At 42.3% G+C, this 56,469-nt stretch carries 67 protein-coding genes and 2 pseudogenes; 37 read left to right on the top strand and 32 right to left on the bottom strand.

The features are described from left to right. Nucleotides 1–85: 85 nt before the first annotated feature. The 5 genes from EHV15_RS35635 to EHV15_RS35655 form a co-directional block, all read right to left on the bottom strand. Nucleotides 86–727 (bottom strand): hypothetical protein, encoded by a 642-nt coding sequence (locus EHV15_RS35635; protein ID WP_128636003.1) that lies wholly within the window; start codon nt 725–727, stop codon nt 86–88. Nucleotides 728–1,829: 1,102 nt separating this feature from the next. Beyond that, on the bottom strand, nt 1,830–3,908 hold the full coding sequence (locus EHV15_RS35640) for a hypothetical protein (RefSeq protein WP_128636004.1): 2,079 nt from the start codon (nt 3,906–3,908) through the stop codon (nt 1,830–1,832). Between the two features lie 48 nt (nt 3,909–3,956). Continuing rightward, nucleotides 3,957–4,154, bottom strand: coding sequence for a hypothetical protein (locus EHV15_RS35645; protein ID WP_128636005.1), 198 nt, complete (start codon nt 4,152–4,154; stop codon nt 3,957–3,959). A 23-nt stretch (nt 4,155–4,177) separates the two neighbouring features. Then, nucleotides 4,178–4,618 (bottom strand): hypothetical protein, encoded by a 441-nt coding sequence (locus EHV15_RS35650; RefSeq protein ID WP_128636006.1) that lies wholly within the window; start codon nt 4,616–4,618, stop codon nt 4,178–4,180. A 532-nt stretch (nt 4,619–5,150) separates the two neighbouring features. Beyond that, nucleotides 5,151–5,771 (bottom strand): DUF5052 family protein, encoded by a 621-nt coding sequence (locus EHV15_RS35655; RefSeq protein WP_128636007.1) that lies wholly within the window; start codon nt 5,769–5,771, stop codon nt 5,151–5,153. Nucleotides 5,772–6,044: 273 nt separating this feature from the next. Between EHV15_RS35655 and EHV15_RS35660 the strand changes: the two genes are divergently transcribed. Both EHV15_RS35660 and EHV15_RS35665 read left to right on the top strand, forming a co-directional pair. Continuing rightward, nucleotides 6,045–7,041, top strand: a protein-coding gene (locus EHV15_RS35660; protein ID WP_218571273.1) for an IS630 family transposase whose coding sequence is annotated in 2 segments (ribosomal slippage) — nt 6,045–6,487 and nt 6,486–7,041 — 999 coding nt in all. Because the reading frame shifts where the segments join, the coding sequence is not laid out codon by codon here. A gap of 462 nt (nt 7,042–7,503) precedes the next feature. After that, entirely contained in the window at nt 7,504–7,836 is a 333-nt protein-coding gene (locus EHV15_RS35665) for a hypothetical protein (RefSeq protein WP_128636008.1), read from the top strand. Between the two features lie 131 nt (nt 7,837–7,967). Here EHV15_RS35665 and EHV15_RS35670 read toward each other — a convergent pair whose 3' ends face one another. The 3 genes from EHV15_RS35670 to EHV15_RS35680 all read right to left on the bottom strand — a co-directional run bounded on the left by EHV15_RS35670 (nt 7,968) and on the right by EHV15_RS35680 (nt 9,884). After that, nucleotides 7,968–8,387, bottom strand: coding sequence for a hypothetical protein (locus EHV15_RS35670; RefSeq protein WP_128636009.1), 420 nt, complete (start codon nt 8,385–8,387; stop codon nt 7,968–7,970). Between the two features lie 392 nt (nt 8,388–8,779). Further along, a complete protein-coding gene (locus tag EHV15_RS35675; RefSeq protein ID WP_128636010.1) occupies nt 8,780–9,490 on the bottom strand; it encodes a hypothetical protein in 711 nt (236 codons plus the stop codon). Between the two features lie 82 nt (nt 9,491–9,572). Then, entirely contained in the window at nt 9,573–9,884 is a 312-nt protein-coding gene (locus EHV15_RS35680) for a hypothetical protein (protein ID WP_128636011.1), read from the bottom strand. Nucleotides 9,885–10,711: 827 nt separating this feature from the next. On the opposite strand from EHV15_RS35680, the gene EHV15_RS35685 reads away from it, so the two are divergent. Further along, nucleotides 10,712–12,133, top strand: a complete 1,422-nt coding sequence (locus tag EHV15_RS35685) for a DUF2325 domain-containing protein (RefSeq protein ID WP_128636012.1) — start codon at nt 10,712–10,714, stop codon at nt 12,131–12,133. Between the two features lie 118 nt (nt 12,134–12,251). Further along, nucleotides 12,252–13,193: a hypothetical protein gene (locus EHV15_RS35690; RefSeq protein WP_128636013.1), complete on the top strand. Its 942-nt coding sequence runs from the start codon at nt 12,252–12,254 to the stop codon at nt 13,191–13,193. Between the two features lie 507 nt (nt 13,194–13,700). On the opposite strand, the gene EHV15_RS35695 is transcribed toward EHV15_RS35690, so the two are convergent. Beyond that, nucleotides 13,701–14,369: a hypothetical protein gene (locus EHV15_RS35695; protein ID WP_128636014.1), complete on the bottom strand. Its 669-nt coding sequence runs from the start codon at nt 14,367–14,369 to the stop codon at nt 13,701–13,703. A gap of 968 nt (nt 14,370–15,337) precedes the next feature. On the opposite strand from EHV15_RS35695, the gene EHV15_RS35700 reads away from it, so the two are divergent. The 12 genes from EHV15_RS35700 to EHV15_RS35755 all read left to right on the top strand — a co-directional run bounded on the left by EHV15_RS35700 (nt 15,338) and on the right by EHV15_RS35755 (nt 23,531). Next, nucleotides 15,338–15,820 carry a hypothetical protein gene (locus tag EHV15_RS35700; protein WP_128636015.1) on the top strand — a complete coding sequence of 161 codons (483 nt, stop codon included), beginning with the start codon at nt 15,338–15,340 and terminating at the stop codon, nt 15,818–15,820. A gap of 652 nt (nt 15,821–16,472) precedes the next feature. After that, nucleotides 16,473–16,856 (top strand): DEAD/DEAH box helicase family protein, encoded by a 384-nt coding sequence (locus tag EHV15_RS35705; RefSeq protein WP_128636016.1) that lies wholly within the window; start codon nt 16,473–16,475, stop codon nt 16,854–16,856. Between the two features lie 86 nt (nt 16,857–16,942). Continuing rightward, nucleotides 16,943–17,359, top strand: coding sequence for a hypothetical protein (locus tag EHV15_RS35710; protein ID WP_128636017.1), 417 nt, complete (start codon nt 16,943–16,945; stop codon nt 17,357–17,359). Nucleotides 17,360–17,643: 284 nt separating this feature from the next. Next, nucleotides 17,644–18,444, top strand: coding sequence for a hypothetical protein (locus tag EHV15_RS35715; protein WP_128636018.1), 801 nt, complete (start codon nt 17,644–17,646; stop codon nt 18,442–18,444). Between the two features lie 110 nt (nt 18,445–18,554). Beyond that, nucleotides 18,555–19,337, top strand: a complete 783-nt coding sequence (locus EHV15_RS35720; protein WP_128636019.1) for a hypothetical protein — start codon at nt 18,555–18,557, stop codon at nt 19,335–19,337. Between the two features lie 17 nt (nt 19,338–19,354). Further along, on the top strand, nt 19,355–20,020 hold the full coding sequence (locus EHV15_RS35725; RefSeq protein WP_128636020.1) for a hypothetical protein: 666 nt from the start codon (nt 19,355–19,357) through the stop codon (nt 20,018–20,020). 233 nt (nt 20,021–20,253) lie between these two features. Then, nucleotides 20,254–20,973 (top strand): DUF3990 domain-containing protein, encoded by a 720-nt coding sequence (locus EHV15_RS35730; protein WP_178076128.1) that lies wholly within the window; start codon nt 20,254–20,256, stop codon nt 20,971–20,973. Next, nucleotides 20,939–21,295 (top strand): hypothetical protein, encoded by a 357-nt coding sequence (locus tag EHV15_RS35735; protein ID WP_128636022.1) that lies wholly within the window; start codon nt 20,939–20,941, stop codon nt 21,293–21,295. The genes EHV15_RS35730 and EHV15_RS35735 overlap by 35 nt, the downstream gene beginning before the upstream one ends. Before the next feature lie 276 nt (nt 21,296–21,571). Next, a complete protein-coding gene (locus EHV15_RS35740; RefSeq protein WP_128636023.1) occupies nt 21,572–22,006 on the top strand; it encodes a hypothetical protein in 435 nt (144 codons plus the stop codon). 25 nt (nt 22,007–22,031) lie between these two features. After that, on the top strand, nt 22,032–22,496 hold the full coding sequence (locus EHV15_RS35745) for a hypothetical protein (protein WP_128636024.1): 465 nt from the start codon (nt 22,032–22,034) through the stop codon (nt 22,494–22,496). A gap of 189 nt (nt 22,497–22,685) precedes the next feature. After that, nucleotides 22,686–22,958, top strand: a complete 273-nt coding sequence (locus EHV15_RS35750) for a hypothetical protein (RefSeq protein WP_128636025.1) — start codon at nt 22,686–22,688, stop codon at nt 22,956–22,958. Between the two features lie 132 nt (nt 22,959–23,090). After that, nucleotides 23,091–23,531 (top strand): LPD11 domain-containing protein, encoded by a 441-nt coding sequence (locus tag EHV15_RS35755; protein WP_128636026.1) that lies wholly within the window; start codon nt 23,091–23,093, stop codon nt 23,529–23,531. A 960-nt stretch (nt 23,532–24,491) separates the two neighbouring features. Here the strand turns inward: EHV15_RS35755 and EHV15_RS37820 are convergent. The 7 genes from EHV15_RS37820 to EHV15_RS35785 all read right to left on the bottom strand — a co-directional run bounded on the left by EHV15_RS37820 (nt 24,492) and on the right by EHV15_RS35785 (nt 28,642). Continuing rightward, nucleotides 24,492–24,686 (bottom strand): GH36 C-terminal domain-containing protein, encoded by a 195-nt coding sequence (locus tag EHV15_RS37820; RefSeq protein WP_246062124.1) that lies wholly within the window; start codon nt 24,684–24,686, stop codon nt 24,492–24,494. A 9-nt stretch (nt 24,687–24,695) separates the two neighbouring features. Then, on the bottom strand, nt 24,696–25,049 hold the full coding sequence (locus tag EHV15_RS37825) for an alpha-amylase family protein (RefSeq protein ID WP_246062125.1): 354 nt from the start codon (nt 25,047–25,049) through the stop codon (nt 24,696–24,698). A gap of 527 nt (nt 25,050–25,576) precedes the next feature. Next, nucleotides 25,577–25,954 (bottom strand): hypothetical protein, encoded by a 378-nt coding sequence (locus EHV15_RS35765; protein WP_128636027.1) that lies wholly within the window; start codon nt 25,952–25,954, stop codon nt 25,577–25,579. A gap of 391 nt (nt 25,955–26,345) precedes the next feature. Next, nucleotides 26,346–26,660 carry a hypothetical protein gene (locus EHV15_RS35770; protein ID WP_128636028.1) on the bottom strand — a complete coding sequence of 105 codons (315 nt, stop codon included), beginning with the start codon at nt 26,658–26,660 and terminating at the stop codon, nt 26,346–26,348. 231 nt (nt 26,661–26,891) lie between these two features. After that, entirely contained in the window at nt 26,892–27,188 is a 297-nt protein-coding gene (locus EHV15_RS35775) for a hypothetical protein (protein ID WP_128636029.1), read from the bottom strand. 596 nt (nt 27,189–27,784) lie between these two features. Next, nucleotides 27,785–28,108, bottom strand: a complete 324-nt coding sequence (locus EHV15_RS35780) for a hypothetical protein (protein ID WP_128636030.1) — start codon at nt 28,106–28,108, stop codon at nt 27,785–27,787. Between the two features lie 78 nt (nt 28,109–28,186). Beyond that, nucleotides 28,187–28,642 carry a hypothetical protein gene (locus EHV15_RS35785; RefSeq protein WP_128636031.1) on the bottom strand — a complete coding sequence of 152 codons (456 nt, stop codon included), beginning with the start codon at nt 28,640–28,642 and terminating at the stop codon, nt 28,187–28,189. A gap of 307 nt (nt 28,643–28,949) precedes the next feature. Here EHV15_RS35785 and EHV15_RS35790 point away from each other — a divergent pair, with 307 nt between their 5' ends. Both EHV15_RS35790 and EHV15_RS35795 read left to right on the top strand, forming a co-directional pair. Continuing rightward, nucleotides 28,950–29,357, top strand: coding sequence for a hypothetical protein (locus tag EHV15_RS35790; RefSeq protein WP_128636032.1), 408 nt, complete (start codon nt 28,950–28,952; stop codon nt 29,355–29,357). A 199-nt stretch (nt 29,358–29,556) separates the two neighbouring features. Then, the gene (locus EHV15_RS35795; protein WP_128636033.1) at nt 29,557–30,039 is read left to right on the top strand and encodes a hypothetical protein; all 483 of its coding nucleotides are present in this window, start codon (nt 29,557–29,559) and stop codon (nt 30,037–30,039) included. Between the two features lie 362 nt (nt 30,040–30,401). On the opposite strand, the gene EHV15_RS35800 is transcribed toward EHV15_RS35795, so the two are convergent. From EHV15_RS35800 to EHV15_RS35815, 6 genes are all read right to left on the bottom strand, one after another. After that, nucleotides 30,402–30,809 (bottom strand): hypothetical protein, encoded by a 408-nt coding sequence (locus EHV15_RS35800; RefSeq protein ID WP_128636034.1) that lies wholly within the window; start codon nt 30,807–30,809, stop codon nt 30,402–30,404. Nucleotides 30,810–31,056: 247 nt separating this feature from the next. After that, nucleotides 31,057–31,218 carry a hypothetical protein gene (locus EHV15_RS36895; protein WP_178076129.1) on the bottom strand — a complete coding sequence of 54 codons (162 nt, stop codon included), beginning with the start codon at nt 31,216–31,218 and terminating at the stop codon, nt 31,057–31,059. Between the two features lie 12 nt (nt 31,219–31,230). Beyond that, the gene (locus tag EHV15_RS35805; RefSeq protein WP_128636035.1) at nt 31,231–31,425 is read right to left on the bottom strand and encodes a hypothetical protein; all 195 of its coding nucleotides are present in this window, start codon (nt 31,423–31,425) and stop codon (nt 31,231–31,233) included. A gap of 232 nt (nt 31,426–31,657) precedes the next feature. Next, nucleotides 31,658–32,260, bottom strand: coding sequence for a hypothetical protein (locus EHV15_RS35810; RefSeq protein WP_128636036.1), 603 nt, complete (start codon nt 32,258–32,260; stop codon nt 31,658–31,660). Nucleotides 32,261–32,308: 48 nt separating this feature from the next. Further along, entirely contained in the window at nt 32,309–32,470 is a 162-nt protein-coding gene (locus tag EHV15_RS36900; RefSeq protein WP_178076130.1) for a hypothetical protein, read from the bottom strand. A 399-nt stretch (nt 32,471–32,869) separates the two neighbouring features. Continuing rightward, nucleotides 32,870–33,292 carry a hypothetical protein gene (locus EHV15_RS35815; protein WP_128636037.1) on the bottom strand — a complete coding sequence of 141 codons (423 nt, stop codon included), beginning with the start codon at nt 33,290–33,292 and terminating at the stop codon, nt 32,870–32,872. Nucleotides 33,293–33,712: 420 nt separating this feature from the next. On the opposite strand from EHV15_RS35815, the gene EHV15_RS35820 reads away from it, so the two are divergent. The 11 genes and pseudogenes from EHV15_RS35820 to EHV15_RS35865 all read left to right on the top strand — a co-directional run bounded on the left by EHV15_RS35820 (nt 33,713) and on the right by EHV15_RS35865 (nt 41,131). Beyond that, nucleotides 33,713–34,216, top strand: coding sequence for a hypothetical protein (locus tag EHV15_RS35820; protein WP_128636038.1), 504 nt, complete (start codon nt 33,713–33,715; stop codon nt 34,214–34,216). Nucleotides 34,217–35,173: 957 nt separating this feature from the next. Beyond that, a complete protein-coding gene (locus EHV15_RS35825; RefSeq protein ID WP_128636039.1) occupies nt 35,174–35,821 on the top strand; it encodes a hypothetical protein in 648 nt (215 codons plus the stop codon). A gap of 51 nt (nt 35,822–35,872) precedes the next feature. Then, on the top strand, nt 35,873–36,259 hold the full coding sequence (locus tag EHV15_RS35830; RefSeq protein WP_128636040.1) for a hypothetical protein: 387 nt from the start codon (nt 35,873–35,875) through the stop codon (nt 36,257–36,259). Continuing rightward, the gene (locus tag EHV15_RS35835) at nt 36,256–36,459 is read left to right on the top strand and encodes a hypothetical protein (RefSeq protein ID WP_128636041.1); all 204 of its coding nucleotides are present in this window, start codon (nt 36,256–36,258) and stop codon (nt 36,457–36,459) included. The genes EHV15_RS35830 and EHV15_RS35835 overlap by 4 nt, the downstream gene beginning before the upstream one ends. 91 nt (nt 36,460–36,550) lie before the next feature. Further along, nucleotides 36,551–37,186, top strand: a complete 636-nt coding sequence (locus EHV15_RS35840) for a hypothetical protein (protein ID WP_128636042.1) — start codon at nt 36,551–36,553, stop codon at nt 37,184–37,186. A 192-nt stretch (nt 37,187–37,378) separates the two neighbouring features. Further along, nucleotides 37,379–37,708, top strand: a complete 330-nt coding sequence (locus tag EHV15_RS35845) for a hypothetical protein (RefSeq protein ID WP_128636043.1) — start codon at nt 37,379–37,381, stop codon at nt 37,706–37,708. 73 nt (nt 37,709–37,781) lie between these two features. Then, entirely contained in the window at nt 37,782–38,042 is a 261-nt protein-coding gene (locus tag EHV15_RS35850) for a helix-turn-helix domain-containing protein (RefSeq protein ID WP_128636044.1), read from the top strand. Between the two features lie 698 nt (nt 38,043–38,740). Further along, nucleotides 38,741–39,043: a hypothetical protein gene (locus EHV15_RS35855; protein WP_128636045.1), complete on the top strand. Its 303-nt coding sequence runs from the start codon at nt 38,741–38,743 to the stop codon at nt 39,041–39,043. A 36-nt stretch (nt 39,044–39,079) separates the two neighbouring features. After that, nucleotides 39,080–39,652: a hypothetical protein gene (locus tag EHV15_RS35860; protein WP_128636046.1), complete on the top strand. Its 573-nt coding sequence runs from the start codon at nt 39,080–39,082 to the stop codon at nt 39,650–39,652. 151 nt (nt 39,653–39,803) lie between these two features. After that, a pseudogene (locus EHV15_RS36905) lies at nt 39,804–40,016 on the top strand (hypothetical protein); the annotation flags it as partial. Nucleotides 40,017–40,084: 68 nt separating this feature from the next. Then, nucleotides 40,085–41,131: a hypothetical protein gene (locus EHV15_RS35865; protein WP_128636047.1), complete on the top strand. Its 1,047-nt coding sequence runs from the start codon at nt 40,085–40,087 to the stop codon at nt 41,129–41,131. A gap of 378 nt (nt 41,132–41,509) precedes the next feature. Here EHV15_RS35865 and EHV15_RS35870 read toward each other — a convergent pair whose 3' ends face one another. Further along, entirely contained in the window at nt 41,510–42,559 is a 1,050-nt protein-coding gene (locus EHV15_RS35870; protein WP_128636048.1) for a PDZ domain-containing protein, read from the bottom strand. A 98-nt stretch (nt 42,560–42,657) separates the two neighbouring features. Here EHV15_RS35870 and EHV15_RS35875 point away from each other — a divergent pair, with 98 nt between their 5' ends. Further along, complete coding sequence (locus tag EHV15_RS35875; RefSeq protein WP_128636049.1) at nt 42,658–43,116, top strand: hypothetical protein; 459 nt, start codon at nt 42,658–42,660, stop codon at nt 43,114–43,116. A gap of 136 nt (nt 43,117–43,252) precedes the next feature. Here the strand turns inward: EHV15_RS35875 and EHV15_RS35880 are convergent, their stop codons facing one another. The 8 genes and pseudogenes from EHV15_RS35880 to EHV15_RS35915 all read right to left on the bottom strand — a co-directional run bounded on the left by EHV15_RS35880 (nt 43,253) and on the right by EHV15_RS35915 (nt 47,398). Then, nucleotides 43,253–43,444: a hypothetical protein gene (locus EHV15_RS35880; protein ID WP_128636050.1), complete on the bottom strand. Its 192-nt coding sequence runs from the start codon at nt 43,442–43,444 to the stop codon at nt 43,253–43,255. 148 nt (nt 43,445–43,592) lie between these two features. Continuing rightward, a complete protein-coding gene (locus EHV15_RS35885) occupies nt 43,593–44,411 on the bottom strand; it encodes a BtpA/SgcQ family protein (protein ID WP_128636051.1) in 819 nt (272 codons plus the stop codon). Between the two features lie 235 nt (nt 44,412–44,646). Continuing rightward, complete coding sequence (locus EHV15_RS35890) at nt 44,647–44,937, bottom strand: hypothetical protein (RefSeq protein ID WP_128636052.1); 291 nt, start codon at nt 44,935–44,937, stop codon at nt 44,647–44,649. Nucleotides 44,938–45,084: 147 nt separating this feature from the next. Then, entirely contained in the window at nt 45,085–45,423 is a 339-nt protein-coding gene (locus EHV15_RS35895; RefSeq protein WP_128636053.1) for a hypothetical protein, read from the bottom strand. A 104-nt stretch (nt 45,424–45,527) separates the two neighbouring features. Continuing rightward, nucleotides 45,528–45,740, bottom strand: coding sequence for a hypothetical protein (locus EHV15_RS35900; protein ID WP_246062128.1), 213 nt, complete (start codon nt 45,738–45,740; stop codon nt 45,528–45,530). A 119-nt stretch (nt 45,741–45,859) separates the two neighbouring features. Next, nucleotides 45,860–46,387: pseudogene (locus EHV15_RS35905) on the bottom strand (tyrosine-type recombinase/integrase). 264 nt (nt 46,388–46,651) lie between these two features. Then, nucleotides 46,652–46,945 (bottom strand): hypothetical protein, encoded by a 294-nt coding sequence (locus EHV15_RS35910; protein WP_128636054.1) that lies wholly within the window; start codon nt 46,943–46,945, stop codon nt 46,652–46,654. A gap of 267 nt (nt 46,946–47,212) precedes the next feature. Next, on the bottom strand, nt 47,213–47,398 hold the full coding sequence (locus EHV15_RS35915) for a hypothetical protein (RefSeq protein WP_128636055.1): 186 nt from the start codon (nt 47,396–47,398) through the stop codon (nt 47,213–47,215). Nucleotides 47,399–47,935: 537 nt separating this feature from the next. Here EHV15_RS35915 and EHV15_RS35920 point away from each other — a divergent pair. Together EHV15_RS35920 and EHV15_RS35925 are read left to right on the top strand one after the other, a co-directional pair. Next, nucleotides 47,936–48,970, top strand: coding sequence for a helix-turn-helix domain-containing protein (locus tag EHV15_RS35920; RefSeq protein WP_128636056.1), 1,035 nt, complete (start codon nt 47,936–47,938; stop codon nt 48,968–48,970). A 296-nt stretch (nt 48,971–49,266) separates the two neighbouring features. Beyond that, nucleotides 49,267–49,788: a hypothetical protein gene (locus EHV15_RS35925; RefSeq protein WP_128636057.1), complete on the top strand. Its 522-nt coding sequence runs from the start codon at nt 49,267–49,269 to the stop codon at nt 49,786–49,788. A gap of 89 nt (nt 49,789–49,877) precedes the next feature. Here EHV15_RS35925 and EHV15_RS35930 read toward each other — a convergent pair whose 3' ends face one another. Then, nucleotides 49,878–51,029, bottom strand: a complete 1,152-nt coding sequence (locus EHV15_RS35930) for a hypothetical protein (RefSeq protein WP_128636058.1) — start codon at nt 51,027–51,029, stop codon at nt 49,878–49,880. Nucleotides 51,030–52,584: 1,555 nt separating this feature from the next. Here EHV15_RS35930 and EHV15_RS35935 point away from each other — a divergent pair. From EHV15_RS35935 to EHV15_RS35955, 5 genes are all read left to right on the top strand, one after another. Next, nucleotides 52,585–53,049 (top strand): GNAT family N-acetyltransferase, encoded by a 465-nt coding sequence (locus tag EHV15_RS35935; protein ID WP_128636059.1) that lies wholly within the window; start codon nt 52,585–52,587, stop codon nt 53,047–53,049. A 60-nt stretch (nt 53,050–53,109) separates the two neighbouring features. Next, on the top strand, nt 53,110–53,442 hold the full coding sequence (locus tag EHV15_RS35940; RefSeq protein ID WP_128636060.1) for a hypothetical protein: 333 nt from the start codon (nt 53,110–53,112) through the stop codon (nt 53,440–53,442). A 584-nt stretch (nt 53,443–54,026) separates the two neighbouring features. After that, nucleotides 54,027–54,893 carry a hypothetical protein gene (locus EHV15_RS35945; RefSeq protein ID WP_128636061.1) on the top strand — a complete coding sequence of 289 codons (867 nt, stop codon included), beginning with the start codon at nt 54,027–54,029 and terminating at the stop codon, nt 54,891–54,893. A 214-nt stretch (nt 54,894–55,107) separates the two neighbouring features. Continuing rightward, nucleotides 55,108–55,650: a hypothetical protein gene (locus tag EHV15_RS35950; protein WP_128636062.1), complete on the top strand. Its 543-nt coding sequence runs from the start codon at nt 55,108–55,110 to the stop codon at nt 55,648–55,650. Then, nucleotides 55,635–56,393, top strand: a complete 759-nt coding sequence (locus tag EHV15_RS35955; protein ID WP_128636063.1) for a hypothetical protein — start codon at nt 55,635–55,637, stop codon at nt 56,391–56,393. Before EHV15_RS35950 ends, EHV15_RS35955 begins: the two co-directional genes overlap by 16 nt. Nucleotides 56,394–56,469 lie beyond the last annotated feature (76 nt).

Consider the following 56,469-nt stretch of genomic DNA (forward strand, 5'->3'; position numbering starts at 1 on the left):
ATCTAAAGGAGTCGGGAAACCGGCTCTTTTTTGTTCCATGAAAACAATAGAGAACTCCAATTACCTTACAAGCTAACTTCCGGCATCAGATCCGGAAGAGGGTGTTGAGATCGAATTCATTGGAATATTGAATGTTGTCGAACATTCCTGCTTGATACGCAAGAATCTTACTGACATTCCAATGGATTTTATACATGAGCTGACTATGTGGATCTGCGATCAATTGCATTTCAGTTCCATTGAAAAATAAGTTAGACATAATGGCCCCCTTGCTTTCCTTGAGCGCCTGGTGAGCTCTATGGTTCCCATCAATAATGATAGCCTCCATCACCGGAGCGTAAAGAACGACTATGATGGGAATGTTCAAGTCAGGAGTGCCCTTAACATAGCTTTTGAGATCCGCTTGGTTTGTCTGGAGTGCTACCTGCAGATACTCCATCGGAAAAAGGCCTGGACTCATCCTCTTTGCCAGATGAATGGCCTTATCGATATCCCAGAATACAGTATATTCTGTAAGGGGGTCGATAGTCATTTGTTTTATAAACACTTCGATGGCCAGTATTTTCTCACGAGGTACAAACGGAGTACTTGCCAGCTTTTCCTTATATGTATCCAGTTCCCCTGCTAGGTTAGGGAAACTTCTAACCATCCTTTTATTTAATCGCTTGTTCGCTTCACCGCTGCTGATTCTTCTAAAAAGGTCATCGAGTTTCTTACTAGTAATCATGTCATTACCTCAACTTTCAGCTCGGATTATGATATACCAACATTATACACCGTACTATACTCTCTGACGATTTGCCGCTGAAATGGGCGGAACGACACCGCATAACCCGCTCCAGTCATTGGTTTAGAAAAAGAGAGGTAACCCTTTTATTTACCCCCTAGATGAAGAGCGGTTTATGGTCAGTAAACAATATCGAAGTATGGGAGTGGACACAAAAACTGACTCGATTCGCCAGACATCAGAAAATCGACAATTATTTGTCCCTCGCGATGAAGTTATCGAAGAACCCAGTAAAATCAAGGCTTTGGCCCTCCATCATTTAAGAAAGGGAAAGATAAAACACCCCCGAAAAGAAAGAAAGATACGTTAGCGAATGGTTGGATATCCGATAACGTACCATCTTGTGATCTGTTCATCAGCATAGGCACAAACGGGGCGGTTTATCATTATATTAGAAGGGCTCCCGAGTGTGAATGATTTATCTAATCCATTATTAATTGTACAGATATGCTTAGTACAATAACATCTAAGTTGATTATTTTTGTGTTAATTTGAATTTGAACGATCGAAGTATAGAAAGAACTCTCTTCTGTTAGTTGAAGGCAAGAGGGTTTATGCTCATAATTGTGTAGTGACACGTTATGTTGATCGATCGTCAATCTTTTCGTCGTGAGAAGGAGTTCAAAGAGACGAATTCTACGAAGGTATTCTGATTTCCGTATAGAAATTTAAATAATACTACTAATGGACTGCGACGTCCACATCTTATCTATTCCTCTCGATAGGGAAGAACCGCTAAAAAAGAAAAAGACCAGTGTGCAGTTCGTAGACCGAACTACTCTCCTAGTCCCTGTGATCATGAAGTTACCGTAGACCGGTTTTCCCCCAACCACAATTTAAATGTAACTTATCCGTTGAATTATAGCAAGTATTTGACCTGTCGGAATAATAAAAAAAGCGATCGAAAGGTAAAGTAAAAACCCGCTCTTTGAATCTAGAGGAAGCGGGTTCTTCATACACTAATAATCGAGGTAATCTCAGTGCATCTTTCCGTACTCGTACATAGGTGACGATTCCGTCTAGAAGACAGATGTATTGATGTTCACTCTGATTTGGCGTAGAAGTTTTTGTAGTACTCAAATATGAATTTCGTCCTGGCCTGTTCCGTTGTGAAACTGACTTCAACGCCACCTGTCATTTTCTCACGATAACCGGTTTCTGTCCTTGTTTGTCCGATCTCTATACCATGATTCATGAGTAGTAGTTTCTCCATAGCTGAGAGGTTTTCGTATTCCGGATTTACTTCAAAGAAGGAGTATTCATTTGAGATTCCGTCAAAAAATTCGTACACCAACGCTACTTCATGCGGCGACTCCTTTTGCAACTTGAGGACGATTTTTTCTGCCAGTTCCGGATCGATTCTTTTGTATTGGTAGATGTCAGCACTACTAAAGTCCAGTCGGAAGAAATGACGTCGATCCTCCTCTTTGGAAAAATCGAACATGGGCAGTACATCCTCAAGATAGTAGGCCAGATATTCGGCTTGATTATGAAACGCGCCGTGAGAGCGGCTTACATCCGAAATGACCTTAAAGAACGCATACCCTTCGTCAGTCGTATAAAGCCACCTGATTTCTTCCGGTGTTATTGCTTTTCGTAGAAATTTATAACGTAACAACCATTCAATATCCGACGATTTTTCAAATGAAAATCTACTTGGACGAAATTGTTCGCTGGCTGGCCCCTTTTGAGAAACAACTTTGTACAGATTCGTATCCAACTTTAGCGTAAGAGCCAATTTGAAAAAATTCCGGATCTTGTCATGATACTCAAGCGGAATTTCGTTTATGATAAAGAATTCACCGCCGGGATAGTTAGGCTCACTATTACCTGCAAGCGAACCTAGTTGTTCATAGATGGAATGATAGTGCGTATACATGCTAACTTCTTTATTAACAAAAACAGGATTTAGTTGGATCAAGCTGCCGTCCTTTTGATACTGCAGAGAAACCGATTTACGTTCCTTATAATTGCCTGATGGAACTTGAATGGTTTGAGTGTCTAGAAGCATCTTGGAAAGTGGGCCATTTGCATATTTTTCTACGATCCAGTACGAATCTTCCAGTAGACGGAGTGCAGCTTGAATCACGATAGATCTTGCATATTCCTTTGCTTCTGTGATTCTCGGCGGCGGTTCAAGCAATCCGTTCCCAAAGGATGTGATTTTCTCAGTAATTCGCAAACGAAGTTCCTCAAAGGTCTTATTATCTGTATTCTCGCAAGAATGGTACCACGATTTGATATAAGCGAGAAATTGTTCTATTGTATCAAATCGGTTAAGAATCGTTTTCGCTGGATCGTATCGAAGGCAGCGGATTAAAACAGCGTACATATTCAAAGAGGAGTCTTTCAATTCCATGTTTTCAAAAAAAGCTTCCCATGGTTTTCGTTCCAATATCTCTGAAGTATATTTCTTTATACCGAGTCGAACCAGCTTCTTTTGATCTTCAGGGTAATAGATATTGAATTCATTCATCATGTCAACCCATTGCTTTTTTGTGATTCTTGACATAGGGATGTCCAAATGCTTCAGTTCTTGCTTCATCAACGACGTCTTCTCTTCGGAAACAACGATTTGTGTTTCTGTTGCTTTGCCTTCAGACTTAGTTGCCTTTTCCGCCTCTGCCTTAGCAGCTTCGATCAAAATGAGGGTGTTCTTTCGAGCATCGTTGATCTTATCGATAAAGAGATTAACTTTTTGTCGTGTGTTCATATCTTTGATTTTCGCATCTCGTACCCGTTCAATCATCGATTTAATTCCAGCGAGTTCATGTAGCTGCCACTCGAAGCGGAGCCCCTCGGAGTTGAGAACCCGTTCATCAACATACTTGATAAACGCCATCAGGTTTTTGATGAAATCCTCCGCATGTTCAACTGGGATCTCAACATCTTCGCGTTCTAACTCCCACCCTATGGTATTGCCGAAAACCACAGGTTCACCGTGCAGGTGCTTATATAAATTGAAGGTTCGCCCTTGCCGAAAATACCGGTATAGGAGTTCTAACCATACAACTCGCTTTCGGCCCTGGTCAATAGGAGCACTTGTTGTCGCCAGAAAAATTACCGAAGCCAACGGTAGTCCGGAATATTTCGAGAAGTTTTGTTTTACTGCTGTGTCCAAAAGTTATCAACTCCTATTTTGCGTATTATAGGTGCCGCAAAGAGACGATTATGTTGCATGGACAGAGGTTTTCATAGGGGCAAGAAAATAAGCGACCTCAGTGTTTTGGAAAAGTTCACCCTCAATGATTGCAATTAGTGCTGCTTCGCGCTTCTTTGATCCATTTCCTACAAAATCAAGAAATTCCTTCACAGGAACAACGTTTGAATCACCAGTTACTTTGTTTAATTTCGTGACGACATTCATCGGAGTAGTCCCCCCTTTCTTTGTTAGTCGTATTGTTTGTTATCGACGCGTTCCAGTAAAATACGAATGGCTTCAGCCCATGCGCGATACCCTTTGGATTTTTTTTTGAACTCCCGCATTATGCTCTCCAGAATATGTCTATAGGCTTTATTTTCCTTCTGGAGATCCGTTCTTTCTGGGTTGAGCAGTTTCCTTCTCAGACTAAGATCGTCGTAATTGTCGCTCTGACCGGTCGTGCGGAGATATTGGAGGGCATCCAATAAATCAGTAATGGTTAAGTGGCCAAGCCCTTTGGATTCCTGTTCAATCAGCATCTTGACTGGTATGCCATTCCTAAGAAAATGTTCCATCCGGTCACCGGATAATTGGAGGTATTGCATCTTATTGAATATGTCCAACGAGAGGTTGGTTGCGTTACTTTCATCATCATTGGAGGAAGCGGGTCCCGGCACCAAATCTTTCACTACGTTCACCTCTTTTCTCACTAAATAATCGCTTTATTTATATTTTACAACGAGTAGGGAGAAGCCGCGCGTTTGCGAACCCCAAAAATGGATTATCTCGCTAAGAGTAGACGGAGTAAACCATGTAAACTGTGGTAAACCAATTTTTATTTGAAGTAGACAATGGTTTACCGGATTCTACTTGTTCTACTGGATGAACTGTCGGAAACAAGCCAAGCAGTGAGCATGAGGTAGGGTGGGGTGATCGTGTATTTATTTAGTGAATTATTCAGCTTAATTAATATGTTCTTAAAAGTATTCAGAATTTTGAATATATGCATGTTCAGTAATACTTATCATTTAAGTTTTGTTGAATCTCGCCGGAAAGCACGTCGAAGAAGTGAAGAAATTCCTTTATGAAGTCATCTGCGAAATATCTTGAATGTCTTTATTCGGGCAAATGAAAGGAAGCACCAACAAATGGCCGATTGCCTTTGTGATGGTGCTCCTGGTTCGCGGAGAATATCCGCTAATTGTTCCGTATCCGTCTTGGTCATTGCTCCTGGAGAAGCGAAACATCATAGATGGAGTAATCGCAGCGATAGATAAAGAGATACTTCCCATCTATCAGAATACCGGTGGATTTATCTACATCTGTTGCAAAATAAGAAACCTGATTCCCAACGTAGGTAGCAAGAGGCTTTCCGCTTTGCGAGCGAATTAGAATTAAGAGATTCTTGCCAGTTGTCATGTTGGACATCGAGTTAACCAATCGATTTAAGAATGGTGTTGACCGGTCGAGATTCTTGATGTTTATAGTCTTTGCAAATTCCTCGAAAATATTGTGAAGGTCCTTCTCTGCCAAAATCAATGAACTGCCGACGTGCATCATTGGTTTTCCGCCTACCGTGATGCTTAATACTCCTGAATTTTTGATCTTATTGCCTTGACTATCGATCGTAGAAAACATATCTTCAGGGCCAATATCAATAGATCTCGCCTCGATTCTATCGATGATATTGCTTTCTTCATCGTACGTTTGAATAATTGCTTCGCGGCCTTTTAAGGCGCTTTTCATCTCACCTACTTTGTTCTCCAAGAAGTTGCATCCGGACAGTATTGTTGTTAGCGACGCCAATAAAAGAAGGACCAGATAGATACTGTTCTTTTTCATACTCTTTAAATTCTCCTCTACTATCGTAATTAGTACTGTGATCGAAAAATCTAATATAAATCGTAATACAGGTAACATGCGCCCCTCAAATTTTGCAGGAGCATATTTATATATTCGGCAATAGATAGTTGGAATAATTTTCTGGACAGTGAGAGCAGAGTCGTATATCGTAAAATTATTACTCTATGAGCCGGTGAGGTACGACAAGTGAAACTGCCAAAACTTCTTGAAGAAGATCGGAACAATCCTGAAATTCTAGCGATTAAAGCGGCCATGAAAGCAAACAAAGACTTGAGAATGCACGAAAGATATCAAACGATCTTGCTTGATCTACAAGGCGTGTCCAAGAAAGACATCAGCAAGATCATCGGACGTTCTCTTTCCACTATCTACAATTACACCAATGCCTATCATCAAGAAGGCATTCAAGGGTTGAGAATCGAAACGCCTCCGGGACGTCAGCCTTTTCTGAGCGCCGAACAAGAGCAATATGTCTATCAAACGGTTGTCAATCAGACACCTGCGGATGTTGGCTTTCCTGCAAAAATGAATTGGACTTCACCGATCATCCGAAAATGGATTGAGCGAGAGTTTGGCGTGTTGTATTCGGACCGCGGAACCCGAGAACTGCTTTATCGATTGAAGCTCAGCTTCACGGTGCCAACGTACACCCTGGCCAAGGCAGACCCTGCGAAGCAGGAAGCATTTGTGCAGGAGTTTGAAGCCTATAAAAAAACTCCTGAACGGTGAAATCGACCGCATCTTGTTTATTGACGAGTCCATGATTCGTGACTACCAAGCGCTATCCCGAACCTGGTTTGCCAAAGGCCAACAGAGAATCGTCCCCACCTACGGCAAGCATCACGGAGCCAAGTTGATTGGTTCGCTGGATTACGAGACAGGAGAGGTGTTCTGCACACAAGAAATCCAATATACCGCACAAGAATTTTTATCTTTCCTGGAAAAACTGTTGCAGAAATACGAAAATCAGAACATCGTCCTTGTACTGGACAATGCGAAAATACATCACGCGGCGTTGATCCAACCCTTTTTGACCGAGCATCAGTCCGTTCTCACGTTGTTGTATCTTCCTCCCTATAGCCCGAAGCTGAATCTCATCGAAGGACTCTGGGGCTGGCTCAAGGAATCGGTCATTAATAACGTCTTTTTTGATACGGTTCAGAAAATTCGCAAGGCCGTTCAAGGCTTCATCCATGAGATCAATAAAACACCCGAAGTGACTGTCGATAGACTCTGTGTGCAATTATAAATCCCTACTGCCGAATATATAGAGAGTAATTATAAATAAAAAGCACAAAAAACTGAACACTTAAATATTGAGTTCTATAATCATATAAATATTATAAAGATTAATACATAACTGAGTGTTTTGTTAAATAGTTTGTTAAATAGTTTGTTAAATAGTTTGTTAAATAGTTCACTGTGATGTCGTTTTTATATCAGTTCAGTGAGTGGGGCAGACTTCAAGAGAATTTGTTGATATCGGTAATCATAATAAGAAGAAAATAATGAGAGTTCTCGCATCCTTGAAAAATCGGTATACGGACTTACAAATCGATCTCAGTATGTACCTTCCGATACGGATATAAGAGTAAGTAGAGGTAAAAGAAAAGACGGGGCGCGGAGCTACCGACAATGCCAGATCCAACTGCTCGGGAGCCGATATATTTTCGACTCCCAGTGCAGCGGGAGTCATGGGAGGCATAAGGAAATGCAGTACCTGAAGAGTGAACTGCACTATCGGCTTGAAGATACACCAAACAAGGTGAAGCCCGCTCCGAATATCAAGATACATACGAATGAGACACGCCAGGTTTGGGCGCTGCTGCAAGAAGCGGGCTTACAATTTTTTGGAGTTGTCCGTCATTGGAGAACCATTGTTGGCACAGGTGGTACGTATCTTGTGTTGCCACCACTTTATGGCGAAACTCCGATAGAAGAGCTTTTCGGAACAGAAAGCGGCTATACATATACGCAGATTCCAATGGGTGGTCCGATCGAGGATGATCTCTCCTGTGAAGTCATCAATGCAGATAGACTGTAGCCACTTTTACACCGCAATTCCGACCGCATAGGATAACTATGCGGTCTTTTACACTGTCCAGCGAGTCTCATGAAGCAACTTCATTAACGGAAGCTTCGAACCACTGAGGGGGCAAATCTATATTATTTAGACTATTCGAATTTTTTGGTGGAATGGCGTCGTGAGATTTTCAGGATTCCTCTTTCTTCCGCTATATTTTTGTAATATTTCATTTGTTCATCTAGGCTTTTTCCATCAAGTTTTTTTGGATGTTTAATCCTGTAACTCAATTCAAAATCAAAAAAATGAATTTTGATTTCATCATGATTCACGTTACTTAAAGTAGCTAGTTCTCTTATTCGTTCATCCGAAATAAGATGTGGATTTCGCAACTCTTCCGTTGTCATAATGTTCGTTAACTTTTTTAGCTCCTGATATTTTTCATCAGAGATGAATTTAATCCGCCCTGTACCTGATTCCCAACAATCTGCTTGAAATCCTCTATTGAGCGTTCTTAAGTACGCGTCGAAAGTAATTATGGAATTTAGATACTCGTCTATTTTTTTGAACATCTCATCGTCACCCTTTAGTTTTCAGTAATTCCGCAAAAAAATCCGAATCCGAATACCATTAACTATTTGCTTTTTACAAAAAAACTTATTAAGACTTTCGCAAATAGTCTCGTCTGAAATTTCCTCTATACCTACACCTCGGAACCCAACTGAGTTTTTCACAGCTTCTAAAGCATTCTTAACTCTCTCCGCTATTATCAATCATTTTTGATTTCTCCTTTGACTCAAACGATATTAGCTTTTGACGTGCCCCAGTGAAATTCAAATTCAATTTTCCTGGAGCTCCGAACGCCATCGGGCGGCAGGGGAGAGCGGCAGACCGTCCTGTCGGATAACACGTTCCTGGTGGCTCTGAGTCCAGAAACGGAGCAGTCGTGAGTCAATTCGTCTGATCAATCACCGTGGCCAGGTGTGATATTCTTTTTAAGTGAATCTTCAATGTATTTCATAACGTCGGCCCGTTTTGGGTCCCACACCGGTGTACGGTCACCGGTCAAAAGTTGATCAGGTTTCGGTAAGGGATTTCGCGCATTCGGATTTTGAGATCGTTTGTATCGGTCATGAAATGCATGTTTACTAATACCAAGTGCTTCTGCAAAAGTTTTTGAGTTCCACATTCTAACTCGACCCCAGCCCTGTTCTTCACATCTGTAAATGTATTCGCGCCCAAATAAATTCAATCTTTCAGCAGCGTTTTCAACGTGTATAAATTGGATTTCAAAGCCCTTCTCGCTTACGAAGGCATCGATGGTATGATCCCTTACGTCGAATAAAAATAAATCTGTATGATAATTGTAAGGATTGGTTATCTCATACAATAAATAAAGCCGTTTGAATCCAATAAGCTTGCGAAAAACATGGAAGGTGTCATCTTCAGATAAATTCAATTTTTCTGTCACGATATTTAGTAGGTCAAGTTGGCCATCGAATTCATGAGCTTCAAAAATTTCCGGTTCGTTTTCGCCATCGAATAATTTAATCGTCCTTCCGATTAAATCGATGCTTGTATATCCGCCTTGTTGTTTATTCAAGTATTCACCATTTACCGTCAATAGTCTATACTCATAGTCACCAACTTGTTCCCACGCCAGCAGATTTTTCATTTTTGTTCCTCCTTTTCCGCAATACACACCCAAAATCTCACTGCAATTTGATCACCAAAGAAAGAATTGTATTCTGACGACCTTATAACGTTCGCAAAAACACTTGCAACATCTGCCAAATAAAATAATCTCGATTCGCTTCACGAACCTTTCTAGGATTAAAACTCAGTCCAAACGTTTCGATATAAAATTTAGCAGAATTGTTATCAAACACCGCTCGCTCAATCTTTTTGCTACCTTCCTTAAGTTTCTTTTCGACTTTTTCGTTCCACCGCTCACGATCTCTATACCACTTTTCAAACTGAACCTTGGCTGCTTCAAAAACCTCCCGTAAATCCGTTCTTATTTCAAGAGCCCACTGTACTTGCTTTTCGCTACCGATTAATTCAACCATGCACCTTATAACCTCCTTTTTTCGTTTTATCCGAGCATTTATATTTCAATAATATTCCATGTACTTTACTAAGTAAAAGGGAGCGCAAAGTAAATTTCGTATGGTTTCTCAGACCAAAAATCAGATCATCCGATACGCTTGCAGTCGTAAGGATATGACTCGAGAACAGTCAATAGACTTCTGGAAGATCCGCAATGTAACGGATTTTGGTGATACATATGGTCTTGATCGTGTATCTAGTTGCCGAACCCCATAATAAGCTTTCTTTTCAGTCATTCATGAGATCAGGAAAACGGGTTCTTTATCTAATCGCTGCCGATCAGAAAGCCCTGTGGTTCCACGTTTCTCTGGTCAAGTAGTTGGTGTGTCGGCGCCTGGTAGTACCGCACACAGTTTCTAACCTCTCAAGCCCCAAAGTCAATGTTGGCCGAGGCCCTCGCAGTTCCCCAGGCCATCGCCGTATTAGTATCCCGGATTGCAGCACAGAGGAATGCGCGACTTCCCGCCGTTATCAGGGAAAAACTCCTCGGTACTTTACCCCTAGTCCGCCTTCGGCTGCAAGCCACCAAAACGAGTGGCCCCCGCGGCTCCTTCACCCTCCAGAGCTTCTGCATTCTTGTCGCTCGCCGATCGCAATCTAGTGAAATATACGTCTCCATTCACAACGAGAGTCAGCAAATTACCTCGGGAGACCGTCGTGGGACTTGCCGAATGTAGTAAAAATATTGTCTTGGCTAACTCTGCCTATATGTTATAGTTAAAATAAGGAACTTGTTCTACAAATAAGAGGAAGCAAAGCATCTGTTCATGGTCCGGAAGGTGATAAATTGAACGACGGAATTAACTGGAATCTCCCTGTTCATGTCAGAGTCTATTTACATGGACGGTGTGTATCCTGTAACGCAATTAATGAGATGGAAATACACGATTATGGATGCTTACCGTATCGTGAATTGGAACAAGCCATGGATAAAACCAATCATCCTATCAAGGATCTGGTTTGCCAACAATGCGGAATTAAGTACTCACCAGAGCATGTAGTGTATCGTGAGGCAGGGAGCAAATCTGATATTGTACGTGTAGGCATTATGTACGGTTCTGTAATGTCTCCCGAAGAAAGTGCCGCTGTTACCGAGGGACATGATCGACGATTCGATATTTTTAAATCCCAGGAAAAAGAGTTTTGGTCAGCGTATGCTGATTTTGCCTTGGAGGACTGGCGCGCATCAGTAAACGAACTCCTGCGGGCGGAGATTGAAGAGGGGTATGCTGCCTTAGGAATGTCTCATAACTTTCGGACAGATCAGCATGCTCGGAGGGATACACTTAATCGTATTCAGGACAGAGCTGCTTTTTGGCAAGCAGCCAACCGATACTTTATTTATAATGAGTTGCTCGATATTGGCGCAATAGGGTGGACACCGGAGGTTTATACCAAGCGGTATGGTCTTCGGCGTTCACAATTTGCGCTACTGCACTTTCCGGTTGCAGAAGCACACGAAACCCTCCGAATACAAGCAATTGGTAAACTGTTTCGGCGTGATAAAGGTGATAATGCATTCTTGCTTCAGCACATTTCAAAGCAGTCTGAACAGATAGAGTTAGCAAGAAAACGAATAGCAGAAATGTACAGAACCATTGAGGTACATAAAGCGGAGATAGCCGAGGGGCAACGTAAACTAGCTAACGCCTATGAAAAAATACGAACTCTTGAGGATCACCGAATTGAATCTTTCCGTGATCCGGAAGACAAACAGAGGCTCCGAGAACAGAAAACTTTTATCGGAGAGTTGCTTACTGAATTACGACGCTTAAGGGCGTTGGTGCCGGTGGAAGAGGTAGAAGTAGAAGAATCGGGTGATCTCGAGCATGTGGTGCCGATTCAGGACACTAATCCCGACTTGTCCCAGCTTTCCGATATTACTATTGCGATAATCGGTGACTTACAAGTACCGCAAAAGGCGTTAGAGAAGTATCCGTGTCGCATCTTGGTTAACGACGGGAATAAGCTCGATCCCGACTTTTATGCAGTGTTGGCCTCAGCGAATGTTCTGGTTATCCTTACCCGAAAGATTTCCCACGCTGCTATGTGGGAGACGAAAGCGCACGCGATCGAAACGGGGAAACCATTTCTCCCCAGTCGTATGGTTAATATTATGCAAATTTTAGTACATGTCTTCCACCTCTGTAAGAAAAACGGAATGCTACAAGTCATCCAGAGTGGAGAAGAAGCCACCGGCTGGCGCTAGATAATCCAGTACTCTCCCGGAACCTATTACCGATTGTCTTTTATGACGGTTGCCAGCCAGACTGATATTATATATTAAGTAGTGCTCTTGATTTGAAAAGTCGAGGAGGTAATTCGGTTTGATCATTGACTTTGACCCGAAAAGTGGGATACCTGTCACCCCAGCGGAAAGACAAATGTACGCTCGACAAAGTGGTGTTAATCAAGGTGTTTTGTACTTTGTGGAGGGATCAGGAACCCTTCCGGATGAATGGAACCAGGAAGATTTTAAAATATTGAAAATTGAAGATCGGAATATGTATGCAATACCCGAGATACGTTTTTTTATTTCATCAGATTCCGAATCCAGGATGTTGGAGCGGAATAAGGTGCAACATCACTTACTTTACCATAATATCCAAGGCATCCATATAGTCCACTGGATTGTCTGTGTTCGAGACAAGTGGCCTGAACCTTTTATGGGTGAGATCACATTAAATCCAACGATCCATCTATCGACGATTCAAGCACTGGCTGCTAGCCCAGTAATCTTACTCAATATGTATCGTCGGTTAGAGTATGTTGAGACTCGATACATGGACAACCCGTTTCGCATAGAGGCACAAGGAATACTTGGAAAGCTGCATGGTATTAAGGATCAACCGATGCCGGCTTTTATGGCTGCAAAAGCTGCCCTCGAGAGCTACTTCGACCTAAAATATAAAAATTTCGAATGGAGTGAGCCTAAGGATGCCAAAAAGTTGACTTTTTCGGCGAGTCGAAAGAAACCATTGCGAAAAAGCCTTCAAGATATTGCAAGTATGGTGTCGGAACAAATGTATTCAGGGTTGCCCGCAGAACTGGAACCATTCCATTTTTACATCTCTGACACAGGTCACTCGATTATGGCGGTACTTGAACAGCACTGGGGAGAAGGCAATCCCGATGATTATGAGCTACCCGTTCCAGTCAAATACGTATTGGAAAAAGGGTGGAGAATTGAACAAGGGTATTTGATTGTGAATGCACCCTATGATGAAGTTTTCGGACTTGATATTGATGAGGGTTATGAGGAATTTTGACGTTATTTGTGGCGTCTGCCCGATGCTGCAGATGATCGTCCGGCCGTCCGCAGTAGGCGGCGAGTCCGAAGGTTGCTAGAGGTTTAGGTGCCCAGCTGAGGGGTAAGCATCCAGGAGCCTCGGTTTGCAAAACGCTGTAGGCGGGACCTAATCAACGCACGCCCCGCCGATTGTTTCATATAATTACTCTCCACGCTCCGGTTCGCCGCCGGGTGGGGGGGCAGCAGTCCTCTTACCCAGACCCCCATTATGCTCTGAAGCAAGAATGCGGTCAGCCCCTACCCTCACTGCAAACTCCAAACAGCCATCGTTTTGGTGCTTGGCGAAACACGTCCTACTAAACTAGCGATACTGTTCAATTTTACAGTGGGAGTTCAATAACCAGTAAATATAATGTTGGACTTGCATTATCTGATCCTAAGGGTAACCGTGTAGACTCCGTGATTCTACCGCCAAATTCGGAGAGTGACGGGGATACCTACACAGCTACAGTAAGCGGAAATTACATTATTGGTTTGGGAAGCGGGGGCGGAGGACAAACTGGTTGTAATGCCTATGGAGTTTTGGAGAACTTTTGATTGAGTAAAAAGAATGTTTAAAATTCTCAACAGTCTTTTTATTGTACCTCCAAACCATGGGAGCGGTATTTGAAAGATTACCCGGCCCCTTCACCACAGTCAAGGCATTTGCAATTTTTGTCAAATATTCTATGGCTGTTTCTTTTTCGATAAGTTTACCATTCATTTTATCAATAAGGATCATGTAGCTCCTCCCTATTTTATCAAACCGTAATGCATAAAATAATTTGCTTTCCTTATATTCCGCTTTTGTTTTATCACTTAAGGAAACGGCGTAATTCCCGCTTAATTTGGAATTTTTAATTTGGGGATTAACGTGAACACGTATTTTCTGATTATCACTTACATATTCCGTTTTTAGGATAGCTCCACATCCTACAATACGCACACTTTTTAAAGGTGCATCAAATGGTAACCATGTAGGCATAAATACAGGACTAGAAGACGTTAATTCTTTATATTCTGTAACAGCTTTTTCAAGGGTATCAAAAAATGTTATTGGATAGCAGTCCCCATTCGCTTTTGGCGATGCAAAAACATAAGAAGAATCTGCCAGTCCTACAACAGCAAGTAATGCTAAAATCAGTAACCTCTTCATAAACATTCTCCTCCAAGCCGGCTTTCAGCACTTTCTGTTCATACGGTATTACCTATTACTCCCCTTATGGCATCTTTATTATTCGTGATTTGTTTAGAATAACTGCACTCGAAGAGCAGGGGACCTCGAATTAAGAAAACTGAGAATTCACCTGGTTGTATCCGGAAACGTTAGGGCAGAGCGAGCGGCCGACGGCGGCCAACTACTATCGGAGTTGTAAGGCAAAACGCACGACATACCGCAGACGCCCTACAACCGCTTCACACAGACGGCAGACGCTACCCGGGCAAAGCGCTCAGCGTACGATGTTGAACTTCTCTTGAAATTGCTCGGGTAACTGTTTGCATCCGGACCAAAACGGTCAAACGTTCGGCACAGTGTCTGCGGGATGTTCCTTCAGTTGTTCAAAGGCGGACATGGTGAACATAACGCTCGGGGCAACTCTGGCGGGGGGCTCTTTCCGAGACCTTGTACGTGTGGATGCTGCCCTCGACCGGCAGCGCGCTCCAACCAACCATCTCCAGCAGCTGTACCTTTTGCTAAGTGGTGCAAAGGGGTATGTACAAGATAATAAGCGCTATATCAAAGATCGTGAAGGTGGATTTAAAGTTCTGAAGGAATGACTCACAGGAACTCGGAAAAACAAGAGGGGGCATAACTAAAGGTGCTAAATATTTTGCCTACTGGTTCATTAAATTAGATAAAACTCCCGCCGAGTAACTTCAAGCATGTAGCTTGGTTGAAGAGCTGTACAAGGTCGTTAAAATGTTCTATGATTTAATCATACCTTGATGATGTACGAAATTAATTTACTCGCCGGCAGACGCTGGTGGGCATTCTAAAGCACTTTTTGGAGAATGAAGCAAACACCCTCGGTGTGCCCTGCTCATTTCCTCAGAAAGGTGCTTTTTTGATTACCCCCTTGTCCTAACTTGCTTAAAATTAATGCTTTAAAGGAGCTGTTTTGGATGAAAAATCACCGTGTTGGGAAGACCCGAACTCAAGTGAAGACAGATTACCAGGAACACCTCATTATTCCGATAAATGAAGTGCGGGAAGACTACGACACCATAATCGAACTAAAAATGACCGGCGAAGATCCCTCTTTCTGGTTTGAAGTTATCAGCAATGCTTTTGCAGTTGTTATCGACCGGCAAGATGTTGATGTAATGGAGAACATAGACGATATAAGGGAGTACGACAAGATGCTTTGTGAGCTTGAGGAGATCATGGAATGTTCGTCGGATGGTTGCTCGATGCACCTTACGATCAATCAACTGCACAAGTTGCTCAGCGCTACTGAAAAGCGAAAGTTATGTCACATGTCTTGCGAGCCGGATTTCGAGCTCTCCAGGCTTGTGGAACGTTACGAGAACGAGCTGAAGCGACTTGCCTATCCATATCAAAATCAACTGTACGCATTTAATCAAGTAACCGGAATTGCACGTTAAATATTCAATATCGGCCGAAACAAAGGTCTTTTCGAGATAAGGTGTCTTTTGGGTGTCCTCTGGGTCACTCTAAGTCACCTTATCGATTTAACCATGAATAAAAGACTTCATATAATTAATGACTTGAATTGGAATGCTTCACGTCGTATTTCCTCTAATGAACAATCGTGATACAATGAACGCATATCTTAATCCATCACCTTCTGCATATACTTTCCAGCAGGCGCAGGAAAGCTTTCTAACAAAATGCATCTCTCAAGATGATCAATGTTATTTTGCACGGAATTCGTGTGCTCATTGGTCAGTTTGAGAGGTGCATTTTTTGCACCTACAAACCAATTCCATAAGGAGTGATATCAATGGCTGGTTTTAAATTGAAAACTGTTACGGCAGAGGAAATATGCAGGGTTTATCGTACGCTATTTCCTCAAGAATTAAGATCCGAGACAGGCTTCAGGAACGGCTCGAATTCTTGGCAACTGACTTAAAAGATATGCTGAAGCTCAGTTCCCGCCGCCGATCAAACTTTGAGACTTTATGCATCCTCGGGAAGGACATTAAGCACTTTGAGAAAGAATCATTTTGCATCCAGGAGGCATAAACATTCCCATCTTTTTCTTTTTTGATAAATAACCGATAAGGAGATTGTTGTATGAATATCAAAGGGCTTAAATCCATGGACACTTGGGATGTTACGGAAGATCGCGAATATTCGCTAGATGAAATCCGCGAACTCCTTAAGGGGGGCAAGCATTCTATTTTTCTTGGTGTCATGAACTACACGATCAATGACACCCCATGTTACGGGTCAGGATTAACATTGTGGGATGAGACACATGCCCCAATCCTACGGGAAGGAAAATTTGTGGTCTCTACTTATTTCCATCGTTCTGAAATTGGTAACGTAGGAGAGCAAGGGGACCCGTCTGAGCTTGTCCCTGTCGAGGTTATTATCGACCCCAATGAGCCCATCCTTTTCGTTTCGATTAAACGGGTTCATGTAGCACCGCTCCAGTCTGAGGGATTCAAGTCATAAACGAGTAGTAGGATCTAATCATGAACCTAAAATTATTTGCGGAGTATTTTGGAGACAAATCCGATTAAAATTCTGAGGCCAATAGTATGGAAAAACTCAATAGTATTAGGTTAACATTATTAATGATTGGAGAGTGTGGCATTATGGGGTACCAAGAATCATTTGTCCAGTTTGCAAATGAGGATGACTTGAAACAAGAGTTGCAGAGGTATAGTTTAAGAGAAAAGCAACATGATATTGCAGAAATTGTTTGTGTGGACCGTGTGAGGAAAACATTATTTCCATTTCACATAGGGGAGTTGCTTGCAGTAGTTTGTGGGGAGCGCAGTGTTCAACGTAGCAAAGAGGACCTGTCCGCTGGTCTTGGCCTACAAAATGTGAAATCAATCGTCTTTATTGATCATTACCTTGAACTTTCAAATGGCGATTTAGACAACTTCTTAAACGAACATTTTGAAAGGCTTTCTGACGACGAATATGAAGAGTTAATCAAGACAAAGTAATCATAACAAGCGCATAAGTAGGAAAGAAAGGGCCTGCATAATCATTTCAGGCCCTTTCTTGTAAGATTCTCCATTTGTATAGAACGTGCTATAATAGAGCCATACCTTATTTTTTAATATTCCTTCTTTCCCGCAGGCGCGAGAAAGCATTCTATGAAACAAGCACCTGGCAAGGTGACCAAGGCTAAATCCACACGATACGTGTGTCTTTTTCTTTGGGAGTTTGCCAGGTGCTTTTTGCTGCGCCTACAACCCAATCCAATTCCTTGAAAGGGGTAAATCTCATGTCAAAAGAAATTTCAATTGGAAGTAAGATCAAAGAGGTTCACATGAAACTAGAGCCGTCCGGTTTTGCAGAGCCAATTATCATTGATCTCATGGTTCAATTTGTTGATAGCGAAACCATCAACTTCGGTGTCATTCGGCACAAAACTTTTTACCGGCCTAGTGAAATCAATCTTGTTCAAAGCCGGCCAGAGTTTCCAGATAGCCTTCAACAAATTCGTCGCTTTGGCATCTGCCGCGAGGAAGACCTTGAGGCTTTCAAGCTAAAGATGATGAACAACATGCATGATGCCCTTGTCGGCTACCGTGATGGTTTGAGGTCGATGCAGGAGCATCTTAATGCTCAGTTGCCTCAAGAGGTGGATAACAGTATCGCAATCGACTGGGAAGAATTCCGTTGCACAGCTATATCTGACTCTTCTCAAACGGTATCCCCCGATGTGGAAGAGGACGATATGGATTGGAATTCGACGGAGGAAGTGACACAGAGTCAGTATGTCGAAATCGAAGACCTAACATTAAACATAGTGGTGTATGCGAGAGGTCTGGAGGGTCTGGAAGGCGCAGCGTTGATCAATCGAATGAAGCGGGCGATTCGTGAAGAGGAAAGCATTCCGAAATTCATTATTGTTTCGGATGAAGGCTTCTGGAAGGAAATTGGCTGGTGCTCTTCAAAGGCCGATGCAACCCGCTTCGTACATCAAATTTCGGAGTTGCCGACTGGATTGGGGGTAAAGCTTATCCCTGAATCAAAGCAACATTCTTTCACCGACGCAGAAGGAAACCAAATTACGGAGTAAGGAATCGAATCCGGCATATGAGGCCTCTAAAACTGATTTTCACCTTCTGATGGTGAGATCGGCCCGGAGGTCTTTTTTAATCTAATTATCCATGAAGGAGTGAATTGAACATGAAATTTAATGCTTGGTACCGAATGTCCTATGGCTACTTCCTGAAAATCCGATTCGAGGGTATTCTGAATGCCATCATCCCATTAGAGTTGGAAACCGAGGAATGGGGAATAAGCGGGGATGAGGTCAAGACGACTCGATTTTCCAAAAGGAATACAATACAAGATTTTATCAGATGTACACCAGTTGATGAAGTTATTTCGTACTCATTTGAGCTCAACAATGGTGTCTTGAGGGAGAGGATAGCCTTTCATGGATCTATCCATCGGCCAATTGTAAACATCAAGTGTATACTCAGTCCGTTACTGGAGGATGTTTACCTTCGGAATATATTCAAAAGCTTCGGGGTGTACCTGGCTGTATTCATTAAGGAGCATCACTTTGCTTTGACAGGGCAAGAGTACATTTTGAGTGAGTACAAACAAAGGCTAGAAAGACACAGCGCCTATACTATATCGTGCGGTGATTATACATTCGTTCATTCTCGTTCCAAATCATTTTCTGAGGACTACCTGGGTATTGAGGCTGAACTCGATCAAAATCCTTCCATTGCTATGGATTCAAGAAAAGGCATTACCCTGGTCTTGTATCGAGACATGGCTGAGAAGGACTCCTTTACTGTCGATGAACAAACGGTAAAGCTCTTTGGATCTTTAAAGAAAAACGATGCTCAACTGTGTAATTGGGCATTGGTCCCGTTGTTAAAGGAAAATACAACATTCGATTTGTTGTATTCCTTTACTTCGGACTATCCGGATACAGTTCAATTTTTAAGTTGTTAACCTGTCAGAGGGGATCTATGGCCATTGGATTTGACCTTTACATAAAAGAAAATGTTCAAAGGCTTTTTATTAAATTCGAAGGAGAGAAAATGACTATGACGACAAAAAAGCGGATTGAGGTTTGTGATTTTTGCTACGAAGAGAGTCAAATCGGTTGCACGGGTGTCGGGCCAAAGACGGAAGTGGGCATTATCGACGTAATGGCGATTTGTTCACGCTGCCGCCTGAGATCGCTCCACTCTTCCATTGAAAAAGTCAAAAAAGAAATTTCTGAATACCAGAAGATGTTTGTGCTGGACGAATATGAAATGGAGAGCTTTTACGAGTTCAGAGAATACCTTAGGGAAGCCATCGTGGACCTCCGGTATTTGTTGGGTAAAACTATACAACACTATATGAAATTGTACCCAGGCCTGTTTCACCCTTTGAATGAGGGTATCAGTGGAATAGCTCGTTCAGGTATTTACACCCAACTCGACGAGGAAAATCATATTACGGTTTGGATGGTTGAACACCATGGTGTGCAGTTCCGTGACGTTGCTTCTGCCTTTACCCGAGATTTGGGTTTGTCTTCGTTCACTGTTGTGCGTCCGATTGCCAGCATTGGTTCTCGTTCTCCACTGATTAGTGGAGCTTCCGAACTCATATCGATTGTGGAAGGCAAGGGGGAGAGCGCATACTGAAGGCGGAATTCCGGCGCTTAGTGCGTATCGCCTTTTCTGGGCATTCCATCGTTTTTGAACACAATGAGGTTCAAAATGGTGCCGAGATCGGAGGCCGTATTTAGTGTTTGGAGTGGAAGAACTCTGGCCGTGCTAATGGCATTAAAAATGTAGTGAGCTGGTGACACCTTCAAACAGGAGCAAGCTTAGAGACGAACTCTTTCAAATATGTTATAATGTCAATGGAGGATTATATGGCCAATTTCATTACCTCATTAAGACTTCCTGATGTGGTTTACCACGGAACAACAGTGGCAGCCATACCAGGGCTAAAACAGAAGCTCATCAATTTTGAATTTCTTAAGGAAAGTCGTCTGCGTGATTTTGGAACCGGGTTTTATACAACTCTCGATCTGAACCAAGCGATGAAATGGCATTTTGGTAAGCTTGCCAAAAAGATCAAACGTGGGATGGAGATCCGGAAGGAAGAAATTCCAGTTGTCGCCAAAATTCGAATAAATCCGGACCGCTATGACGATGATATTACTGTCCTTGATTTTCGAGGCGAAGGGATGGACTGGATTAAATTCCTGCTCTCCCATAGACTCGACAGTTCGATTCATCAGTGCAACTGTATGGACGATTTTGGACATCCTCACCCTCAAATTGTTTGTGGCTCAATGGCGGACAACGATACAGGTGCAGTGCTGTATGAATTTATGATAACCGGAAGGTCCAAAAATAATCCAGATGATGTTCGCTGGTTTGCAGACAACATCACCAGGGATGAAAACGGAAAAAGGTTATTAGGGCTTGAGCTAGGAGATCAAATCACATTTTTTGATGAGCGTTTGAATAATATTCTGACGCTTGATGGATACTATAAATTTAATGTGGAGCAATTCTCGGGAAAGCTTAATCGAGAGGAGTGGACTTATTATGGCACAGATGACGAGCCGGCGAACGATGCATAAACATTACGCTCAAGGCGTAATTGGTGAACTTCAGCAACTTGGATATCCCGCCGATCAAGCTAAGGATGTTTTCTTTCGTCATTATCGGGACATGAAGCGAACATTTGGTCTTGAGCCGAATGTAACTGACTTTGCTAAGATGATCGATGAATTTGAACGGGCAATGAAACGTCCATACAATCCGAATGATCCAAATCAGATTTACGTAGGGCATATTCGGGAACAGGCGAGAGCGAAAAAACGAAAGGCGTTATTTGCTCGTGTTCGGACGGTGAAGATTCAAGCACTGAAGGTCGAATCCCTGAAAAGGACAGTTAGATAAAATGAAAAAACAGGGCGGAGTTCATTTAATGTGGACTCCGTTTTTTTATTTTTGCATATCAGTAATCGTATGATATAATTTCCTCATACCTTATTTTTTATTTTATCTTCTTTCCCGCAGGCGCAGGAAAGCTTTCTAACGAAAATGCACCTCACAAGGTGACCAATGTAAATTTCGCAGGTTATACGTGCGATTACAAATGGTCGGTTTGTGAGGTGCTTTTTGCATTTTGTAGCGCCTACAAACAAACTAAATTGAAATGGAGGAATTGTCATCATGGAACTTGTCACAATTACCGATATCTGCAAACACGAGGTAAAGGGTAAAGATGAGAACGGTACCGAGTTACCGGTAAGTAAGTTCGACCGTATTCCGGATCTGAAAGTAGGCGACCTTGTTCAAGGTCATCTTCTTAACAACGATACCGACCTGGGCGACTTTTATTTAGAGGCAGTCCAGCGAGTTTACAAGGTCCGGGTAGAATACATGATCACTGGTACGATAGACATGCTGGTTAAAGAACCTGATTTGGAGAATGTGGAGAAGGCGATTGCTGACGAAATCAGCGATGCTACACTTCTGCGCGGCATCGACAATGATGGCTGTGGAATTGATGGTGATCAGATCATCATTAGAACAATTGAAAGCATTCCGGATGACGAAGGCAACAACAAGATTCATTTTGATGCCGGCCATATCCTGAATTCTTAATCCCATTCCATAGGAGGATTCACAAATGAGTGAACAAGTTAAATGTCCACATTGCCGATCGATGCTAATATTGAACCCTGGGTGTACTGCATGTGCTGGGAGCGGGGTTGTAGAAAAGAAACTTTTTAATCGATACCATGCCCTTGCTACAAAGCTTCGAAATAAAATCCAGATCCCTTACAAGTATTTCGAAATTGAGAACCTTGTACTGATTAACATTTCGTTGTCTGAGGACCCGAATCGGTATCAGGAGTATGCTGTATACCGGCGCGACGAAGACGGCGGCGGATACACCAAGATTGAGTCTATCACTGTTAATGGAACTCGAACTCAAAGGCCCATCTTGCGGCTAGTTGCCCTCTTAATGAGCATCAGTAAGCAGCCTCTGAGCGATTTTGAATCGCATATCCGTGCATACGATGATAAGTTAACTGCAGATGAGTTCGAGGCGTTTAAAGTGAGTTTCGCTGCTTATGAAGCAGCCTACTGAGGGGGAGTGACCGTGGACAAATTGAAAATTTGGGGACATGACCAAAACGGGTATTGGGAACTAAACTGCGATTGTGCCACTCGTGAGGTGAACGAGACTGTCGTTCGGTAGGTTGAGGGTTGTGAAGGTTTCCAAGACTTTGACTATGACTATGATCCGGAAAAGGAACAAGGAAGAGAGCTAAATCCTATGAATAAAAACGAAGCTATTCGAATGGTGTTGGATAAACGAGTGACGGCTATCGGAGCTCGCATGATGTCACTCGTTGATGTTCCAAATGGAGAGGTTTATGAAGACTGCTTCCTTGACCTCTATAACCAAGACCACAACGCTAAAATACTTGAGGGCAACTTGGTGTTGGAACTTTGGTTTGCCGACTACAAAATTACTGGAGTCACACCTCAAGCGATTTTGGATACGCGAATCGAGAAACCGATCTTTCGAAAGAATCACGATGTTTAAGGTTCGGGCTAAAGTGGACATCGACCGGGTGTATATAGGTGGCAAGCGCATCTATATTGAGGAACAGCAGGTTAATCCTGATTAAATTTTGGGTATTCCTACCCCCAAAACAAACGAATGGAGCTGTTAGATATGGAAACCAATGAAAATGTAAGAACGATGGAATATGTCGGAGTTGACGACTGGGACAGACCCGTTTATAAGTGTATCGAAACTGAGGTGCTGTGGAAGGACGTAACGCTGGGAAGTGATAACCCTAAGTTGTATAGTTGTGGGAACGACTTCGACGGCGAACCTTGTTCACCTATCAAGAGTGACTTGGTTGTAACCTTCAAGACGAAGCACGAAGAGAACCCGTATAGGTTTAACTACATGATGCTGGACAGGCTACGTAGCGATTGTGACTATTACCTTGGGTATGGGAACCGAAATAAATCTCGTCTGTGCGGCGGGAGCGTAAAGGAGCATATTGAGAAGATGAAGGAACTTCACAATTCGTTCCCTGAAGGGCAAAAACCGGAATGGCTGACGTACGAAGGCATCCTTGAATACGAAAAACAAATGAGCGAATAGGCTAGACTTCCGAAGGATGGTTTTCGTTTCCGGTAAATAACAGGGACTGCAATTTAGAACGGGAGAAAATTATAAGGTTATTCGGCGTTTAACACGATAATCCGAATAACCTTAATTTTTAGACATAGTTTTATTAGGAATCCTCCTTTTCGAAGGGGGTTTTTTGCATTTTTTCTTACCCGAATGATCAATGTTATTAGAATTATATGAACCAGAAGGGAGAAAAAGCAAATGTCTAAATATATCAATATACTATTTAACGAACCGATCCTGGAGGAACGCGTTCACACGATAAATGAATTGGGTCAATGGGAAGTCGGAGATGGATTTTATTCATCAACATAAACGATCAGTTATTTGGGGAAGATTTGAGAACTCCCAATATCGCTTTTAACCTGAAACCAATGATCCTGCGATTATCGAAAAGCTTTCGGCAGAGATTCATGCCAATCAAGACAACTGCGTATACAAGGAGTTCCGTACGATTCGATTTTCCTTGATGCAAGACCAAGTCGAAGCATCGCAGGTATTAACGGCGCCATGTATCGGGGGATTACCGGGTGGGCTAATGGTGGGAAAAGGGAGCTGATATCTTCATCGGTTGATGCGCCTATTAGAGCGACAGCTCCAGTGCCCGTGTCGTTTGAATCGGCAGGTAGCCCTGAGTACCGGCTCGAACGGTCGGTCTGTTTGCCCATCAGTTTGCGGCCCAGTCCGGGGCATACACTGTAGGGGACGGTCAGCACTGAGGAGAAGACGAAGCAGTCGTCAGTGCTTCCTCTAAGGAGGCAACTCGCATCTTCGGGCCATATGCCCTGATCATCGATTCGGTCGGCGGGAAGCTGCCTGCTTTCCTGCTACAACTTGTGCCGAAAGGTATTTGCATTGCGCGGTGGGGGTTCTCCTCTTCGCCTACGTAGACGGCCGATGGAAAGACTGGAAAAATGACCGTGAACGGGTTCATGTCACTTTTCGCAAAAGGCCGATAACACTGAAGAAATCGCCGGATTGATGTGGAGCCATCACTCCGGAATACATCAGCTCGTCGCCTTCGAGCGGCTCGTCGAAGCCGTCAACCCGGTAAAACGCGTCAGGGTCGAGCCCTTTGAGGCGAATCGAGCGCAAGCACGCGGTAGTAGGCGAACATTGCTTCATTCCGATCCGCTAAAACGAACTTCCATGCCGCTTCGTGACCCTCGAAAGGGATGAGCAGGCGGATAAAATCGCCGAACTGGATAAGCAGCCGGATTTCCTTGTAGAACTGACCTGTTGCTTGACCGTTTCCTGTTCGTCTTCCAGCATGGCGGTCAGATCGAGCTCATAACCGAAATTTCCGGACATGGCGACATCCCCCGCATTTTGAGCGGGGTTATCTGCTCCCCCTGATGGTTCGGAACGACCGAAACGGCATACCGCCTCGGTGTTGTCGCTCGACCAGACTTGCGGCATGTAATCGCCGCCGCCGAAGCAGTTTTCGAACAACACTTGCGGAAACCGTGTTACCACCGCTTCCATCATTTCGTACAGCCCCAGCATATACGGTTGGTGGTCTCGCGTTGACGCTGCGACGGGAGCGCGGCGGACAGAACGCCTATCACCATCTTCACCACCGCATCGCGCACATACTGGTCTCGTCCCTAAGAACGGAACCGGCGCGGCTCATGCATACACCAATCGGGATGCTGATAGAAAATGCAACCTCTCACACGCTGGTGTAAGAAAATAGAGGCCGGTCATCTGCATAAAACGAAGAAGAGGTCGGATCATCTAAGTGATCGCGACCTCCTCAAGCTCGATACGCATTTTTCGTCCTACAACCCAATAGGAAGAAAGAGCAATTGCCCTTGTTTGAAGTATAAGTGATAAAGAATAATAAATGCAAATAATAAAGCGTGCATCTTTGATAATTCGTTACGCTCGATTAACAGCTCGAACTTTTTACTCCTAATTACCGGTTTTGTAATGAAGTCCCTTTGTATGAGTTACTCTGTCCAAGGGTACAATAGACATAAACTTGCGCCCAAAAAATGCACTTGGAGTGATATTTATTTGACGCCATTTAGAATTTCTTCAACCCACTTAGGAATTGGTTGGGATGCTTTTTGCCTTGTTTGCCAATAATCAAAGCCAACAGGGCACCAACAATCGCCTTTGCCGCTCAGATCTTCAGGATAGTTCCTGCAATCGCCACCTCTTCGAGCATGAACTTTGCATGTGGCCTCAGTTGTAAACTCATCCCGCTCCAGCCATTTACAAGGTGTACCCATCAGTTCTGCATGTTGACTTAGGTAAGAGACAGCTTCCTCGAAAGGAAGTGAGTCAATATATTCTGGATCTATATTACTCTCGTATTGGATTGGAACAACAGCCACCATAGAAGTGCAACACTTTCCGCTACGCATACATCGTTTTGTGACTTGCATAAGGATATCGCCTTCCTTTACATAGCCAATACTGAAGAAGAGGTCGGATCATCGAGTATGATCACGACCTCTTCGTGTCCGTTACGCATTTCTCGTCCTACAACCCAATAGGAAGAAAGAGCAACTGCTCTTGTTTGAAGTATAAGCGATAGACGCCAAATTGTGCAAATTTATAATGAGTCATTTAAACTGATTTGAAAGAGATCTTAATTCGGAATTGACGATAGTGGACTAATGTCGAAAATGAAGAGGAAGGATTAGCACTTCCCAAGGTCACTGAACACACTTCGTTTCGAGTAGCTTCACAGACAGGCTCACCATTAATCTACACAGCTTCTTTTGGCATTTACTCATTTAGCATGCCGGCTACAGCGATAATCTTAGTTCCGTTTTAGCAAAACTCTTCTTTAGACCAGGTGTAACCAGCTTCGTCTTCTATATATCGATGCCCGAAACGTGGTCCAGCAGATAATAAACGGGTTTGAAGTTGTGCCCAGGTAATCGTCCGGTCACATTCATCGACGATTTCAAGGTTATCTTTATTTTTAAGGTAAAACGCCTCTATCTCTATGACGGATTTATAAAACGTATCCTGTCGCATAAGAAGGCAGGAGTGTGCAGCGTATTGGCCAATATGAATTTCAACAGCACCGCCCAAAACATTATTGGCATCCTCAGTACTACGAAAATAATAGTTGTTGCTCAACGAGCACGCCCCCTTTCAATTAGATTCAAAATCTATATGCTTCTTTCCATTCTCTAAAAAGCAGCCAGTGGCTTCACCGTATCCATTTTAAAATGACATACTACGGCAGAATCCAGATGATATCTTTTAACCATCTTTTCATAAATGGTCAGAATAGAGGTAGGCCCCTTCCTTTAAGCAATGGATGCAGTACACCGTTCTCATGCGAGAGTTCCTCCATGAGTTAAGGATTTATACATGCCCAGACTCTTGTTCATCATCACTTGATAGGCGATATTTGGGATGGTCATTCGATTCTTGTTCTTTTTTAATTCTTCTCACATCGGCAAGCTCATCATTTGCAAAAGATACGGTGATATGAACTTCCATGACACGATCCATATTGATTCCTACCACGTCACCATTTGCATAGTTCAGCCGCAGATCATCCTTTTTGAAGAAGCACTCCAGGATATTAAATGCTAACTCTTCATTAGTGTGAACGCTTCGTGTATGGTCGTATCCGTATTCGAATGTAACCTGTTTCATGATCTAGCCCTCCTAACTTTTAATAGGGTTAATATAACGAAAAATTTCTCCAAAAGGCCATATGTATTTAGTTTGAACAAGTTTACCGGCCTTCCGTTTTCTTCTTCAGGAAAAGGGGGAGTTTAAACGATTCCTTTAGCAAAACGCTTCATGGTCTCAATTGAACAATTTCCAATCTTTCCACTTCCGACATCGATGTAGTCGACTCCATTTTGGCCGTCGAACCTCGTAACCTTTCTAGCCTTATATTTATCCCCGGACTTTCCGTTGTGGTAAGTAGTTTTGACTTTAATTTGCATGCTGATCACTCCGTTCTTCAATTTGGTTAGGGAATAATTTTTCTGTCTTCTTCTCTAAATAAAGCGAGATTTTTCCCATGACTTTGCCGCGGATAACGCCCGTCAAAGCCCTATCCTTTTAACCGAGGGGTGCAGTTTATGACTTGCGCGAACTTTTGGATATTCTCTCAGTACATTGGCCCATAAATAGAAGACTTTAATGCTTCAATCAGGGCAAGGTTTGTAGCGCTCATTGTTGCTGATGTAGGTAAGTGTTAGACCGAAAAATTAAGTTGTAGACTCTGAGAAAAATAAATATTAGACTATCTGTAGTTTTTTGACTGCAGCTTGAAAGGCTTCTTCGTATAGATCAATGAGTTTCGCAATTACAACTGTGAATACATCCTGATTTCCATATTTCTCTTCAATATCACTCAACTCTGAAGCAGATGGTGAGAAGTATTCGTACATTTGAACAATATCTGATTCATGAATGCCTTTAAAATGAATCTCTGGAGCCTCAATTACTTCTAAGTACCAGGTATCTTCATCTTTAAGCTGTTCAAAAGAATATCTTTTTAAGAGACTGTTTCGAACTGCAGTTACATGTCCCCTTAAGATCCAGGGCATTTGTTCCCGCATAATTTCACCCTCCAGTCTAATACTTATTTTTGGTAAGCTAACGTTTTAATTAAGGAAAAAGCTTTTAGATCAATGGTGTTAGTTTACAACTTTATTTTCTTTAGACAGCTGATTTCTCAACTGCGGGAACAGCACAGAAATAGGCTTGTTAAGAACAATTTCGATTTGTTTCCACAAAGATGGTTGGGGGACCCGACCCTCAAAGATCCACCCTTGAACAGTTCGGGAAGAACGGTTCATCAAATTTGCAAAGAGTTTCAATTGGTCAGGGGCACTAAAGGAAATTCCTATATTTGAAAGAGCATTCATGAGCTCATTATTTCCGGATTCGAGATCCCAGATATCAAGCCTTCTAGGGTCTCGAGTAGCTTTTTTAATTCCTTTTTTGAATCTGATTTGCCGTTTCCGAGATTTGTCTCGACATGAACTACAAAGATAAAACTTGCCGCTGTGGTTTTTACAATTAGAACATTCACCTCGAGCACGACGTTCACGACGGAGATGCTTCATGTTTACTCCTGCATTTTTGTCCATTATTTGTTCCAACTCCTTACATTCAATTATATCAACGTTATATGAAATTTCCGATATTAACAGGGAATATAATTTTTCAGAGTTCAGTTTATAATGGAATTTATGAGAATCAAATGATATTATGTAAATATATCTTATTGATTTAAGCTTTTTTCAACTCTCCTGGCAGGCGCACGGGAGCTTTCTAATGAAAATGCACGTAACAAGTGATCAAGCGAATCCCACCTTTGGTGCGTCTATTGATCCTTTGTTAGGTGCATTTTTTGCGCCCAGGAAAATTACACAATAATAAAGGAGTGAATTAACAATGATAAAACAAAATTTGCAGATTTTCGAAATGCTTGATTCGTTGGAGCTGGAATGTGATGGTCTTTCTAGAGTTATCAGTAGCCTTCTTTCATCTGCCGGTGTTTCGCATAGGCTTTTTATTGGGAGCGTCACAACGATTGGGAATAAAGGGATGTGTCCACACCTTTGGATTGAAGTGGACGATTATGTTATTGATTATCGCCTCCGAATGTGGTTGGGTCACGATCCTTCTATTCCACACGGGGTTTTCAAAAAATCAGAGTTCAGTCATATTACATACTCAGGATCTGTCAGAGATTCCTATGGTGATCGAGATCTAGTTGCTCAGATATTTTGTTCCATGGCTGGTATCAAATATGAAGATATAGCATTTAAGCTTAAAGAGTCACTTCAAGGGGCTGTTTAGCCAGACCCCTTCAATCTTTCTTTATGGATGCACGTAACAAGTGATTCAGGGGAATACACCTCATGGTGTTCATTGATCTCTTGTTAGGTGCATTCTTTTTTTGTGCCTACAACCCTATAACCCATTTAAAAAGGAGCGATCATAGTTGATCAAGACGAAGTGCTCTGTTCCGAGTGAATTCGGATAAGGATGCATGGCTATGCATTTGGCCAAAATAATATATTTGAAAAAAGGAGTAATTGACTTTATGGAGAAACATTGTTGGAAGATCGTTGAACATGAGCCCAGTATATTTGCTGATGCGTCCAAGAAATATGGTGTTCAATCTCCGGATAGAAATTTCCGAGAAAAGTATTTGACTCAGGAAGAAGCAGAGGCTTGGTGCGATAACGCTTTCGCTCAAGTCGGGGAAGATATCAAAAACTTGCTTCAAACGAAACTGGGGGAGCTTGTAAAAAAACATATCTCCGAGTTTGGCGAATATTATCGCGGTATTCTGCTGCTGGGAGGGGCCGATGTACTCGACCGGAAAGCTTACGATTTTACCACGGAACTCGATATGCTTCGATATGAATTACGCCGGTGCATTACTGTGATTGAATATGATTACATTTCAAGTCAAATTAAACCACTTGTCCTAATCCATGTGCTGAATTCCATAAAGGAAAATGGACATGCATAGGCCTGGGAACCGGACGACATCCAGGTAATACAAAAGCGGAGGAGCTCTTGTATGTGCTGTCCAAACGTCTCTTAATAGCTGTAATCACTAAACAAACCCGCTCAGAATAAAGGAGCGGGTTTGTTTAGTCGATCTCGAATTTAATTTCTAAAAATCTTCTGTTACTTCCCTGATGGAAGAATTTTATTAGTGCACATTTCTTTGTCAACGATGATTTTACTTCCTCAAAGTTAACATTGTACGCTGTGCAAATGCCAGTTAGATACCCCCTAGCAAAGTTCAACTCAGACGATTCCTCCCTGTGATAAACAATTGATCTTGAATAAGTCCCGGCATAATTATTTGCTGCTATGTTTATTCAATTAGAATGTTCTCCCGTAAACTTTTAAATGCAATTTGTCCCTGATGACGGCCATTCGCAGAGTTTCTTTGCGAATATGTTCCTGGAAGTTTTTCATTTCCTGGGTTGATTTACAATCAATTTCGAGGAGAAATTCCACATCCTCTCTCGGTAGAAACATGGAGGCAGGTGTAATAATCTCACAAGTGAAGAATGTGTGTTTGTCTTGGCTAGGATCGACGAGAAAACGCGTAAAGGTAGCCTGAAGCACCCCTAGTGCTATCATGGCTTCATACAACTTTTCAAGGGTTTTATACATTTTTGCCTTATGGTTCATGTACAGTTTAAATACAAATAGAAAAAAGATTACCGTGAAAAAAACGATATTTGCAAATGGAAAAAGGGATTCAAATGCTTCTTGACCTGCCATAGTATACTCCTTCCCTAAAAGTATCAGTTTTCTATCAGTATTTAACTTTACCTTCGAATATACTATTATTTGTTCTGACTACGTTACAGGCATTAGAAACAAATCCAAATTGACGAATACAACATCATCCCTTCAGAAACGTGGTATATCCATCGACATCACCTAATCAACATTAATCTTTCGGGTACATGTCCCCACAAACCAGGATTTTTCTCTTTCGTTTCAACCATCCTACGAACACCTCTTATCATTTTGATGCCTGACGGTCTTTTTCGATTAAGTTCAAGAGCTCAAGAATACATGCGTAGCACAGCGATACATTATCATTATCTGCTTTAATAGTCCGAACGTCTCCAACCCAACCGCAACCGCTGCATCGTCCTTTACCGCTTTCCAGTTTTACATTCACATATAACCCCCCTCAATAAGTACTAAGACTATGTATTGCTTTTGCGGCTTCTTCAAGTGCTTGTTCTCGACCCTTTTTAATCCCGTTTTCCACACCGGTTTCAAATGCTTCAGCTAACAACAAAATGATATGATTTTTAATTCCTGAGTCTTTGACCTCTAGTAGTTTGAATAATTTTTGGGCATTCGTATCAATAATGTCATTCACTATTTCATTCGCTCCTTATGTACGTTGGATATGTATCTATGAAGTCCCTTAAGTAAAAGACGTAAAAACATTTGAGCAAATATTATAAACCTGTAGCAGATGGTAACAGTCTACCATCCTACGGAGTTAAAATGCTCTTCCGTAGGACGAACTGATACACAGCCCTATACTCTAGAAAGGTACTGAGGACTCAAACTACCCTAGAATCCCTCGCCTCTAGGAGCGAGAAGTGTCATATGTCATTATCAAAATAAAACCGATCTTCTTCTCCGCACTTTTCTAGGCATCTGATCAAAGTAATCTTCTGGTATCCCCAATGGACCTCTCTTCTACCTAATTGATAGGCAGTTGTAACGATAGCAAGCCCTAAACCCCACTGAAAATATATGATGGACATTTGAAACTCTGGAATTATAACATAATAAGCTGAAATTAAAAAAAAGAAAAGGTAGGTAAACCATTGACCGAACTTGGCTAGCTTTCTGAACCGATTTTCCTTTTGCACAGCATCCGCATGGAGTTGAACAAGATCAGTTCTAAGATATCCATCGTAAGCTGCTTGCCTTGCTTTTGAATCATTAATGATTTCTGTTAGAATATCTTCATAATCATCAGCCTTAGACCAACCAAAATGCTTCCCCAGGATCACTTCCTTCACCTGAGTGCGGATCTTTTTCGGGATGAATAAGATGTTATAGACTATAATATTTCCGACTGATAGGAGGAGGAAAATTGGTGTTCCAATGGCCAGGGAGGACACGGATTGAGGTCGAAAAAAATACATAATAATCCCCTGGCCAATAAGGGCAGGAATCATATAGATAAACCATTTCAATAAAATTCTCATTAAAGACACTTCGCTTTCGGATGAGTAATGGACAACTTAATTGTGACGAAACCAATCGATAATGACATGACTAGGGTCAATAGTTTCAAGGGAAATATAAAAGGTTCCTGTTGGTTGTATGGGTTTCCCATCCTCAGATACAACATGAAATCCGGTATCTTTCAAAGATGCGAATTTTGTACCTTCTTTGACGAACATAAGTGACCCCCCCTTGACTACGAGGTTTTTCTTATTTCGAACGACTACGACGGCAGCATAAGGATGTGGGAGATCCATTTCAAATACCAAGTGTTTAGACGTAAGCGGGTGCATCAAGTTACCACCTTTATTAAAATTCGATTTCCTCTTCATTTTACCATGTCTTGTATATTTCGACGTTGTTGAATGAAGAAATAATGCTCCAACCCTAGTCGAAGAGCTTAAATCTTTTTAAGATTGAAACAGAGTATCGAAGTTGAATATAAATGGTCCTTACGAGTATGGTTTACTTACTGCATGATTCATCGCTTGTAGGATGCGAGTATTGTATCATAGCCGACAATCATACATATAATTTGATTAAATGAAGCCCGCCAGATAGAAGCGGGCTTTCCACATTTATGACTCGTATGTTTGGTTAACTGCCATAAACATCGCCTCTGCCCTGATTCCCCCCGGTGCCTGTGTCAATTTCAAAATAGCGGTCGGCGTTAACTTCCAATCTTCGATTTGCAGAAGCATGGTAAGTGCAGTCGTATATTTTTCCTGTACTTCTTCGTTTGAGTTGGTGAAGATCTTTTCCGCCTCAATAGCATCAGATGCGTTGTTCAGAGGGTCCCACGAACGAGAAGTTCCTTCTGGAGAACGAAAAATTATTTGACCGCCATAGATCGCAAACCATGGTCCCATATTTCCTGTCCGGCATCTTCGCAAATCCTCATGTTCCGAAACAACTTCCATTTTCATAACCGTTTCACATATCCACGACACTTTTTCAGTATCGGTATATGTTTCCCATAAAGCGGATGCATGTCTGTACATAATTTCACCCCCAATGCTTTTTGCTAAGGATAACAGAAGAGTTCTATTCTTGCATTTTTGAAGAAGGTAAAGTTTTCATCATCTTCTAGTCGTGTTATGATATAGTCATACCTTTAACATTTAACCAAACTTCCACTCTCCGGCATGAGCATAGAGAGCATTCTAAGCTAAAGACACCTGACAAGGTGATTAAGGAACAATTCACACTACCCGTGTGTTTCCTTGATCGTTTGTCAGGTGTATTTATTTTAGGCACCTACAACCCAATTATCCTAAGGGACAAGGAGCGAGCAGTATGGAAAAATTTATTTTACTCAGAAGAGAGCTTAGATCGGAGAATCAAGTATGGCATGATTTATTTGTTGCTATTGATCATTCTATGGACATTGAACAGCATTACGGGCGGCCGTAAGTGATTTTTTGTCCAGCGAAAAAGGTAAAACAGCTGCCGAAAATACTTGCTTTGATTTTAACTGGGGTGATGCTGTAACGATGGTTCCGGAAGAGATTTGGAATCGACATGGTATCTTCAGTGTGCAGGAAAAGCAGAGTTATACCGTCGTAGGCGAAATAAGCGAAATCACCGTAAACCAAGATGAGGTTCTCTATTCTGAAATGGAGCCCGAATCAGATGAAGTTGTTTACCGCTGCAAAAACGGCGGTGAATATTCGAAGGCCAAATTCAAAACGGAGATCCTTACCTGGATGGACAAAACGCCTCTGTTCATCAATATGTCGGAGGAAGAAAAAAGCCAAGCCATGAAAGTCGTTTATCCATTTGTTTTGCACCGGCTAACATGGGAATGCCCTTCGACACTTCTTCAGGATTTGGATGAAGAGAGCCTGGCAGAGTTCATGTCGCTTATTCTAAAGGCAGGTGCCGAATCAATGTCTAAGGATGTGTCATTTCATTCCTTGCATTAAAAGGCTACAATCGCGATGATTTGGAAGGAGATAAGGACTTCTTCTGGGAAATCGTGAGAGAGTTCTTTGATTATGACGATAAGAATGAAACATTCTCGCCAGTTAAATAACTTATGTATTCGGATTTTTGTCTTAGTAGTAAATAATTGAGTTCTATTTAGAAAGGAAATTCTACGTTGAGAATTCATGAAAGCGGGCTGTGGGATTCGACATTCAACAAAAACATAGCTTACGTGAATAACTTAGAGTTGCTTCATGAGTTTTGATAAAATATGAAAAAAACGAGGTTTCGGTTTTTACTGGTTCCTCATTTTTTTTCTTGGTAGACACCTTAACATGTCTACCCATATGGTTTATATAGTGGTAGGGGAGGGAAGTTATTCTTCAACCATCTGACCTTCTACCACCAAGGGAATGGCCTCAAAGAAAATTCACCTTGATGATGGAGTGAAATGTGCAGGGACCATCTCCTTTCATCTCCAGAAAGCGTATCCTTGAAGCCTCATAACTTTTCGCTACCTCTTCTTTGCCCAAGTATGCAGAACCACTTCTTTATTAACGTTCTTGTTCACCAAAATCAGCTCCTTTTTGTTTGTTGAATAAAAAAGACGGAAGCACGAGTGGCAAACCCCGATTAGGGATTTGTCAGAACTGTGCTTCCGTCTGCACGTATTTTTTATTTATTTGCTCGTATTATAACCTATTTTGGGTTTGTACCGTAAATCATAATATTTCCTTTCACCTTGAGTGGTGGTAAAATATATCCATACCTTATTTATCTTTTCTCGTACTCCAAGCAGGCGCATATGGAGCATTCTAAGTAAAATGCACTTCTCAAGTGATCAAGACGATTATTCATGTCTTTTTGGCATGTTAATTTGCTGATCTTTTGAGAGGTGCATTTTGTTTTGTGCCTATTAGTCAAATTATCATCATTTTACAAGGAGAGTGTTTATCTTGTTGGGAGTTACCATTAGTTATCATCAGCTTGAACAATTTTTAATTAAAGAACTTCATGTTGAGTGGGTTCACAAACCGTTTCTCGACCATCTGCATTTGAAGGCTTATCTTGACAAGGCACACCGTCAAGGCGAGATAGAACTCTTCGGCGAATCCTATTCCCCAAGTGATATTGAGGAACTGTCTAAAGAAAAGGAAGGTCGTATTTTTGAATTTAAGTTTTCCCCAGGTCCATGTGAAGGGTATATGCTGTTGCTTAAGATGGAGTCCGGGCAGATTTTCTACATAAAAACATTTGATCGGAATACTTTTGAATTATTTCTGAGCTGGGTAAACCAACTTGAAGCCTGTTACCGTGATAAACCTCGACGGAGAATTTACGAGCCTATCCCTGTGGGGAGTATCGTCTATGTGGTTGATAATAACCCAGCAGGTACGCAAATCATTCCCCATCGGGTAGAGCTTAGGGAACCAACCGAGGAAAGTTCGTATCCCCTTTGTTTGAAGGATGTAAATCCTGTAACTCACGGTGTGCATTACCTTGAGGACGGCTGGGAAAGATGGCCACATGTTTTTTTTCGCATAGAAGATGCTATTTCGTACTTGGAAGGTGAGGAGAAGCTGTCCGTTAACGTAAAGTCGTAACAATGGGGTTTTAAAGATACTTTGAAAATTACTAGACAAGGACGCGATATCATGGGAAGAAATTTTAAATTATTTCGAATCTACGTTTGGTTTAGTGCACAAGACAATAGTTGGGCCGCTGAGGGCAAATGGTGGAAAGAAAACGAGGATGGAGTCCGATATTTACAAGGTACGATTGGCCGGATATTTTTCATGGATCTAAATTTAAGTGATGCAATCGATGAAGTTCTCCAAGCTGCTGAAGATATGAACATTGTGGTTTGGGAAAATATTCGTTTGGATTATAGTGAAAAGTTTGAATTTTGGGATGAAGAGAGTTATGGAAAACCCAATCCATTCCCTAAACCTGAGAACTTTGAGGAACTAATACAATCAGAGCGTCAGAAAAGAAAATGGACAGATAGCGATCGTCGCGAAAAGGAGGATTTCATGTCATGACCAGAATAACGTATGCGAATTATGGGGATCTGGAACACATATATTCTGATATGTCAAAGGATGATTTTGTCGATCATTTCTGGACCATTTTCGGACAACCAGGTGTCCCGCGTAATACCGGTGGTATTCAAATTATCAGCATCGGTCCTGCAACCGATGAACGCGATACGGGCGGTTTCAGTACTGGGAAGGTTGCATAAAACATGAAGTGAAAAAGAAGCGGTCTCATTGAGTACCCGCTTCTTTTCATTTCCGATTTATGAGAAGATTAATTAGAAAGAGGGTTGCTAGATGATTTGGAGTAAAGCTACCTACGACGGGTTCATACCCCCTTTGTATTTAAACACCTTTTCTGGAAATAGAGAAGGGGTTATTGTAGAGGGAAACCGGATCAACATCGATAAAGAACATTATCTAAAATATGATGGGAAAGACGTGTGTCTTCCGACTGGTACCCCTGTAATGGTGAAGCTTAATCGTTGGTTCTGGTTCATGAGTAAAGACGATTTCGATAAGCTGCAATTGCAAAAAGAGGAAGAACGCCAAAGGCAAGAAGAGGATTACCGGTTAAAGTCGATTACCCGCCGTGAGGAGGCCGAACAATTCAACTCCGAATTCAACTTTCCATTTGAGTGGGAGATTGGAGTAAAGGCAGTTTTGTCCGGATTAACCGAACGGTCGATGGGAAACGGTCTTTATCAGAACACCGTACATCACATTTACCTCAAGAACTCTGTTAACATAGACCGAGTCAAGAGAAATGCCGGCGATTTTTTATGTACCTCCAAAGGAGGAAACAATGGACATTTCGCTGAATTACGTACTGAGGAGTATTTTCAGGATGCTGAAGGTGCGATTTATAAGCCAAAGATCACCTGCAAGTCGTGTCTCAAGATAGCCGAGCGCTGGCGTGCTCACGAGATTTAAAACAATGGAGGTAATTAAGGAGAATGACAAATAGATCGTTTCGCTTTCACGAACTTGATTGTGAGCGGGAAGAGGTCCAGTCAAAATTATATTCTTTAGAAAAAAAGCTTAATCTTCAGAGATCCAGATTATTGGACCCGTTATATTTTGAAGATCGTCTGTCGTGAACTCGAGATCCAAATAGCAGACTCTATGCGAACGATTGCTGAAATTGAATCCAAGCAGAAGGATCAGTATGTTGTCCTCAATAACAAAGAGGAGAACGGTATAACTTGGGCAGCGCTTCCGAAAGAAGCAAAATCTATTTTAGAGTGGACTGAGCATGTTTATACGGGTCAAAGGCAGATTCTCGTAATCGAAAGAAGAGAACCTTTCACGCGATTCGGACTAAACATTCCCGTGACAGATTATTTGTTTGAGGAGATACTGGCATACATCGCCGCATCAAATTATTATTCATATGATATAAATGGGGATGCAGTCAAAGTCGTGTTGAAGAAAAAGACTGAGATGGCATGCTAAAGGATGAAGAGTGGGAGATCCCAGCCCCTCTCCGTTCTTTGGGTAATAATTACTTGAAAAGCGAGGAATGGTCGTGAACGAAAAACAGCTGAAGGTATTATCCTTCCTCGGGACAAGCCCGGAGAAGTTTTTCCGTCCTACAATCATCGCACTTCGATCTTATCCTGAAAAAGGAACAAGTTGGGGATACGATCGCGGCAGCGGGTTTATTTCACCGGTTTGTAAAAAACTCGTTGAAGCAGGGTACGTTGAACGCAGAGACCCTGGAGAGTACCGAATCACTCTGAGCGGTGTTAAGGCGTTAGTTACCGCATTGGAACCTCCGAAATCATAAGCTTTACCATGGAGCAGGCTAGTGTCTGCTCCTATTTACTTTGTATAATTAAACACGAACCTTGGTACCCGCTCCCCTTATCGGGTAATCAAGAGGGGAGGGGTGATCATGAATATATCTTCGAGTTGAAGGGTATCTTGTATAAGGATAGAATCGGATTTTTCTTAAAGGAAATGTCGGTCGATACGGAAGAGGATAGTCTCATTGAAATCCGAATAGGGGGTACGGTGACGAAGATAAAGCTACATGAGGTAACGGATATTTCTATCAATTACGATAGTGGATCAGCCCTGGTTTATTGCAAAAAAGATTCCATAGATAGATGCAGTCCCTTCTGACGGAAATTCTATTAGGTGGACCGAATAATAATGCAAATGGAGCTTAAAGTTTTCATTGCGAATGAATCATGATAATATATGATCATACCTTACGATTTTCTTTCCCTTTCTCTCTGGCAGGCGCAAGAGAGTATTCTAAAGTTGATTTTTAAGCACTCTTTTGAGTGATCAATTCAGATTCACACTACCCGTGTGTTTTATTGATCTCTCCGGAGTGCTTTTATTTTTTTATGAGCTCCAAAATACGTTTCTCCGGGCCTTTAATCAAAATCCTCACTCTGCGCAAGCGATGATTAAAAGCTGGGAGAAGCGTGTTTTGCGCTTCTACAACCCAAATTTCACTTGTAAAGGAGAATGCGAATGAATGCTTTTCCAGAGCAAATTTTTACGCCGGATGCTCGTAACACTGACGAGTACGAAACCCAGATTCATCGGTACCTTAAACATTGGTTCCCCGATGATGAGATGGAAAGAGATGCAGAGAAAGTAATCCATGAAATTTTGGAAAAGGTCGAAGAAGGTCGTCTGAAGGTGTCCGACGTGGAGGATTTTATCAAAGGCCATTATCCTGCGCATGATCAAGTTGGATATACGGTCGACTGGCAAATCCTCAATCTCTGGGAGTCGATTCTTATGGAATGCGACATTGAGTGCGGTATTTAGGTTCAGACATTTTATCCAACGAGGGAGCGTGTAAATATGATTCATGTGGTTGCTTGGATGACTTCCGCCGAGGAGGGCATCAAACCGTACCAGTTGCACAGAATGTTGGGTTTTCTACCCCAGGAAAGCGAGCTTTCCGGCATTGTTGAAATCTCAGCCAACAACAGTACGGCTCATGTGTTCTTTAATCTATGTGCCTTGGAGGATCTAGCGATGAACTTTGAAGCTGCAAAAGCGGAGGTCATCGAGCGTCTTACTCCAGTTCTGGAGGATTGGAATAACGAAAGTCCGGATTGTTTCTACACAACCGAAGGGCAACTTCAAATCTTTATGGGCTGTGACCAGGCTACATACCACGGAAATGGATTGTATACCGCCGTGCTGCCTGATGTCAAAGAGCCTATCCGTACCTATCGGGCATTACGGGACCGCTTGAATTGTTTGACCGATGAACAGCTTGATTGCGGTCTTCAGAAGCATGAAGAGGACAATGATGAATTCTATCCGATCGAAATGCTGCTGAAGGTGTCCCCTGAAGATGTTGTCTTGGATCAAGGTCATCCATTCATCTCTTATTCTTATCGAAATGATGGTGAGAACAATGGCTAACCACTGCCAAAACATCCTTACCATTTCCGGCGATAACCTAGCACCTTTTATCAAAATGATGAAGGCTGCAGAAGCAGGAACGATAGGATACGACAAACCGTTTCGTCTTTCGGAGAGCGAACATGAAGCTTCCTTCTAATACGTCACAGCATGGAAACCTAACCTGGAGTGGGTAAAGGAACAAAGCGTGCTGACGAGCGGCTCTACATTCGCATTGTCTTATCTTGAAGATATGTGTTTCCAATGCGGCCAAGTGGTGTACAAAAACGGTGCCATCGAGCGGCAGAAGGAATGGACGAAAAAAAACGACGAATCGATATCATTTATCAAAGAAGCTTTCGGATGGGTTAACTATTCCGCCTAAATTACGAAGTAAACGGCTGCTCGACTGAGACGGCCGTTTACTATTCTAATGTGCCTGGAGGGGTAAACATGAGCCAATTTATAGCTGATAATTTTATTTCACATCTTAAGGATGTTGTACCGTTTGAAGGAGCCAAGATCAACGAGGAAGGCTTGCTTAAAGGCCAATTTAATGGCGAGACAGCAGGTATGTGTGATCCGGACTCCTTTATGGATATTCTCCTAAATGATTTTCCACAAGTCGTCGTTACGGTTCATAAAGGCGAAGACCTGAAATGGAGAATCACTGGCGGAAGTGTTGGTGTTGGGGAAGACAAGCTTAGTCCTTTCGACAATGAGGCGATCGCCGGCTACATTCTCTCGCTGCTAGGTTATGAAATTCCCGTAAGCTCAACGTTTGTACGAAATGTCGATCGAGAGCCGGGATCTGGAGCTGATGGGTCTTACTTCATTCCTAGCGTCGATAAAACTGAGGGCGTTCTGATCCTCCCCAATACGCATCGTCAGGTCGTTCTGGAACGCCTTGAACATGATGCTGACGAGCAGGTTGTGATAGGAAGTAACGACCTCGATGACACATCGGAGATTGTTGGATCGTATTTGGCTAAAAAGGGTACGGATATCGATCCGGAAATCACGGTTGGAATTTTGGCAGTAAGTGATGGCGGCACACCTTATCGAATCGATAAGATCCTTGTGCCAAACCTTAAAATCGAGTTCGAGGTGGAGATGCTTTACTGCATGAATTGGGAGGCTCGTATCTCCAGCGTGACGGACCTGTCTCTCAATCAAGAGACCTCCTCAAGCACCATGGATAACCAGAAGAAAAAAGAAATTGTCGATATGATCAACAAGGAGCTGTGCGACCGGGGAAGCGTAATCCGAATTCGTGGGCAACAATCTGATGGGGATGTCTACGTAATCGGATTGATGCGTGATTCTTTCATTGTTGACGAAGTAGCACTTCCACTGCGCCCTAATCTCATGGAGTTCATTTCGAACGTTTATGCAGCTGAAGGGCTCCAAATTTCCTTCAATAATACATTCAGTCGATATTGGATTACCGGGCCGGCTGGGACAGAGGTCGACGGAGGTAACGATGAATCAGTATTTTAAAGCAGTGGGGAGCTTTCTGAGAGGGAGCATCTCGCGACAGTAGGCATCACAGCCATTCTCGCTTCAATCCAAGGTAAGTGAGTGGAAAGTAAATTTCAATGAAGTAGAAGCGGGCCTTTCGGGGACCCGCTTCTTTTTGCATAGCCTAATTTTAAGTGGGATATGCCACATAAGGTGCATCTGCTACCCAATCCACCGATCCCGCCGCCGTACTACTACTTATTTCCGATGGCTTTGCCGCCACACAGAGGGCAAGTAAACTCTACCCTTTCGATCTCTAACCAGGCCTGTTTGAATGCTTCATTTTCGGCTTTCTTCTGTGGCATCCCCTCGTTATTAATTTAACCGAGTTGCAAGAGTCATATCTCCTAAGAGCTTTTAGTTTGTGAGATAAGAAATGGCCTCGTTTAGATTTCTAACCCCAACGAGCTCGATATTATGGATGTTGTACTTCTTAACTGCAGTTGTTACCTGGTCTTCCTGAAATTTAGGGTAGAAAAAGAGATCTGCATTTTCTCTGCTTGCGGTTAGCACCTTCAGGTCCAAATTGCCTATAGGTTGAATGTCTCCGCCTCTTGATATTGCACCGGTACCGGCTATTTTTCTCCCCTTAGAGAAATCTATATTAGGCTCCAGTTGTTGGATTAGGCCTAAAGCTAAGATGAAGCCGCCTGATTCTCCTGAATAGCTATCGTCAAGACTTACAACATCATCTTCAGAGAGTCCGTCAAAGGTAAATCGGTTTTTCATGTACACTCCTAAAGTTGCCTTGCCACGCATATCCAATTCCTTGATCGTAACCGGAACTTCCTGTTTATGCTGATTCCTGATAACCTTTACAATCACGGTATCTCCAACTTTTTTATCTTTAAGGAGCAGATTGATATCATCGGCAGAGTCGATTTCCGCACCATTTAGGGCTACTACTTCATCTCCAACCTGTAAATCTCGTCCGGTTTTAAATTTCTCAGGATGAAAGATTACAATTGGTTTTGATATTTGTTCAGGCCAATCGATGTTCTCATGAACCATTGCTGCCTTGATAATGTCGTGTTTCATATAGGGAATAAGTGCTTTACCAAGTGCATTCAAATCCCGCTCTGTAAAATCACCATTAGCTGCTGAAGCATAGGACTGTAATACAGCACGTTTTTCGAACCCTTCAATCCCTAAAGTGAATTTCTCCCAACGGGAATTGACTTCCGTCTCTTTTACATAGGTCATATATAAGTTCGTTGTTATGTGTCTGCTTTCCTTTCGTATTGGCTTAGCGTCTATAAGAGGGTCAATCGATACGATGTTCCCAGGCGCAGTCCACAACTCGGGTATTCGAAGTGGCCTTACTAAATACCAAAGGAAAATTAGGATGATGATTGCACAAATATTGAATACGGCCATTTGCTTCACCGATGGTTTTCTTATTTTCAAACGATCACCTCGCACTAAAACTAAATCTTCAATAACTATCCAACCGTTCGCACGCGAGGTGCAGCTGATAGTACCTTTTATAAGTTTATTATTGTTTCATGTTCAGTTTCAATATTTCAACACCCCTGTATTCAATTCCTTCCCTACATACTAGGAATGGCCGGCAGCTAAGAGCTGAGCTGTCCTTTTTCTTTTTATCAATCATGATGATCGAAAAACTCTCCGATCTTTCTGTTCTCTTAAGGGTTGCCAAGAAACTCAAGGAGAAACAGAATGCGATTACCGGAGTTTTTGGTGTTGAGACTGAATTTCTGGGAAGCGAAATCGGTGCACTCGAATGTGAATTCTGCAGAAGCGTTGGTTTGGAGCGGGATATGGGGAGTTCTCAAGATAATTTATTCTGGAACTTCTATATGGGGTCCTTGTCAGGTGAGGCTTTATTGGAAATTATGCTTGAGGATGTTGCCATCTTTAAGCGTTACAGCAACAAAGAAATTGACTTGGAAGACATGTATGAAGCAAAACGGGGCCTTCGGTCCAAACATGGTATCGATTAGAAAATGAACATATTCATCTGTGAACTTTTAAAAAATTGGAGGGACATAAAGATGTCCCTCTACCTAAGCAATTAACCTTTACAACGGTTATGATATAATATTGCCTAACCGGTACAAATTCAACTCTTCTTATTTCCTATTTCTCCGGAATGCCTCCGTTGCGGGTGATTTTCAGAAATCCGTCCGACAGAATTTTGTGTACCATGAACGAGAACTCGTCCATATGCGCGGAAATCATGATCCTTGGCGCATCCGGTCTAAGCGGGGCAATCCGGCCCATAACGCTGCCCAGGCGATAGACACTGACTTCCTCCGCAAAACTCTGCATATAGTTGCTCAATTATATGATCAATGGCACCTCATTGCCGCTCGGCGCTCCGATCGACGTCAGTTCCTCCAGCAGCTTTAATGTTTCTTCCATGACTATTTACAGTCCTATTATTAGAGGTCGCAATATTAGTACATACGCTGCCGCGTCAACCCTTCAGCCCCAAACGAAACTCCTTGATCCGGTCCATCAGCGAACTCACTTTCGACACATCCGCCTTGTTTTCGGACTTTCCATCAACCTTAAAAGCCGTTTCCATCACCACGCCGTCCGCGATGGACAACTGTTCCCGGAAATTGGCGGCGTTGACGCCGGTATTCGCCAGTACCACCGTGCCGGGCACCGCTTCCTTCATGAAACGCAGCAACTGCGGGTCCGTCGGAGCCCCGGCGGTTAGCCCGGAGATGCACAAAGCATCCGGTTTGCCGACAAACACGGTGGATACGGCAATTTCGCGAATATCGCGCACGGCCATATACTTGGCTGATTCCGGCACGATGTTGAACAGCAGCTTCACATTGTCCGCGCCGACGGCCTGCCGGTGTCTGACGGTTTCGCCGACATTGGTGTTCCACAAGCCGAAATCACTGCCATACACCCCAGTAAAAAACCCCCGCACGAACTGCGCTCCCGTCGCCGCCGCCAGGTCGATCGACTTTTTGGCATCCCACAGCACGTTGACGCCGTACGGAATTTTAATTTCGCTTTTCAGTTCCCCGATAATGCGGGCCATGGCCGCAACGGTCTCGGTTCTTACATCCGTCAAATACGGAAGGCTGAACTCGTTGGAGAACATCACCGCGTCCACTCCGCCATCCTGCAGGGTGCGCAGTTCCTGCCTGGCCATTTCCACAACGTAGTCCATGCCTTTGGCCTTGTCGTAATACGGGTCGCCCGGCATGGCCTGCAAATGGCACATGGCAATGACCGCCTTATTTGTACCCGTCAACTCTTGTAACCAATTCATCAACAAATCCCTCCATTGTAAAATACGTATTTCGCTAACCGAGGTCCGGAAACTAGTTCATACCCTTTCATGAGTATCACACCTCCTCGCCTAGTCGGATTAATAAGCCAAGGTAAAGTACAGCAACAACCAAAGTAATGGATGCAAGTTACAACCTTTTATTAGTTCACTATATTTCAATACTTTCCTAGATATTGAGCATAACAAATTGAAAAATGAACTTCCTTATGACAACTTATGTAGCCTTACGAAGAACGCTAGTGTTATGACCACTTGTTGAAAAACCTGCTACGATATTTCCAACAACGATAATTCTCCCAAGCTCATCGTATTCAAATTCGTAATGTTCTAAACATTGGGGACAGCGCAACATTTCATACAGTACATACTTATCGTCTTCGGATTGCCTCATTCTCCGATCAAACAGCTTTCCGTTTGGACCAATCCTCCATTGCTCACGATAAAAAAATTCCTGAGTAAATATAAGGTCGGTTCCGCAATTACATATTGGTTTGATATACGCCATTTCAATACACCGCCTTATTCATATTGTAACATCATATACTTACTTAGAAATTATATAACAGCAGCCTTCTTCTTTCTGATTCTGAACGTAGTTACGAGTTGGCGCTATAAGATCTTTCTTGTACATCGAAAGACTCCAATTCTGATGCTATCTATCCTTTTGAATAAACCTAACTGCAAGCACATTCGAATTTTCATCTAATTCTATACTCGACTCGAAAGTTTTATATGGCCAGTCTTTGATGAGATCGGACTGTTCTACCGTTTGGCCATTCACAGTAAAAGGAATATCGTGGTCATTTAGTATCTTTGCACTGGTTTTCAAACCATCATAAGTAATAATGATGTTATCCAAAGAATGAAAAAAATTAGCATCAAGTATATAAGGTGTACTTGGGAAAACAGCTTTACGTTCTGGAGAATAATTAAATATAAATAGGGTTGCATTTAATAGCAATGAACCTATCAAAAGCATTTTAAATTTCATAAACATTTTCCTCCAATGAATTTTTGCATGTAATCTTTTGCTGTATTACTTCTATTATCAGCTTTATCTAATGTATATTTTTATTCAAACGGTGTTCATTCAGATTACGTTCTCCAGTTATTTTCTTCAACTGCCCGTTTATAATCCAATAACTCTTCGTCTGTTATAAAGCCAATTCTGTTATATATTTCAGCGGTTCCAACATCAATTCTAAATGGATTATCAACTGCCAATAAATAACCCTTTGCCGAATCGAATTGTGTTTTATGCAAAACTATAATTGGATCAGCCTTACTTGGTGGCGGAACAACATCCACCAGCTCCCTCGACAGATCCTGCTTATTGAGTTTATAGAACTTATTATCAGCGAATGTAAACGTAGACTCTATGGGTATTAAAATATAAATGGAATTGCTGGGTCATATTATCGCACTCCTTATAAATGAAATCCGCTAATTGCCTTATCTATAATGTCTTGATTGATCCCTATGTATCTCATGGTGATGGATGGTGATGAGTGATTAAAAATTTCTTGTAAAAGAGCTGCATCCTTTGTTCTCTGGTAGAAGTGATACCCGAAGGTCTTTCGTAGAGTAGGGGTTCCTTTTTCACAAAGACCGATTTCTGCCGCTGCTGCGTTCAATATTCGATAGGCCTATTGTTTCGTCTTCCTGGATGGGAGCAAAAATTCATCATCAGTTTTTCCTTTGATGTATTCATTGATCAAGGAACGCTGTTCCGAATTTATTGGAAAAAGCTTCTTCTTTCCGGTCTTTCTTTCACGAATAATAATATGTGTTTTATTACTCGCACGCTTTACTTGCAATGGTAATAGATCGCTGATTCTCAAACCTACGTTTATTCCCTTCACAAACAAAAACCAGCCACGTATCGAACGATGAAGCAAATAAGATTTGATCATTTCTATTTGATTAATATTCCGGATTGGCTGTACGAACTCCAATGTCACCCCGCCTAACAAGCGAACAAATATTCTTGTTTGGAATACGTTTTATATTCCGGAAACTGTCTCATTATGAACATTCGATATTCATTAAGATATTTTCGAGACGAAGCACATTGATACTCTAACGATGCCCCACCCAAAGTCTACAAAGCCCGTACCAGCCAATGGATCGTATCCATGGTACGTGCCTTTTCCTTGATGATAATGTTGGACGATTTCACTTATTTCAAATCCCATAATGTACGCTCCTTATTCAAAGAATTACTTGCTGTAAGTAAGATCCGCAGGCCGTCCTAACCAACGCTCTCGATCATGTTCACGCCATTGTGGGTCAATCCTGGCCGTTTCTTCATCCAAGATTTTTGATATTGGATCTGCCGCTCTAGGGGTGTCGAGGATCAATGAAACAGTATCTATTACGCCGCTCCCATATTTTTGGAGAAGAAGTGCCGCGAGACGTGGAGTTTCTGCCCCTCTTGCAACGTCCCTTGCCCTTCCATCTGCGTACTCCTTCACTTTAAGTACGAGCCTATCAATTAAGATTTTTTCGTCCACTCGAATGATCCTCTCTATTCAATTTGTTGTATCTCGGACTTAACCAGTTAGTTATAGATTGAAGTGCCCAACAGATTAAAAAAAACATTATTGCAAATCCTACGAGTGCCGGCGGCACAGCAAGAAGTAACTTCCAAAGCGCCACGTAATATACTCTCCTTATTCATTTTGTTACAACCAAGCCCAAATTTTTGCCAATACTTTTATCACATAAATTCATCCTCTTACTCATTTTCTTTATGTAGTGAGTAGTTCACCAGTACCTCGTTACTTTTTATGATTCCCAGAAATCTTACAATGCTCGTTAGCATATACGCTCCCTGCGTCACAAACCGCTTTCTTACCCTTAAAGAGGGTGGTATAGCCTTGCCATCTGCCTAATGTTAAAATATCACCAATTTTTGCTGTCTCTTCCCAACCTTCTGGGATGTCCTTAATAACTTCAAATCTCAATTTATCCCCTCCATTACTTATAATGATCTAAATCTAACTAATCTTTGGTGTGGATATTTTACTTTACTATCATTATATTAGGGGAGTAAATATTCTCCTAATTTTTCAAGTATCATTTCTTCCCCTAACATTGTTAGAAAAAAATATTCATTCAACGTATGTTGGGCTTTTGGGCGTGAGTGTAAAGGACTGACGTTTCTGCAAATCCACGATTGGTAGACCGTATGAGCAGGAAATCCTGTGTACAGCAGATAACGAATCACCACCTTGTTTCCTAGCCTTTATTGCCTTCCGGATAGTGGGGGGGATTCGCCATATTTCACCCGGAGCTGCAGCCTGCGTGAACCTAAGCAAGTATGAATGTGACATGCAACATGCGGATTGGCTCAATTTGCTTATTGTGAGTAACAATAAGTGATAAGCTAAAATGGCAAGTACAGCTCCTTTTCGAAGGGATCTTTTTTGTTTATTTCTCATTTGGTACGCATTCGGATATAATATATTCATAGACGTATCGCATGTTAGGGGTGGCTCTATATGTCAATGCTGATGGATGATTATAATAAAAGGCTAAGTCAACTACACTCCACCCTAGATATCTTACTTAAAGAATATGACCGACTACCGGATGCTGCTTATCAAGTATTCAGTATCGAGGCGGAAATCCGTAGCTTTGAGCTACGAAAAGACCGCCTAAACCTCGAGTTTTCGCACTTTAACTGTAGCATGTGCAAACAGAAAATAACAGATGCAGATGAGCCGGTGCGCATGGGAGCAAAGGGCTCTTTTATGATTTGTCCTCGATGTATTCGGACGATCAATCAGATAAAGGGAACTACTGAGCTCGAAGAACAGCTTGGTCTAAAGAGTCCAGGTACCGTTAAGCAAGATTGTGAAGGACCTCTTAAGCCGCTGCAAGCAGAAAAATTAATTCGAAAATCTGAAAAATGTTGGCTCGTTCATGAGGTGGTAGCTGATCTGTTCTATAGAGTCGGCCGACGCAGAAATAATTTACTCCATTCATGGATTGAAGAGATGAGTGATCGACTTAACATGCTTAAGGATCAAAAACAGCTACTTGATGAGTTGCGGACATTGATTCCAGATTCTCATACTCAAATTCTCAGTTTGCAGTTTCAGATTCAAGATCTGCAAACCAAAGTAGATCGTATAAAAGGCGGTAAACTTCCATATCGATGCTCTCAATGTGGGGTATGGATTAAGGAGGGCGGCAATCCAACCTTCTTTGGAACGTACACTATCTGTTCAAATTGCAAAGAGGTCGTATCAAATGTGATGACTACCTCTGAAGCTGAAAAAAAACATGGTTTAACTTCGGGAACTATACGACGAGATAATTCCCGAGGTTTGCTCGATAAGTACAAAAAGCATGGTCTTTTTAGAATGTCCGGGAAAATATGGCTCATTCATGATGTGGTTATCCTTGATAAATATAAAGAGCTCAAGTCCGAAGATACTCCTGTTATGCAAGGGAGTGAAATTTCCTCTGATTTGTCACAAAGGTCTGCTTCTATTTTCAATCGGGTTATGGAGAGTAGGAGAGGGGATTAAATTGCTCAGAAACGAAATAAAGAAGATACAGTTTATTGTGGGGGACGTTTACACATAGCCACTGCTTGTGACGAAAGTTAAAGGCGGTCCGTTAATTACCGAATCCAAGTCAGGCTGGATGTTTCTCTTCTCGATGAATTTGCTGAATGGGTAGTCGAAGAGGTTCCTCACCCCCCAATAAATAACGGGTATTCGGATTTCGTCGAGAAAAGACAAAAATATTTTCCAGATAATTGTTGACTTTATCATACTTTTTATGTATGATAAAGTCAACAATAAGAAGGGGCGTTTGTGAAATGGAAATTAAAGAATACACCATTTTGAATTTTAAAGGCATGAACGGTTCTGAACAGTATAACTACGATGTCTTACAGCTTAATGACGATTTATATTTCTGTGGAACCACACCAGAGGATGGCATTATCGCTAAATCTGGTATGGATTTTGTTTCCCACTTCGCACCTAATAAGACGGAAAAATATGTGGAATATTTAAAAAAACATTTTGACGAAAATGGTAGATGGCGTAACCTTGAAGCTTGTGCGTGTTGCGGGAGACAAATTTCTCGCCCTACTCCTAACGACAGCAATCTCTGCTATTTGTGCAGAGAGGGTTTCATGGGCAAAGAGCCTCTTGTTGGGCATTCGGAAACCGCTGAAATACTTGGATGGGACAAAAGAAAAGTTTCTACCTATTTGCAACGAGCTAAGAAAAAGGATTGGCCTGATGGAATGTTTCCAAAGCCGATCCAGTGGTTAGCAAGTGGTCCGATATGGTTTCGTAATCAAATTATAATTTATCGAGACGCTCAAAAATGAGTGTCTCTTTTTTTCCAGCTATTCCACCACGAAATCCGAATAGCCTAAATAACCAATGGAGCGGATAGTAACCCGCTCCTTTTTCATGCTTAGATGTAATGTTTCCAGACGACCCTCACAGTTTCTGGATCATTCGACCAGAATGCAATGTCTACAATATCACCTCCCGTGAGTTTCAGCCGCGTAATATCATGCTCTTTAAGATAAAATTTCCTTTCGGCTCCATCGAAGACGACCTTGGTCTGACCACTATCTGCTCTCTGTACAAATAAGCCACCTGTGTCCTGCTCCACAATACACAAGTTGATTTGAATCCGATGGGAGGGATGTGAATTGGTCTTCTCAGCCAACTCAAAATCGTAGTGTATCTTATCCCCAACTGGCCTAACATTTACCACCCTGATCTTATCTCCGTGCTCAAAGTCCCTTTCACGTATGATCTTTTCGGGGACAAATGCCGGCTTATACTCTACAGTGTTGACGAAGCCGTTGACCAATGAACGTTCAAATATATGTACTGTTCCGATCTCGTTCTCGTTCATAGTTCCTTCGTTCCCGGTAGTAGTCTTGGTTGTCTTCTTTCTGCCGGTTGGCGTACTTTCGATTTGAGTTTCTGGAGTGGGGGATGTTGCAGATACTGAAGCAGTAACTGCGATTTCACTAATCTCAATAGGCTCGTTTGCTTGGGCTACCTTGATTTCAAGTTCTGATGGAAAAGTCAGAACCGGAATGGCCACGGGATCTATTTTCAGCTGCTGTGCAGTGAAAAATAATCGTGCCTTTTCGATTAGGGATGAGACACTTTGAAGAAAAAGCACCTTAGTTTGCAGGTTCATCAATTCACGAGTTGACCCTACATTTTCTTTTTGGCACAAGCTTACCGTAAGGTCTTTGACCTGTGTGAGCGTTTCAACATATTCAAGCTGCCAGGCGTGATATCCTTCTTTAAGTGCTTTTTTTATGATTTCAGGCAGCTTTAGGCAGAGCTCATGCATTAATCTGCCCATGATAAATTTAAGATCGTTCTCGGTAATACTTCCCCGATCCCAGTAGGGATTTCCGGTTCCAACGAGGGTTTCCCAATTCTCGTCAAGTTCTTTACGAATGTTGCCTTCCTGTGATTCAACGAAATCATCGAGATTGAAGGTTCCATCCATGATATTATTCATAATGCTCTCGCGACCCATGTTAAAAATGGTTTCTGCAAGAGTTTGAATATGCTCTTGATTTTTACCTGTCATAACAGAAAATCTCCTTTTTTAGGATAACAAACTAGTATTAATTGTAAATTATTGAAGGAATGTGCTCTCTAACTTATTGTATCGTAAGAACGGAAGATTTGTAGACTCAGTTAGCATACAATTTTAATCAGACACCACCAGATGAAATCAACAAAATGAATGAGATTTAATGATGACCTGTCTATACTATAATCGGCACTTATGCCACGTACTAAAAGGGTGGTTTGTGATGATATTTCGCGCTTTAACAATGAAATCTCTCCTTGAAGAGATAGCTGCTCGGCAAGACAACCGAGAGCTTGAGAACCCAATGGAAGGGTTTAGGTCTGGCTTTGAACCAGGGGAGTGAGGACAAGATGATTTTATCGGTCTTCTGCATGCTGCATCCCAACAAGGGCTCATCACGGTCTTTTGTTTGCTCCAAAGGGAAGATCCAAGCCTGACGGATCTGTTGGGTGACCAGGTTAACATTTGCAGGTAAGACGGCTCTCTTCCGTACGGGAACTTGATGAAAAAACGAAGGAGTTTCGCGACGGAGCTCCCTCGTTCTAGCTATTGTTTGCCTCGAGTGATTACCACGTATCCTGAATCAGGGAGTGTGTAGGAAAATTCCGTTGAATGAATAAACCCGAAAAACGGTCTTGCCTTGTACTTCTTATCGCAAGCCTCTACGAAGTAAATGTTGTCCTTGTTAGGTAAAACCGCGATCTTGGTATCCTTACAGCTGAAGTGATTGAAGATTGCATCAGGTGTGCTGATAAGGCTTCCGTTATGGCCATCCAGAAATAAAAATATTGCAAAGCCGGCCGTCATTATAGTAACTGTCAGAGTTCGTTTCTTTTGCTCGGGATCATGCGATAAGAAGTACTTGGACAGACAGAATAAACTTATCAGAGTGAATATGCTGAAGAAGGCAAAGATGATATGACGTTCAAAAAACAAGAACATACGTCTTCCTCCTAAAATATCTTTTGTGTCACCCCACTAATGAATTTTAACCTCTCGCAGACGCCTCAGGGTACCTCCAGGTTGTTTTGCGCAAGAGGAGCTTCTTCACGCAGTTTGGTGATCTTTCTTTAAAGGTCTTGGACTATTCTTCCAAATAGCTCATAATCATTGATGATTTTATCCAAAAACTCATTTACCTCATCTTAACTCTAGCCTCGAAACACAGTCGAAAAAATTCTGCCGTGAATTTCCTGGGACGTCTATGTCACCTCTAGTTCTTGTAGAGATTTTAACATTGTTTTCACCTTCCTTGTTATTAATATACGGATTCCCCAACAATTTTTGCTATGTTTTGAATATATAACTGTTCAGTTTCATGAACTTTGATCTGAATACTTATTATATGAAACGAGAATAACTTATGGTAAAATAATCACATATCTTCTAACCTTTTTTCTTATCCCTAGCAGGCGCTTAAGGGAGATTCTAAGCAAAAACACCCTCTTTCGAGGGACTAATCTGCCTGAGGGATTCCATTTTGGATTAGTCGCTGGAAAGGGCGTGTTTTTTTCGTCCTGCAGCAAATATAACGAAAGGTGGATTGTCGTTGTTAATCGAAACTAGCTTAGAGAGCGTAGGGGACCGTAGTCTTCACTTTGGGGCATTGTCTTCAAAAGAGGCTAAACAATTAACGGAAAAGATGCCTCTTTGGAAAAACCTTCTCGGCCGGGATGTCTACGAACGGTTTCATTTTTTTGCTCCACTGGATTTCCAGTGGTCGGAGGTTACCTTGGCACAACAAACATTTTTAATGGCCTTTGACGAGGGAAATCTTGTAGGGGTTATGCTATTGGTTCAGGACGATCGCAATCCCTATCACTATGGGATCAGCTACGTCGATGTACACGCCCAGCACAGAAGGAAAGGAATTGCTACTTATTTGTATAGGCAGCTGAACCAATGGGTTCAACCTAATTTCCTGATGTCTACGAGCGATCTCACTCAGGAAGGAAAAAAAGCAAAGTTAGACCAGATCTTTAAGCGAGAAATCCAAAGGTGCTCGGTCATTTAAGAACTCAGTTGCAGCAAAGGAAATCTGAAATTAATCTTGAACATCGGAGGGGTAAGTCTAATGATGAATAAAGTTGAATTCAAACTGGATAATGGGGATAAATGCTTCGTCTATATTCGTTTTAATGATCTCTATAAGCAGCTGGTAATCGACGGTATCGATTTCATTCCAAAAGGGAAGAGAAACAAGGAGTCGTATAATTTTAATGATGACTATGCTTTTAGGAAACTTGATACCTTCGAGGATCGTTATCGGTTCAAGCTGCAAAAGTATCTGCAACATCCCCACCTCACGGTCGATCACCTTCAGGATGCCCTCGACCAGACGTGGAATTCGCTTCGGCCTAAGATTGATGTGGTTCTAAATCCCCCGGCCGCAATCGTGGAGGAATGACCCGCTTGTTGGGGAGGACCTCGGTACGCAGATCATAAGGGGCTCTCCATGGGCCCCTTTCTATTGCTTCTCAAGGGGGCATTAAGGTGGTAATATATAGACATACCTTTTCTTTAAACATATTACCTCAGTCCAAGCTCGGGCAGATGGACTCATTCTAACCCCCTAAGTACACTTCAACAAGTGATCAAACATGCTTTTATTTGGCATGCATCCCTTTTACGGGTTTTGATCATTCGTTGAAGTGTATTTTTTTTCACTTCTACAACAAATCCAAAAGGAGGAATGAAATGTGGACATTAACGCTGATTATCGGGACCACGGAACCAAGCACAGGCTTGTGGTGCGGGGAGAGCGGCACAATTGAAAAGCCAAATCGTCCATCGTCCGTAACACTACTTTCATGCGTAAGGACAACGAGAACGAGGCGCTCCAATGCAACTATTCGGCCGGTTACTCCGCTAATAGTCTGCAAGCGACTCTGTTTAAACGTTTGACGATTTCAATGTCGCCTTAAGGCGGCCAATAGAAAAATGACTGCATAAGACCTCACCGAATAGGGAGGCAGCAGACAGGAGGAAAAAATGAAGACATTGTCATCTTTGAAGGCAGAAATCGAACGGAGATTAGAAGAAATCAAGCCGGCACTACGTCCTTTGGTGGCTGAATCACTGGAGAGTGTAAACGCAGCAATAGGAAGTTCCTGGCGGTTGAAGGAGTCTAACAATGTAAGATTTGTTTTCTCAGAGGGATGTCCCTATGAACTTACAGCGTGGGAAGCTGAAGATGAACACGGAAATGATGAAAAGATTGTGTACCAGGTTGAAGAACGGCACAATAGTTTCGGGGAACGTGTACTGGAAGTCTTCTTCTGGATTTCAAATGACATGTTATCCCTTGGATTCCCTAACGGTAAATTAACTACAATAGATAAGGCTACCGTCCGATTATTTGAGCGAGATGGGCGGAGTTATACGCACACACAGTCATGCGACAATTATCTCTTTGTAGACGAGGAGGGGGCTTCTGAGAGGGATCGTAAAATAAGACAAATTTTCACCTGCTTGACTCCCCATACATGGGGAGCTGTGGAGAACGTTTTTGAAAGCTTACCCGAGTACTCGCTATTGTTCAATGTTTCGGCACTTGAAGCTTGGAACAAGAAACAAGCAGAGTGGTATGAAGAGAACGATCAACATGAATGGTACGATTACGCCAAAATGTCCGTAGAGGGGAGAACCATAACATTTGTCACGCCTACCTCAGACAGGGTCATTAAAGTAGATACTGCGGAAAAGAAACTATCAGTATATTTCCCACGTCGCGGGAGTGTCACTGCTGCAGGGCTGATTGCGAATAATTTAGATAACCAAGAGGCGGTATTTACGACCGTCACCGGAGAGGAAATTACCTCCGAGATGGTCTCGACATATATTGACCAAGAAGATTAAAAGGGAAGTCGAACCAGATTTGTAATCGAGAAAATGATCGAGAAGAGTAGCAACAATGGTAACTCAGAAGGTTCATGAAATTCGGGCTTTTGATCATTTTTCCGGGAACATACGGAGCTGGATAAGAAATAGTTGTCATATAGACAGAGGGAGAGGAGCGAATTTCTTTGCTCCTCTTTCGTTTTCAATCTAATTAGAATCCTGGAGGAAAAACATGGAACTTATTATAGACGGAGTGAAAATTAAGTCACTGAAAGATGTGGATGACTATATCGCACGTTTCCTGCACGGTCATAACATTTCCGCTTTTGAAAACCCATATAAAGACGAGCCGCGTGCCTCTGAAACGGGAGTGTATTCGATACATCAATGTAGCCGTTGCCGGAGCACTCACCGAATAGAGGAAGATCTCGCGGCAGCTGGTTATCAGAAAAACCAGAATGGTTTTTTCGATATGTGGTGTTTCGATTGCAGTATGGCCGCTAAAGAGCAATGGGCTTGTCCTAATGGATGTGAAATCGATTATGTCCTGGTTTGCGGCGGTGATCTGGGAAATGCAGACAGGTCGAATGTTTATTTCCAAATGAAACTAGACGGTACCTACACCGATCTGTTTCAGGATGGCGCTTTGGGAGTGCCGGCTGAATGTCACGAGCATGCAAATGGTGGTTGCTGCAAGGAACCTTATTGCCCCGAATGTCGAGTTGAGTGTATAAATATCGCAGAATCGGATGATAGCGGATGCAAGGACAATTAATACTTGACCTCACAGGTGGAAAGTACGGTCCATGGATTGTAACGGATAAAGGGGATCAAACGGTTCGCTCGTTGATGGATGAACACTACTCCCGACAGAAGGTGGGAGCTCGTCAATTTTGCCGGCCGGGGCACAACCTGGTCTTGCGAACTGCTGATGGTTCAGCAGCTTGGATTAGTTGGAGAGGTATACGCGATGATGGCATTGAGGATGCATGGGAATGTACGGCGTTCCGCAATACAAGTGGAGAAGTCAGTTCTGACTTGATTCATTGGGCTGTTTACGCAACCATTTGCGAATGGGGTAATGTATTTCCGGTAGCTGGGATGATCACTTATGTTGACGCAAAAAAAGTTGCAAGTGAAGTTCCAGGCTATTGTTTTATCCGAGCCGGCTTTAAGAAGAAGGGCGTTAGTAAGCACCGCAAATTGCTTCTCTTCCATCTTCCGATTACAAAAAATTATCTAGCCAAGCGAGCAGTTGAAACCATTAATTACTGTCAGCAGCAGATTTGTCTTGCACTCGACTCTGGCGAATTCTATGAAGCTATTTGGTTTCAGCAGTATGCACAGAAGCAGTACGAATGGATTTCACATCTCCAATCGATGATTCTGGCCGGACAAATGTCAGCTTGGAAAAACTATGTTCCCCACATGGATCTCGGGGAACTAGAGGAACTGATAAGTCCTTACGAAGGGCTAGGGGAAGTAATCGAAGAAATAGACCCCGTTTGGGGCTATTAAGATTTCAGGAGGGTACCGATAATGAGGAAAATACTATTTTTCGTAAAAGATTGGTTTGAATTCGGAAAAGACATGG

The organism is Paenibacillus oralis (assembly GCF_003863965.1).
Lineage (GTDB): Bacteria > Bacillota > Bacilli > Paenibacillales > Paenibacillaceae > Fontibacillus > Fontibacillus oralis.

What these genes read in the sequence shown, in the direction of transcription:
- EHV15_RS35635 (WP_128636003.1), bottom strand. Translation starts at nt 727, where the DNA reads ATGATTACTAGTAAGAAACTCGATGACCTTTTTAGAAGAATCAGCAGC.
- EHV15_RS35645 (WP_128636005.1), bottom strand. Translation starts at nt 4,154, where the DNA reads ATGAATGTCGTCACGAAATTAAACAAAGTAACTGGTGATTCAAACGTT.
- EHV15_RS35655 (WP_128636007.1), bottom strand. Translation starts at nt 5,771, where the DNA reads ATGAAAAAGAACAGTATCTATCTGGTCCTTCTTTTATTGGCGTCGCTA.
- EHV15_RS35665 (WP_128636008.1), top strand. Translation starts at nt 7,504, where the DNA reads ATGCAGTACCTGAAGAGTGAACTGCACTATCGGCTTGAAGATACACCA.
- EHV15_RS35670 (WP_128636009.1), bottom strand. Translation starts at nt 8,387, where the DNA reads ATGTTCAAAAAAATAGACGAGTATCTAAATTCCATAATTACTTTCGAC.
- EHV15_RS35675 (WP_128636010.1), bottom strand. Translation starts at nt 9,490, where the DNA reads ATGAAAAATCTGCTGGCGTGGGAACAAGTTGGTGACTATGAGTATAGA.
- EHV15_RS35680 (WP_128636011.1), bottom strand. Translation starts at nt 9,884, where the DNA reads ATGGTTGAATTAATCGGTAGCGAAAAGCAAGTACAGTGGGCTCTTGAA.
- EHV15_RS35695 (WP_128636014.1), bottom strand. Translation starts at nt 14,369, where the DNA reads ATGAAGAGGTTACTGATTTTAGCATTACTTGCTGTTGTAGGACTGGCA.
- EHV15_RS35700 (WP_128636015.1), top strand. Translation starts at nt 15,338, where the DNA reads ATGAAAAATCACCGTGTTGGGAAGACCCGAACTCAAGTGAAGACAGAT.
- EHV15_RS35705 (WP_128636016.1), top strand. Translation starts at nt 16,473, where the DNA reads ATGAATATCAAAGGGCTTAAATCCATGGACACTTGGGATGTTACGGAA.
- EHV15_RS35710 (WP_128636017.1), top strand. Translation starts at nt 16,943, where the DNA reads ATGGAAAAACTCAATAGTATTAGGTTAACATTATTAATGATTGGAGAG.
- EHV15_RS35715 (WP_128636018.1), top strand. Translation starts at nt 17,644, where the DNA reads ATGTCAAAAGAAATTTCAATTGGAAGTAAGATCAAAGAGGTTCACATG.
- EHV15_RS35720 (WP_128636019.1), top strand. Translation starts at nt 18,555, where the DNA reads ATGAAATTTAATGCTTGGTACCGAATGTCCTATGGCTACTTCCTGAAA.
- EHV15_RS35725 (WP_128636020.1), top strand. Translation starts at nt 19,355, where the DNA reads ATGGCCATTGGATTTGACCTTTACATAAAAGAAAATGTTCAAAGGCTT.
- EHV15_RS35730 (WP_178076128.1), top strand. Translation starts at nt 20,254, where the DNA reads ATGGCCAATTTCATTACCTCATTAAGACTTCCTGATGTGGTTTACCAC.
- EHV15_RS35735 (WP_128636022.1), top strand. Translation starts at nt 20,939, where the DNA reads ATGGCACAGATGACGAGCCGGCGAACGATGCATAAACATTACGCTCAA.
- EHV15_RS35740 (WP_128636023.1), top strand. Translation starts at nt 21,572, where the DNA reads ATGGAACTTGTCACAATTACCGATATCTGCAAACACGAGGTAAAGGGT.
- EHV15_RS35745 (WP_128636024.1), top strand. Translation starts at nt 22,032, where the DNA reads ATGAGTGAACAAGTTAAATGTCCACATTGCCGATCGATGCTAATATTG.
- EHV15_RS35750 (WP_128636025.1), top strand. Translation starts at nt 22,686, where the DNA reads ATGAATAAAAACGAAGCTATTCGAATGGTGTTGGATAAACGAGTGACG.
- EHV15_RS35755 (WP_128636026.1), top strand. Translation starts at nt 23,091, where the DNA reads ATGGAAACCAATGAAAATGTAAGAACGATGGAATATGTCGGAGTTGAC.
- EHV15_RS37820 (WP_246062124.1), bottom strand. Translation starts at nt 24,686, where the DNA reads ATGAAGCAATGTTCGCCTACTACCGCGTGCTTGCGCTCGATTCGCCTC.
- EHV15_RS37825 (WP_246062125.1), bottom strand. Translation starts at nt 25,049, where the DNA reads ATGATGGAAGCGGTGGTAACACGGTTTCCGCAAGTGTTGTTCGAAAAC.
- EHV15_RS35765 (WP_128636027.1), bottom strand. Translation starts at nt 25,954, where the DNA reads ATGCAAGTCACAAAACGATGTATGCGTAGCGGAAAGTGTTGCACTTCT.
- EHV15_RS35775 (WP_128636029.1), bottom strand. Translation starts at nt 27,188, where the DNA reads ATGAAACAGGTTACATTCGAATACGGATACGACCATACACGAAGCGTT.
- EHV15_RS35780 (WP_128636030.1), bottom strand. Translation starts at nt 28,108, where the DNA reads ATGCGGGAACAAATGCCCTGGATCTTAAGGGGACATGTAACTGCAGTT.
- EHV15_RS35785 (WP_128636031.1), bottom strand. Translation starts at nt 28,642, where the DNA reads ATGGACAAAAATGCAGGAGTAAACATGAAGCATCTCCGTCGTGAACGT.
- EHV15_RS35790 (WP_128636032.1), top strand. Translation starts at nt 28,950, where the DNA reads ATGATAAAACAAAATTTGCAGATTTTCGAAATGCTTGATTCGTTGGAG.
- EHV15_RS35795 (WP_128636033.1), top strand. Translation starts at nt 29,557, where the DNA reads ATGCATTTGGCCAAAATAATATATTTGAAAAAAGGAGTAATTGACTTT.
- EHV15_RS35800 (WP_128636034.1), bottom strand. Translation starts at nt 30,809, where the DNA reads ATGGCAGGTCAAGAAGCATTTGAATCCCTTTTTCCATTTGCAAATATC.
- EHV15_RS36900 (WP_178076130.1), bottom strand. Translation starts at nt 32,470, where the DNA reads ATGTTCGTCAAAGAAGGTACAAAATTCGCATCTTTGAAAGATACCGGA.
- EHV15_RS35815 (WP_128636037.1), bottom strand. Translation starts at nt 33,292, where the DNA reads ATGTACAGACATGCATCCGCTTTATGGGAAACATATACCGATACTGAA.
- EHV15_RS35830 (WP_128636040.1), top strand. Translation starts at nt 35,873, where the DNA reads ATGGGAAGAAATTTTAAATTATTTCGAATCTACGTTTGGTTTAGTGCA.
- EHV15_RS35835 (WP_128636041.1), top strand. Translation starts at nt 36,256, where the DNA reads ATGACCAGAATAACGTATGCGAATTATGGGGATCTGGAACACATATAT.
- EHV15_RS35840 (WP_128636042.1), top strand. Translation starts at nt 36,551, where the DNA reads ATGATTTGGAGTAAAGCTACCTACGACGGGTTCATACCCCCTTTGTAT.
- EHV15_RS35845 (WP_128636043.1), top strand. Translation starts at nt 37,379, where the DNA reads ATGCGAACGATTGCTGAAATTGAATCCAAGCAGAAGGATCAGTATGTT.
- EHV15_RS35855 (WP_128636045.1), top strand. Translation starts at nt 38,741, where the DNA reads ATGAATGCTTTTCCAGAGCAAATTTTTACGCCGGATGCTCGTAACACT.
- EHV15_RS35860 (WP_128636046.1), top strand. Translation starts at nt 39,080, where the DNA reads ATGATTCATGTGGTTGCTTGGATGACTTCCGCCGAGGAGGGCATCAAA.
- EHV15_RS35865 (WP_128636047.1), top strand. Translation starts at nt 40,085, where the DNA reads ATGAGCCAATTTATAGCTGATAATTTTATTTCACATCTTAAGGATGTT.
- EHV15_RS35875 (WP_128636049.1), top strand. Translation starts at nt 42,658, where the DNA reads ATGTTCAGTTTCAATATTTCAACACCCCTGTATTCAATTCCTTCCCTA.
- EHV15_RS35880 (WP_128636050.1), bottom strand. Translation starts at nt 43,444, where the DNA reads ATGCAGAGTTTTGCGGAGGAAGTCAGTGTCTATCGCCTGGGCAGCGTT.
- EHV15_RS35885 (WP_128636051.1), bottom strand. Translation starts at nt 44,411, where the DNA reads ATGAATTGGTTACAAGAGTTGACGGGTACAAATAAGGCGGTCATTGCC.
- EHV15_RS35890 (WP_128636052.1), bottom strand. Translation starts at nt 44,937, where the DNA reads ATGGCGTATATCAAACCAATATGTAATTGCGGAACCGACCTTATATTT.
- EHV15_RS35895 (WP_128636053.1), bottom strand. Translation starts at nt 45,423, where the DNA reads ATGAAATTTAAAATGCTTTTGATAGGTTCATTGCTATTAAATGCAACC.
- EHV15_RS35920 (WP_128636056.1), top strand. Translation starts at nt 47,936, where the DNA reads ATGTCAATGCTGATGGATGATTATAATAAAAGGCTAAGTCAACTACAC.
- EHV15_RS35925 (WP_128636057.1), top strand. Translation starts at nt 49,267, where the DNA reads ATGGAAATTAAAGAATACACCATTTTGAATTTTAAAGGCATGAACGGT.
- EHV15_RS35930 (WP_128636058.1), bottom strand. Translation starts at nt 51,029, where the DNA reads ATGACAGGTAAAAATCAAGAGCATATTCAAACTCTTGCAGAAACCATT.
- EHV15_RS35940 (WP_128636060.1), top strand. Translation starts at nt 53,110, where the DNA reads ATGATGAATAAAGTTGAATTCAAACTGGATAATGGGGATAAATGCTTC.
- EHV15_RS35945 (WP_128636061.1), top strand. Translation starts at nt 54,027, where the DNA reads ATGAAGACATTGTCATCTTTGAAGGCAGAAATCGAACGGAGATTAGAA.
- EHV15_RS35950 (WP_128636062.1), top strand. Translation starts at nt 55,108, where the DNA reads ATGGAACTTATTATAGACGGAGTGAAAATTAAGTCACTGAAAGATGTG.
- EHV15_RS35955 (WP_128636063.1), top strand. Translation starts at nt 55,635, where the DNA reads ATGCAAGGACAATTAATACTTGACCTCACAGGTGGAAAGTACGGTCCA.